Genomic DNA, 55,910 nt, shown 5'->3' with positions numbered 1-55,910 from the left:
CGATGGCTCCGGTACCGAGGCGACGATATTGTCGAGCGCAAACTGGCCCTTGTTGGTCGTGAAGGCGTTGCAATTGCCGGCCGTGTTGCAAGTGAATCCGAAGAAGGCCAGCGAGGCGAATTGCTGGCTGCCGAAGTTGGCGCTGGTGTTGTAGTGCTGGAACTGAAAGTTGCCGCCGACGGGTCCGCCCAGCTGGTACGTTTCATACAGGGAAGAGCCATCCGCATAGAAACCCTGGACGCGCAGCAGGCCGGCCACGGCCGGATAGCTGACGCCCTGGGCATAGCCGATGAAGCTGGCGTCGAAGCCCTGCAGGCTGACGCTGCCGCCGTAGTGCGCTGGGTCGAGATAGACGACGCCGTCGTTGAGCGACGCATAGTAATTGCTCGTATTATTGGTCGGGCACGCCATGCCGCAGGCGGCCGGGTCCGTGCCGTCGAAGACGGCGCCGACCAGGTCGCCATAACTGGCGCCCGGCACATTCGAGGCGCCCGTCAGCAGGAAATCGTAGAATTCCAGGGAGCCGCCGTGGCCGACGAACTGGCTGTCCAGATTATCGAAGTTGATCACTTCCGCGACGGCGGCGGGCGCCCAGGCGGCGGACAGGGCCAGGATGGCGGCGCCAGTCCACTGCTTGGCCGAGAAAGGACTTGCTGCGGCAGTTGCCTTCGAATGCACAATACGAGTCATGAATTTTCCCTTGATGATTATGTCGGATGCAATATGTTTTGCGTCTGGGATGCTCTTTTCTGCGTGGACGGATAAGACCAATACGTAGAAAATTGACTTTTACTATAGCAAAAGAGGCAATTCCATTGTTTGATATTCTTGCAAATTTAATTTGAAAGTTACAAATAATGAATGAATAAAATTCATCACTTACTATGATTTGGTAACCAGGAGTAGATAGTTTCTGCATTGAAAATAGTTGAATCATCAAGCAGCCAGGCAAGCGCGCGCGGCGCCGTGGCAGTTTCGCGCACACTGGATGGTTTCCGCAGGAATTTGTTGTTCACAGAGCAAAGAAAAGATTGTATTAACCATAACCGGCATGGTAGGCTGATAAGCATCAGGCAAGCGCGTGTCGCCCGTGCGTGGCCATCCGCCGCGCGCAGCGACGCAATGTATTGAAGGTAGGCAATAAGGAGTTACCGGATGCATGCAGCACACAGGCAGAACCTTGCGGCAACGCGCCATGCGCGCGGCTTTACCTTGCTCGAATTGCTGGTCGTCATCGTGATCATCGGCTTGCTGGCGGCCTATGTCGGCCCCAAGTATTTCGCCCAGCTGGGCAAATCCGAAGTGACGGTGGCCAAGGCGCAGATCGAGGCGTTTGAAAAATCGCTCGACACCTACCGCCTCGACGTGGGGCGCTATCCCACCACGGAAGAGGGGCTGGCCGCGCTGCTGGTGGCACCGCCCGCCGCCGGCACGCGCTGGAATGGCCCTTACCTGAAAAAGGCCGTGCCGCTCGACCCGTGGGGCCATGCCTATCAATACCGCGCGCCGGGCAGCAAGGGCGAATATGACATCGTCTCGATGGGCAAGGATGGCCAGCCGGGCGGCAGCGGCGAGAACGCCGACATCAGCTCGCAATAGCGCCAGCGCCATTCTTTTTCCTACGGACAAGCCATCATGCAGTTCGAAGTACGCGCGCTTTCCACGGACCAGGCCGTAACTACCTTGCAGACGTGCGTGATCGACGGCCGCGACGAAGCCGACGCGCGCCGCCAGGCCGAGGCGCGTGGCCTGTTTGTCAGTGCCATCCGCCCCGTGCGGGCCACGCCGTTCAGCGCCGCCGGGCGCCAGCGGGCGCGGGCGCTGCCCCTGCTGCTGTTCAGCCAGGAATTGCTGGCGCTGCTGCAAGCGGGCCTGGGCATCGTCGAAGCGCTGGAAGCCTTGCTGGAAAAGGAAGCCTCGCCGGCCACGCGCAGCGTGCTCACGCGCCTGCTGGAAGGCTTGCGCGAAGGCAAGCGCTTTTCCGCCGTGCTGGCAGAGCAGGCGGAACTGTTTCCCCCCTTGTATATCGGCATCGTCAAGGCGGCCGAGGGCACGAGCGACTTGCCGCGCGCCCTGTCGCGCTACATCGATTACCAGCAGCGGATCGATGCTGTACGCGGCAAGATCGTCAGCGCCGCCATCTATCCCGCCATCCTGCTGGCCGTGGGCGGCGGCGTCAGCGCCTTCCTGATCAGCTATGTGGTGCCCCGTTTCGCCGAGGTCTACCAGGGCGCCGGGCGCAACCTGCCGTGGATGTCGCAAGTGATGCTCAGCTGGGGCCAGTTCGTCACCGAACACGGCGTGCTGTTGCTGCTGGGCCTGGCGCTGGTCGGCAGCATCGTGTTGACTGCCGTGCGGCGCGTGCTGCGCAATGGCGGCGTGGCGCGCCTGCTGGCGAAACTGCCCGGCATCGGCGAGCGCGTGCGCATCTATGAATTGTCGCGCCTGTACCTGACCCTGGGCATGCTGGCCGAGGGCGGCATCACCATCGTGCAGGCGATCGCCACCGTGCAGGCCATGGTCTCGCCGGGCATGCAGGCGTCCTTGCAGCAGGCGCGCGGCGCCATCGAGGCGGGTCAGCCCCTGTCGTCGGCGTTCGAGCAGCACCAATTGACGACGCCCATTTCCCTGCGCATGCTGCGCGTGGGCGAGCGCACGGGCGACATGGGGCCCATGCTGACGCAGTCGGCCGCTTTTTACGACGGCGAAATCAGCCGCTGGATCGACCGTTTTACGCGCACCTTCGAACCCTTGCTGATGGCCGCCATCGGCCTGGTCGTGGGCGCCATCGTGATCCTGCTGTACATGCCCATCTTTGACCTTGCCGGCGATATTTCATGAACCAGATTTTCTCCGTTCCTGTCGCCATCGATCCCGCGCTGCTGCAGCGCGCGCGTATCCTGAGCCGGCAATCGAAGCGCAGCCTGGTCGAGGAATTGCAGGAGCTGAGCGGCATCGAGGCGCGCGCCGTGGTGCGCGAACTGGCGCGCCCGTTCGGCCTGGACGTGCTGGAAACGGCCGACATGCTGGCCTTGTCTCCCGCCTTCGATGTGCTGCCCCTGTCGCAGGCGCTGGCGCGTCACAGCGTGCTGCTGCGCGCCGCCGGCGGCCAGCTGGTGGGCGTGATCGCCGACCCGTTCGACCTCGACCTGCAAACCTGGCTGAATGCGCGCGCCGGGCAGGGCGTCTTGGACGTGCGCCTGGCGCTGCAGGCCGACATCGGCGCCTACCTGTCGAAGCAGGAAGAATCGGCGCGCGCCGTCGACAGCCTGCTGCCCGGCGCCGCCAGTGACGCGCGGCGCGATGGCAAGACGGCCGCCGTGCTGTCGTTCGCCAGCGTGTCGGAAGCGGCCAGCCCCGCCGTCAAGCTGGTCAACTCGACCCTGTATGACGCGCTGAAGGCGGGCGCCTCGGACATTCACCTGGAAAGCACGGCCGGCGGCCTGGCCGTCAAGTACCGCGTTGACGGCGTGCTCGATCACGCCACGTCCGTCAACGGCATCGAAGTGGCCGAGCACATCATCTCGCGCCTGAAAGTGCTGGCCGAACTCGATATCGCCGAGCGCCGCGTGCCGCAGGACGGCAGCTTTCGCGTCGAGTCGGGCGGGCGCGAAATCGATTTGCGCGTCTCCATCATGCCCAGCATCCATGGCGAGGATGCCGTCATCCGTATCCTCGACAAGCGCGCCATGATCGAAGCCTACGGCGCGCTGACTCTGGAAGCGCTGGGCTTTGACTCGCCATCGCTGGTCGCCTTGCGCGCGCTGGCGCAGGAAGCCTACGGCATGCTGCTCGTGACGGGACCGACCGGCTCGGGCAAGACGACGACCCTGTATGCGGCGCTGACGGAAATCCACAACGGGCGCGAAAAGATCATCACCATCGAAGACCCCGTCGAATACCAGCTGCCCGGCATTCTGCAAATTCCCGTCAATGAAAAGAAGGGGCTGACCTTTGCCAAGGGCTTGCGCTCGATCCTGCGCCACGACCCCGACAAGATCATGGTGGGCGAGATCCGCGACCGCGAAACGGCGGAAATTGCCGTGCAATCGGCCCTCACGGGCCATTTGGTGCTGACTACCGTGCATGCAAATAATGTATTCGACGTGTTCGGCCGTTTTACGCATATGGGCATCGACCCGTATGCGTTTGTCTCGGCCCTGAACGGCATCTGGGCGCAGCGGCTGATCCGCACCAACTGCCCCCATTGCGCCACCGAGTACACGCCTGACGATGCCGAGCTGGCCAGCGTGGGACTGGCGCGCGCCGACGTGGCGGAGTATCAATTCATGCAGGGCAAGGGCTGCGGCGATTGCCGCGGCACGGGCTACAAGGGGCGGCGTTCTATCGCCGAAATTCTCGTGCTGACCGATGAAATCCGCGAATTGATCGTCGATAAAAAACCGATCCGCCAGATCAAGGCGGCCGCGTATGCGAACGGCACGCGCAGCCTGCGCCTGGCGGCGCTGGAACTGGTCAAGCGGGGCGCCACCACCATCACGGAAATCAAGAGGGTCACCCTGCATGCGTAGAGGTCTTGGACAAGGATTGCGCCTGGGCGTGGCGGCGGGCAAGGTGAGCCTGTGGCGCAGCAGCCGCTGGCGCGCGCCCGCATGGACCTCGCTGGGCGAAGCCGCGTATGCGCCGGACGACACGCCGCATGGCGACTTTGCCGCCCTGGGCCAGGCGCTGGCGCAGTTGCTGCCAGCTGGCGAGTACGCGGGCTGGCCCTTGTCCGTGGTGCTTGACGATGGACTGGCGCGCTTGTGGCAAGTGGACATGCCGCAAGGCGCAGCGCGCCTGGCCGACATCGAGGCGGCTGCCGCGCTGCGTTTCCAGTCGCTGTATGGCGATGCGCCGGGCTTGTGGCACAGCAGCAGCGCCTGGGATGCGCGCGCGCCGTTTTTCTGCGCCGTGCCCCGTGCGCTTCTGACACAGCTGACGCGCGTGGCCGCAGCACGCAAGCTGGCCCTGATTTTTATTACGCCGCAATTCGCGCGCCACTGGAACCGCTGGCACGGCGCCTTGAAGCCGGGCGCCTGGTTTGGCCAGTTGCAGGAGAACGCCCTGACCCTGGGCGTGCTGCACGATGGTTATTTGCGCGCCGTGCGCGCGCTGCCCGTGCCGCCTGGCGCTGGCAGGGACTGGCTGGCGCAGACCTTGGCGCGCGAGGCGCTGCTGCAAGGCGTATCCGCACCGGCGCTGTTGCAGCTGTGCGGCGCGCCGCCGCCCGCATGGCTGACGCCGGCGAAAGAATTCCACTGCCAGGTTTTTTCCGCGCCGGACGGGGAAGCCGCCCTGTCGCCGGCCGCCCGGCTGGCGCATAGCGGAGGCGTGGCATGACGCGCCTCGATATCGATTTCGCGCCGCCAAACTGGCGCCGCAGCCTGCACCGCGTGCCCGCGTGGGCGTGGTGCGTCGGCGCGCTGGGCGTGGCGCTGGCCGTCACGGCGGCGTACAGCGGCAGCGCCGCGCTGCAGCGCCAGCAGTTGCGCGAGGGGCAGTTGCAGCGCGCGCAGCAGCGCGTGCTGGCCGCCACGCAGGGACCGGCGCCGGTGGTGACCACGCCGATCGCGCCCGCGCAGGCGGCGGCCGTGAATGCGGCCATCCTGCAATTGAACCTGCCGTGGCGCGACCTGCAGGATGCGCTGGCCAGCGCCACGCCGCCCGCAATCGCGCTGCTGGCGCTGGAACCGGACGCGCGCAAGCGCGTGCTGAAGATCACGGCGGAAACGACCAGCAGCGACGCCATGGTGGCGTATGTGGCGCAACTGAAGCAGCAGGAGCTGTTCGGCACGCGCGTGCAGCTGCTGCGCCATGAAATCAACGCGCTCGATCCGAATAAACCCTTGCGCTTCCAGCTCGAAGCGCGCTGGGGCACGCCATGATGGCCATCGACCTCAATAGCTTGCGCCTGCGCGCGCAACTGCTGCTGCGCCGTTTGGGGGCGCCCGCCTGCCTGGCAGTGGCATTGCTCGCGCTGGGCGTGGCTGCCTGGGTCTGGGCCTGGCAGCAGCGCGCCGTGGCGGCGCAGCTGGAAGCGCGGCCCTTGCCGCAGCCAGCGCTGGCCGTGGTGGCCGCCGCACCGCCGGCGACAGCCAGCGAAAACCTGGCGCGCTTTTATGCCGCGCTGGGACAGCAGCGCCATGCCGAGCAGCAGGTCAAGCAGCTGTTCGACCTGGCCGCAAAAAACGGCTTGCTGCTGGCGCAGGGCGAATACAAGAGCGGCTACGACAAGGCCAGCCGAGTTGCCACCTACCAGGTGACCTTGCCGCTGAAGGGCAGTTATGCGGCCGTGTCGCAGTTCGCGCTGCAAGCGCTGCGCGCCGTCCCCTTCGCCTCGCTCGACGAACTGAGTTTTCGCCGCGAGCAGATCGCCGATACGCAACTCGAAGCGCGCTTGCGCCTGACCTTTTACCTGACCGATACGCCTGGCGATGCGGGAGAAACGCCATGACCCCGCGCCATTATCTGATGCTGGCCGGCGTGCTGGGCGCGGGCGCCTTGCTGCTGTTCGGCGAGCGCCAGCCCGTGGCCGACGTGGCCGAGGCGGTGGAGCGGGCCGTCGCGCCCGCGCGCCATGCTGCGGCCAAGGCGCCAGCCGCGCAGCCGGCCATCCTGGCCCTGCTGCCGCGCAGCGAAGTGGCGGGCGAGGATGGCGATACCTTTGGCGGCGCCGGCGCTGTCTTCCAGAGCCAGAACTGGAATCCGCCGCCGCCGAAAATGGCGGTGACGGCCGCGCCGCCGCCTCCGCCTCCAATGGCGCCGCCGCTGCCTTTCGTCTACCTGGGCAAGGCGGCCGCCGATGGCGCCTGGGAAGTGTTTCTGTCGCGCGCCGACAAGACGTATATCGTGCGCGCCAATACCGTCATCGATGGCGCCTACAAGGTCGTGACGATCGCGCCGCCCGTCATGACGCTCACTTATCTGCCGTTGAACCAGGTTCAGCAGCTCAACATTGGAGTTTCCGAGTGATGTCTCGTTCCTTTTCATCGGCGCTGCTGCTCTTGTTGCTGTCCGGTTGCGCAGGGCAGCAAGCCTACCGCGACGGGCGCGAGCTGATCGCGCAAGACCAGGTGCCGGCCGGCCTGCAAAAGCTGCAGGAAGCGCTGCAGCAAGACCCCGGCAATGCGCAATACCGCAGCGCCTATCTGCAGGCGCGCGAGCGGGCGACCGGCATCCGCTTGCAGCAGGCCGAGCGCCAAGCGCAGGCGGGGCAGGGCGAACTGGCGCGCGCCTCCTTCATGAGCGTGCTGGAAATCGATGCGCAGAACGAACGGGCCAACAGCGGCTTGCGCGCGCTTGAACGCGAGCAGCGCCAGGGCAAGCTGCTGGCCGAAGCGCAGAAGGATATCGACGCCAAGCGCTACGACCCCGCGCGCCAGCGCCTGAACGCCATCCTCACGGAGCAGCCGAACCATGCGGGCGCGCGCACGCTGCTGCGCGAGGTCGACGACAAAACGGCGCCGCCCGTGGTCGAGTCGGGCCTGGCCAAGTCGTACAAGCAGCCGATCACGATCGAGTTTCGCGACGCGCCGTTAAAACAGGTATTCGAGCTGATCGCGCGCCGTTCCGGCCTCAATTTCGTCTTCGACAAGGACGTCAAGGCGGACGCGAAAACCTCGATCTTCCTGAAAAACAGCACGGTGGAATCGGCCGTCTACTTCCTGCTGGTGACGAACCAGCTGGAGCAGCAGGTGATGGATGCGAACACGATCCTGATCTATCCGAACGTGGCGGCGAAATTAAAGGAGTACCAGGAAGTGCTGGTGAAGACCTTCTTCTTGGCGAATGCGGACGCCAAGCAGGTGGCCAACACGCTCAAGACCATTTTGAAGACGCGCGACGTGGTGGCCGATGAAAAGCTCAACCTGGTCATCGTGCGCGACACGCCCGAGGCGATCCGCCTGGCCGAGCGCCTGATCGCGCTGCAGGACGTACCCGAGGCGGAAGTGGTGCTGGAATTGGAAATCCTCGAAGTCAAGCGCAGCCGCCTGATGGAACTGGGCGTGGCCTGGCCATCGAGCCTGACCCTGACGCCGCTTTCCACCTCGGGCGGAATCGGCCTGACCATCAGCGACTTGAATAAGCTGAACCAGCGCACCATCGGCGTGAGCGACCTGTCCGTGACGGCCAACGCCAACAAGACGGACGGCGACGCGAACATCCTGGCCAACCCGCGCATCCGTGTGCGCAACAGGGAAAAGGCGAAGTTCGTCATCGGCGACAGGGTACCCGTGGTGACCACCACGATTTCGCCGGGCACGGGCGGCTTCGCTTCCGAGTCGATCAGCTACCTGGACGTGGGCCTGACGGTAAACGCCGAGCCGACCATCTATTTGAACAACGAGGTGGGCATCCGCATCTCGCTCGAGGTGAGCAACCTGGGCGCGGCCACCACCACCCGCAGCGGCTCGACCCTGTACCAGATCGGCACGCGCCAGGCGTCGACCATGCTGCAGCTGAAGGATGGCGAAAACCAGGTGCTGGCGGGCCTGATCAACAATGAAGAGCGCAGCTCGGGCAACAAGGTGCCTGGCCTGGGCGACATCCCCGTACTGGGGCGGCTGTTCGGCAGCAGCAAGGACGACAGCCAGAAGACGGAAATCGTGCTGTCGATCACGCCGCACCTGGTGCGCACCGTGCAGCGTCCGGAAGCGAAGGAATCGGAATTCTCGGCCGGCACGGAAGGCAGCTTCCGCCGCCGTCCCGACATGGCGGCCAAGGCGCCCACGCAGATGCCGGGCACGGTGATCGTGCGTTCCGGCCCGTCAGCCGTCGGCATGCAGCCGGCGCCGGCGCAGCCGATGATGACGCCAGGCCAGGTGCCATCGACTTTGCCGCAGAGCGTGCCGGCGCCGGAAGTGGCGCCGTCGCCCGAGCCGTCTCCGTCGTCTTTGCCGATATCGTCGGGCCAGCCCGTACCGCTGCAGGCGGCGCCCTTGCCGCTGTCGTCGAGCCAGCCGGTACCGGTGGCGCCGCCACCGCCACCGCCTGCCAAATGAGACTGGCGCATGCGCAGAGGGGGCAGGGAGGTTTTACCCTGATCGAACTGCTGGTGACCCTGGCCATCCTGGGCGTGCTGGCCACCCTGGTCATTCCCGTCACGCAGGTGACGGTGCAGCGGCGCCAGGAGCAGGAATTGCGGCGCGCACTGCGCGAGATCCGCCAGGGGATCGATGCGTATAAACGGGCTGGCGACGAGGGCCGAATCGTGCGCGCGACAGACGCCAGCGGTTATCCGAAAAGCCTGGAACTGCTGGTCGAGGGGGTGGCGGACCAGCGCAACCCGAAGCGCAGCAAGATGTTCTTTTTGCGCCGCGTGCCGCGCGACCCGTTCAATGGGGATGCTGGCCTCAGTGATGCGCAAACGTGGGGCAAGCGCAGCTACGCCAGCGAGGCGGCCGAGCCGCGCGAGGGCGACGATGTCTACGATGTGTACTCCACGTCCGGCAAGACCGGCTTGAACAACGTGCCTTACCGTCTATGGTGAACCATGGCCGCTGAAAACACCCAAGTCCGCACGCGCGGCTTTACCCTGATCGAATTGCTGGTGGTGCTCGGCATCGTGGCTTTGCTGCTGACCCTGGCTGTGCCCCGCTACTTTCCCAGCCTCGACAAGGCAAAGGAAACCGTGCTGGCGGACAATTTGCGCAATTTGCGCACGACCATCGACCAGTTCCACGGCGATACGGGGCGCTATCCCGATTCGCTGGAGCAACTGGTGGAAAAGAAATACCTGCGCGCCATGCCCATCGATCCCATCACGGACAGCGACAGCAGCTGGCTCATCGTACCGCCGCCCGACGATACGCCGGGCCAGGTGTATGACGTGAAAAGCGGCGCGCCCGGCAAGGACCGCAGCGGCACACCGTTTGCCGACTGGTAGCGGCCATGCACCGTTCTGCGCGCCGCCAGCGCGGTTTTACGTATCTGGGCCTGATCATTCTGGTGGCCATCCTGGGCATGGTAGGGGCGGCCGGGCTGAAGATGGGTTCCTTGCTGCAGCGCCAGGCGGCCGAGCAGGAATTGCTCGACATCGGCGCGCAGTTTTCGGATGCCCTCTACAGTTATGCGGCCGCCACGCCGCCGGGCCAGCCGCAACAGCCGCCCAGCCTTGCCGCCTTGCTGCGCGATCCCCGTACGCCCCAGTTGCGCCGGCATCTGCGCAAGCTGTTTGTCGACCCCATCACGGGCCGCGCCGAGTGGGGCTTGCTGTACCAGCCCGGCAGCAACGGCATCATTGGCGTGCACAGCCTGTCGCAGGCGGCGCCATTAAAGGTCGGCAATTTCGAGGCCCGGTTCGCCGGCTTCGAAGGCAAGGCGCATTTCTCGGAATGGCGCTTCATGGTCGATGCCCGGGTGTCTTCCGTGCCGTCCGCGGGACCGGCAGCTGTGCCGGCGAGTGATGAGGCCGGCATCGCGCCTGCCTTGCCGGTGCCACCGTTGTTTTCTCGCCCTGTTACTCCACCGCAAGAACAATCGCCATCAGCGCCAATTGAGCAGCCAGAACCGCAAAATTCAGATGAAAACACTGCCGAGTAGGCGTTTTCACCTTAAAACGTAACAAAAATAAATGTATGCGCCGGTAACTATTATTGTGTGGAAATTAATAGATAGCGGCAAATAGTTCATTTCGAAAATACTTATCTCATATGAAACTTCGATAAAATATTTATAAGTAATTTGATGTGATTATGCTACCATTCTGTTCAGTACTTCCGGTACTAAAACTATTGGTGGCCTGCGCATTGCAGCCATAAATTACTTTTTAAGGGATAAACTATGAAATTGAAATTTATCGCTGCAGGTATCATGGCAGCAGCATCGTTCAGCGCATCGGCAGCAACCTATGACCTGGGCATCCTGGATCCAACCGGTTCCGATACCCTGTCGGCTTTCACGACCAAGTTCGCCATCAATTCGGATATCAATGATTCGTGGACTTTCCAGTTGCTGGCCCCATCGTCGACCTCGTTCGGTGCATTGCAAACGTTCTCCGTTGCTAACGGCGCGATCAAGGATTTCGCTGCTACTCTGGTCGGCTATGGCGACCTGACCAAGAGCACGGCTAGCGGCATCCAGAATCTGAGCTGGGCAGGTCAATTGGCTGCAGGCACCTACACGGTGCAAGTCACGGGCCTGACCCTGGTGAAAAATGTTCAGTACGTAGGCACGGTTTCGGCCCTGCCAGTACCAGAACCAGAAACCTATGGCATGCTGCTGGGCGGCCTGGCGCTGGTTGGCGCCGTGGCCCGCCGCCGCGCCAAGAAAGCTGACTAAGCTTACGCTGCAATGAAAAAAACCCGCTTCGGCGGGTTTTTTTTCGTCTGGATCAGCTGCTTGATGCAAGACGCCGGCAACAGCATCCCGCGCAATCACGCGTGGCGCTTGAAGTCGCGGAAGCGGAAGCCAACTATAAAGAGAGTGGCAAAGTACGCCACGCCGCACAGGGCCACCACCAGGGCCAGCGCGCCTGCCCGCAGCAACGGATGGGCTTGCATGGCGATCCAGTCGATGCGCACGGCGCCCGCATACGCCACGCCACCCATCACGATGAGTGCCGGCAGCAGGCGCAGGAAGAACTTGGCCCAGCCCGGTTTCGGCTGGTAGATGCCGCGCCTGCGCAAGCCCCAGTACAGGAAGCTGGCGTTCAGGCAGGCGCCCAGGCCGATCGACAGGGCCAGGCCGGCCACGGCGATATACGGCACGAACAGCAGATTCATCAGCTGTGTGGCGATCAGCACGCCGATGGCGATCTTCACGGGCGTACGGATGTCCTGGCGCGCATAGAAGGCGGGCGCCAGGGTCTTGACGAGGATGATGCCGATCAGGCCCAGGCTGTAGGCCACGAGTGGCTGCGTCGACATGGTCACGGATTCGGCCGTGAACTTGCCGTAGTGGAAGAGGGTGGCGATCAGTGGCGTGGCCAGGGTCGCCATGCCGACGGCGGCGGGCAGGGCCAGCAGGAAAGTCAGGCGCAAGCCCCAGTCCAGCAAGGCCGAGTATTCCGTCTTGTCGCCATCCACGTTCGCCTTCGACAGGCTGGGCAGCAAGATGGTACCCAGGGCCACGCCCAGCATGGCGGTGGGGAATTCCATCAGGCGGTCCGCATACGACAGCCAGGAAATGCTGCCCTCGGCCAGGCGCGACGCGATGCTCGTGTTGATCATCAGGCTGATCTGCGCGGCCGAGACGGCGAACACGGCTGGTCCCATCTTCTTCAGCACGCGGCGCACGCCGCCGTCGGACAGGCCGATGGCGGGATTGATCGACAGGCGCGGCAGCATGCCGATCTTGATCAGCGCAGGAATCTGGATGGCCACCTGCAGCAGGCCGCCGGCGAACACGGCAATGGCCATGGCGTAGATCGGCTGTTTCAAATAGGGCGCGAGGAACAGCGAGGCGGCGATGAATGACAGGTTCAGCAGCACCGGCGTGAACGCGGGAATCTTGAATTCGCGCCAGGTATTCAAGATGCCGCCGGCCAGGGCGACGAAGGACATGCAAGTAATATAAGGGAACATCAAGCGCGTCATCCACACGGCCGCGTCAAAAGCGCCCGCATCCTTGGTCAGGCCCGTGGCGATCAGATACACGAACCAGGGCGCGCCGATGATGCCGATGGCGGACACGAGCAGGGTGGCCCAGACGAGCGTGGTGGCCACGTGGTCGGCCAGCTGCTTGCTCGCTTCCTGGCCGTGCTGGTTCTTGTATTCAGACAAGATCGGCACGAAGGCTTGCGAGAACGCCCCCTCGGCAAACAAGCGGCGCAACAGGTTGGGGATGCGGAAGGCAACAATGAAGGCGTCCGTGTAGGCGCCGGCGCCAAAGGCGCGCGCGAACAGGCTTTCGCGCAATAATCCGGTTACACGGGACAGCATGGTCATGCTGGAGATGGCGGCGAGGGTTTTAAGCAAGTTCATGGGGGCAGATTATAGCCGGGCGCGGTACCGTTAAACGGTTAAAATATGGTAACAATTGCCGCCGATTCGCCCTTGCCCGCCCCATTTTCACGTGTTTTTGGCGTGACACACGGTTTTTTGATTTGCCCCCGCTTGAAAATATCGCTATAATCGAAGGCTGTACAGAATTCTGTTACGCAGACACTAATGTTTGACAGGCACTGGTTTGGCACACATGGTTCGGCAGACGCACAGAACGCACCGGTTGGCAAACACTAATGTTTGCAAACGCACTTTGACCCTGTTTTAGGAAATTCCATGGCAAATACCGCACAAGCGCGCAAACGCGCTCGTCAAGCAGTTAAGCAAAACGCACACAATTCGTCCCAACGTTCGACCTTGCGCACGGCTATCAAAGCTGCTCGCAAAGCGATCCAGGGCGGCGACAAGGCAGCTGCTGCTGCAATCTTCCAAGCATCCGTGTCGACCATCGACCGTATCGCTGACAAGAAGATCATCCACAAAAACAAGGCAGCTCGCCATAAGAGCCGTCTGGCAGCTGCTTTGAAAGCACTGTCCGCTTAATATTCGCCAGCAGGCAAGCCACCACGGTGGCCTTGTCTGTGCCGGTACGCTGGCACTGGTTGAAAAGCAAAAACCCGCAGATTCGTTCTGGCGGGTTTTTTCGCGTTTTTATTCGGATTTTTAAGGCCGCATCCGCTAGCGGCCCGCCGCCATGGCCTAGCGCGCCGCCGGCAAGTTGCCGATGCTCATGCCTGGTTTGATGTTCTTTTGCTTGAACCAGCCCAGATGCATTTCCAGCGCATAGCGCACAGGCACGGTCTTCGTGGAGCAATGGCTGTCGAGCGTGTGCGGCTGCATGTCTTCGATGTTGACGATCTTGCCGCTGGCATCGATAAAGGCCACCGACAGGGGCAGCGGCGTGTTTTTCATCCACATGCATTGCGTGGATGGGTTGCCAAAGACAAACAGCATGCCTGCATTGGCCGGCATCTTTTCACGGTACATCAAGCCCTGTTCGCGCTGCTCTTCCGTGGCGGCCACTTCCGCCTGGATCAAATGCATGCCGGCCGACAGTTGCAAGCTCTTTGTTTGCGCCTGGGCCATGCTGGCGCAAGACAGCAGGGCGATGGACAGGCTGAGACGGCAAAGGGAATTTTTCATGGGGCGGGACGGTGGCTGCGAAGCGGCGATTAAGCCACGCTGGCGGCCGGCTGGTCAAGCATGCTGCCCGGCCGCATCGAAAGCGTGGGGTTACAGCAACATGCTCGCCATCGTCAGCCCGGGACTGCGCTTATTTCACGGGCTTGCCCGCTTCAGCGGCCGGCTGCTTCGTCTTGCGCGCCTGGGGAATCAGGCGCGGCGCATCGGTTGCGGCCGATGCGTTGACGGAGGCGGACGCCGGCGGCACGGGCTTGCTGGCGTCGGTGGCGGCCGAGGCGTGGCTGGCTGCCGATGCGGGTGGCGGCTTGACGGCATCGGTCGCGGCGGATGCGTGCACCTGGGCGCCCGACTGGGCCAGTGCGGCGCCGGCAAGCAGGGATGCGGCCAGGGTCGAAATTATTTTTTTCATCATCTTTCCTTTTCCGTCATGTTGAGGTTAGATGATTTTAATGCATTATCTAAAAATAAATAGTGCTTATTGGAAAAATTCGCTACCGTCGCCGCTCTTTCTTGTGCTGCTTAGGCCTTGCCAATGTTTTCGGCTGGCACTTCGCACCATTCGCCGGGCATCAATGGATGGCTGGCCAGCGAGAACGGGCCGATGGCGCTGCGCACCAGGCGCAGGGTGGGCAGGCCGACGGCCGCCGTCATGCGCCGCACTTGGCGGTTTTTTCCTTCTTTCAAGGTGATCGCCAGCCACGAGGTCGGCTTGTCGGCGCGCGCGCGGATCGGCGGATTGCGGGGCCACAGCCAGTCCGGCTCGGCGATGCGCACGGCCTTGCACGGCTTGGTGATGAAGTCGCCCAGGTCCAGCGGCGCCTGCAGGCGCGCCAGGCTGGCCGCATCGGGCACGCCGTCGACCTGCACCAGGTAGGTTTTCGCTTCCTTGCGGTCCGGGTGGCTGATTTCATGCTGCAGGCGGCCGTCGTCCGTCAGCAGCAGCAAGCCTTCGCTGTCGGCGTCGAGCCGGCCGGCCGGATAGATGCCGGGGATGGTGAGATGGTCGGCCAGGGTGGTGCGGCCGTCCTGCGGCGAAAACTGGCACAGGACCTGGAATGGTTTATTGAAGAGAATAAGTGGCATGCTGGATAAATGGATGCAAACGATGGTGGCTGCTGGTCGGCGCCGCAAAAGCGTGGCGCCCTGTAAGATACTGGTGCATAATGTGAAACGTTAGTCTTATGTCTTATAGAAGACTATGGCGATGCGCTTCTTTGGCGATGCGGATGGCCCGGGTGTTCTTTCCCTGCTAAAGTGCGTTGTTGCCGCCCTGTTCGGACTTGTTTTTGTAAACTCTGCAACCGCAGAGCGCGTCGCCGGCCTGTGTTGCCCGCCAGCGGTGTGTCCCACTTCGGAGATCACGATGTATCAACATATCACTGTACCTGCTGACGGCCAAAAAATCACCGTCAACGCCGATTTTTCGCTGAATGTACCAGATAATCCCATCGTTCCCTTCATTGAAGGCGATGGCACGGGCATCGATATCAGCCCGGTCATGATCAAGGTGATCGACGCTGCCGTGGCCAAGGCCTACGGCGGCGCGCGCAAGATCATCTGGATGGAAATCTACGCAGGCGAAAAATCGACGAATGTGTACGGCCCCGATGTGTGGCTGCCGGAAGAAACACTGGAAGTACTCAAAGATTACGTGGTGTCCATCAAGGGCCCGCTGACGACGCCTGTCGGCGGCGGCATCCGTTCGCTGAACGTGGCCCTGCGCCAGCAGCTCGATCTGTACGTCTGCCTGCGCCCCGTGCGCTACTTCACGGGCGTGCCGTCGCCCGTGAAAGAGCCGGAAAAGACGGACATGGTGATTTTCCGCGAAAACTCGGAAGATATCTATGCCGGCATCGAATACCAGCAAGGCTCGCCCGAAGCCAAGAAATTGATGGATTTCCTCGTCAATGAAATGGGCGTGACGAAGATCCGCTTCCCGGCCACGTCGGGCCTGGGCATCAAGCCCGTGTCCATCGAAGGCACGGAGCGCCTCGTGCGCAAGGCCATCCAGTACGCGATCGACAATGACAAGCCATCCGTGACGATCGTGCACAAAGGTAATATCATGAAGTATACGGAAGGCGGCTTCCGCGACTGGGCATATGCGCTGGCGCAAAAGGAATTTGGCGCCGAACTGATCGATGGCGGTCCATGGTGCAAGTTCAAGAATCCGAAGACGGGCCGCGACGTCATCGTCAAGGATTCCATCGCTGACGCGTTCCTGCAACAGATTCTGCTGCGTCCGGCCGAATACAGCGTCATCGCCACCCTGAATCTGAACGGCGATTACATTTCCGATGCGCTGGCGGCGCAAGTGGGCGGCATCGGCATCGCGCCAGGCGCCAACCTGTCCGATTCCGTCGCCATGTTCGAAGCGACGCACGGCACGGCGCCGAAGTACGCGGGCAAGGACTACGTCAATCCCGGTTCCTTGATCCTGTCGGCGGAAATGATGCTGCGCCACATGGGCTGGCTGGAAGCGGCCGATCTGGTCATTTCCTCGATGCAGAAATCGATCGCCTCGAAGCGCGTCACCTATGATTTCGCCCGCCTGATGGAAGGCGCGACGCAAGTGTCGTGCTCCGGTTTCGGCGAGGTGATGATCGAGCACATGTAATAGAGGGGCAGGGCGCCGTGTGCCCTGCGGACGAAAAAAAACCCCGTTCGAAAACGGGGTTTTTCACATCTGAGGGCCGGCGATGCTTAGGCTGCTTGGATGTTGGAAGCTTGCTTGCCTTTAGGGCCTTGCGTGACTTCGAATTGAACTTTTTGACCTTCTTTGAGGGTCTTGAAACCGTTCATGTTGATTGCGGAGAAATGAGCAAACAAATCTTCGCCGCCATCATCTGGAGTGATGAAGCCAAAACCTTTGGAATCATTGAACCACTTAACTGTACCTGTTGCCATAAAAAGAACTTTCAAAATTAAAACAAATCACACGAGCCATAAAAGCAAGAAGCTTCTTGCCCCCTCCTCGACGTCTCACTTCTTATCAAGCTGTACATTACTGCAACAGTCGATACAGCATTGTTGGCGGAATAAATAATGAAGTCAAGCGCTTTTCCATCGATATTGCCAAATTCTTCACGACAACCAAAAAAGCAACTCTTGATTTTGACGGCAAGGTCGCCATCTGCGCACTATTAAGAAAACGCGTAAGATTGAAAACAATTGGAAAGGCGTAGATATTGCGCATGACAACCACTGTGAAAGCATTAGAATAAGCGTATGGCAACCAAGCACGACACAGAAACCCTGCTGGAGCGGCAAGTGCTGAAGCCGCCACCGCTCTACCAGGTGGCCTTGCTCAATGACGACTACACCCCGATGGAATTCGTGGTGGCCATCATTCAGGAGTATTTCAACAAGGACCGTGAAACGGCGACGCAAATCATGCTCAGTGTTCATCGCTACGGCAAAGGAGTGTGCGGCGTGTTCTCTAAAGATATAGCGTGTACCAAAGTGGAGTTCGTTTTAACGCATGCGCGCAAGGCGGGGCATCCCCTGCAGTGCGTGATGGAGGAAGTATGATTGCGCAGGAATTAGAAGTAAGTTTGCACATGGCGTTTGTCGAAGCTCGGCAGGCACGGCACGAATTCATCACGGTTGAGCATCTACTGCTGGCACTGCTGGACAATCCCTCCGCTGCCGAGGTGTTGCGTGCCTGCGCGGTCAATATTGAAGACCTGCGCAAGACCCTCACCAATTTCATCGGCGATAACACGCCGACCGTGCCTGGCACGGGCGAAGTCGACACCCAGCCGACGCTTGGTTTCCAGCGCGTGATCCAGCGCGCCATCATGCACGTCCAGTCCGCCTCGAACGGCAAGAAGGAAGTCACGGGCGCCAATGTGCTCGTGGCCATCTTCGGCGAAAAGGATTCGCATGCTGTTTACTACCTGCACCAGCAGGGCGTGACGCGCCTGGACGTGGTCAATTTCATCTCGCACGGCGTGCGCAAGGACCAGTCGACGGAAAGCGCGAAAGCCTCCGAAGGCGTGGAAGAAGCGCCCGTCGATGGCCAGCCGAAGGAAAGCCCGCTCGACCAGTTCACGCAAAACCTGAACAAGGCCGCTGCCGAAGGCAAGATCGATCCGCTGATCGGCCGCGAGGAAGAAGTCGACCGCGTGATCCAGATCCTGTGCCGCCGCCGCAAGAACAATCCGCTGCTCGTCGGCGAGGCGGGCGTGGGCAAGACGGCCATCGCCGAAGGGCTCGCTTACCGCATCACGCAAAGCGACGTGCCGGAAATCCTGCAGAATGCCGTCGTGTATTCGCTGGACATGGGTGCCTTGCTGGCCGGTACCAAATACCGCGGCGACTTCGAACAGCGCCTGAAAGCCGTGCTGAAACAGTTGAAGGACAATCCGAACGGCATCCTGTTCATCGACGAGATCCACACCATCATCGGTGCGGGCTCGGCGTCGGGCGGCACCCTCGATGCGTCCAACCTGCTGAAACCGGCACTGGCGAATGGCCAGCTGAAATGCATCGGCGCGACCACGTACACGGAATTCCGCGGCGTGTTCGAGAAAGACCATGCGCTCTCCCGCCGCTTCCAGAAAGTGGACGTCAACGAGCCGACCGTCGAGCAAACCGTGCAAATCTTGCGCGGCCTCAAATCGCGCTTCGAAGAGCACCATGGCGTGAAATACTCGGCCTCGGCCCTGTCGACGGCGGCTGAACTGGCGGCGCGGTTCATCAACGACCGCCATCTGCCCGACAAGGCGATCGACGTCATCGATGAAGCGGGCGCGGCGCAGCGCATCTTGCCGAAGTCGAAGCAAAAGAAAACCATCGGCAAGGCCGAGATCGAGGACATCATTGCCAAGATCGCGCGCATTCCGCCGCAAACGGTCAACCAAGACGACCGCAGCAAGCTGCAGACGATCGACCGCGACTTGCGCAATGTCGTGTTCGGGCAAGATCCCGCCATCGACGCGCTGGCTTCGGCCATCAAGATGGCCCGTGCCGGCCTGGGCAAGACGGACAAGCCGATCGGCTCCTTCCTGTTCTCCGGTCCGACCGGCGTCGGCAAGACCGAGGTGGCCAAGCAACTGGCCTTCATCCTCGGTATCGAGCTGATCCGTTTCGACATGTCGGAATACATGGAACGCCACGCCGTCAGCCGACTGATCGGCGCGCCGCCGGGTTACGTCGGTTTCGACCAGGGCGGCTTGCTGACGGAAGCGATCACCAAGAAGCCGCATGCGGTCTTGCTGCTCGATGAAATTGAAAAAGCCCATCCGGATATTTTCAATATCCTGCTGCAAGTGATGGATCACGGTACCTTGACGGACAACAATGGCCGCAAAGCCGATTTCCGCAACGTGATCATCATCATGACGACCAATGCGGGCGCGGAAAGCTTGCAAAAGACGTCGATCGGCTTCACGAATTCGAAGCAGGCGGGCGACGAGATGGCCGACATCAAGCGCATGTTTACGCCGGAGTTCCGCAACCGTATCGACGCGACCATCAGTTTCCGCGCGCTGGACCAGGAAATCATCCTGCGCGTTGTCGACAAGTTCCTCATGCAGCTGGAAGAGCAGTTGCACGAGAAAAAGGTCGAAGCCGTGTTTACCGAGAAGCTGCGTGCTTTCCTCGGCAAGAAAGGCTTCGATCCGCTGATGGGCGCGCGGCCGATGGCGCGCTTGATCCAGGACATGATCCGCAAGGCCCTGGCCGACGAGCTGCTGTTCGGCCGCCTGGTCACCGGTGGACGTGTCACCGTCGACCTCGACGACAAGGACCAGGTCTTGCTGGAATTCCCGGAACCGCCAGATGCGGCACCGACGGCTGCGCCAGAAACGGTGGAAGTAGAGTAATCGGCTCCTTCGCCAAGTGCGATCCAGAAACCCGCCCACGCAAGTGGCGCGGGTTTTTTTACGTCTTTGTGGGCAATAAAGAAGGTTTTCTTTGGCCATAGTTATGCCAGAATTGCTGTCCGGTATCGACATGATGTCCATGCCGTCTCATCGCCCTGACCGCTATCTGGATGCCCACATGAAAATTTCCCGCAATCTCGCCTTGCTCCTGTTGTCCGCCGGCCTGCTGGCTGACGCTGCCGCCGCGCCTGCCGGCAGCTATTTCCGTTTTCCCGCCGTGCGCGGCGACACCGTCGTCTTCACGGCCGAAGGCGATTTGTGGAAAAGCAATCTACGCGGTGGCGCGGCGCAGCGCCTGACCACGCATCCCGGCTATGAAACGAACGCGGCGATTTCGCGCGACGGCCAGTGGCTGGCGTTTTCCGCCGCTTACGAAGGGGCGCAGGAAGCGTATGTGATGCCGCTGGCGGGCGGCTTGCCGCGCCGCATTTCGTATGACAATGGCGGCGTGCTGGTGCTGGGCTGGACGGCGCAGGGCGAGGTGCTGGTCAGCACGCAAAATACGGACGGTCCCGCTTCGCGCCGCATCGTCGCCGCCATCGATCCCGTGAAACAGACGCGGCGCGTATTTCCCGTGGCCGACGCCAACGACGCCGTGCTCGACGACTCTGGCAAGACGCTGTTCTTCACGCGTTTCGGCCTGGCCATGACCAACGACAATGTGCGCAACTACCGCGGCGGCGCGCATGCCACCCTGTGGCGCTATGAGCTCGATGGCAAGGGAGAGGCCGTGCGCATGCATACGGAGCCTGCCGTGTTGGCGGGCAACAACAAGCGCCCCATGTGGTGGCAGGGCAGAGTCTATTACATCAGCGACGAGGGCGGCAGCGACAATCTGTGGAGCATGCTGCCCGACGGCTCCGACCGCCGCGCCTTGACGACCCATACGCAGTGGGATGTGCGCAATGCGCAGCTGGGCGATGGCAAGATCGTGTATCAATTGGGCGCTGATTTGCACGTGCTGGACCTGGCGGCAGGCACGGACTCGCCGCCATTGCCGATCAGCCTCGTGTCCGACTTCGACCAGCAGCGCGCGCGCCAGATCCGTTCGCCGCTCGACACCCTCTCCAACGTGCAGCTATCGGGCAAGGATGAGTGCATCATCCTGACGGCGCGCGGCAAGGTCAGCATCGCCGGCACGGGCAGCCTGCGCCGTGTCGACATCGCCATTCCCGATGGGGCAAGGGCGCGCGACGCCGTCTTTTCCAGCGACGAGAAATCCGTCTTCGCCATCGTCGACACGAGCGGAGAGAATGAAATCTGGAAGTACGCCGCCGATGGCTCGGGCAAGGGCGAGCAACTGACGACGCAGGGCGACAACCACCGCTGGAAACTGTATCCGTCGCCGGACGGGCGCTGGCTGGCCCACACGGATAAAAAGGGGCGTTTCTGGCTGCTGGACCTGGCGACCAGGGGCAACCAGCTGATCGACGACGCGGGCAAGGCGGGCGTGGACAAGCACGACGAAGTGCAATGGTCGCCCGACAGCCGCAACCTGGCCATCGTGCGCGTGGCCAGCAACGAGCAGCGCGAGCAGATCGGCCTGTATAACCTCGCATCGAAACAGCTGCAGTTCGTCACCAGCGACCGCTACACGTCCGGTTCGCCCGTGTTTTCGCCCGACGGCAAGTGGTTGTACTTCCTGTCGGCGCGCAATTTCCAGCTGGCCAACGGCTCGCCGTGGGGCGACCGCAACATGGGTCCCGTGTTCGACAAGCGCGTCGGCGTGTATGCGCTGGCACTGCAGCCGGGCAACCGTTTCCCGTTCCAGCCCGACGATGAGCTGAGCCGTCCTGGCGTCAAGCCGCCCGAGACGGACGATGAAAAGGTGGCCGAGCAGGCGGCGGAAAAGGCATTGGAAAAGGCCGGCGGCAAGTCGGCCGTGAAGAAAGCGCCGGCTGCCTTGCCGGCCATCGTCAGCCAGGGCCTGGCCGAGCGTTTATATGAAGTGCCGCTGGCGGCGGGCAACTACAGCGCGCTGGCCGCCGACGACAAACGCCTGTATTTCCTCGAGCGCGACAGCGGCGAGAACAAGTCCAGCCTGAAGACGCTTGCCATTGGCAATGCGGGCTCCAAGCCGGAACTGCTTGTGGCCAATGTGCGCGAATTCGACCTGGCGCAAGATAAAAAGCATTTGTACTACAGGACGGCGGCAGCCACCGGCCCGGGCGAGATGCTGGTGATCGAGGCGGGCGCCAAGCTGCCGGCCGACCTGTCGAAAGCCAAGGTCAAGGTCGATGACTGGACGTTTGTGTCGAATCCGCGCCTGGAATGGAAGCAGATGTTCAACGATGCCTGGCGTTTGCACCGCGACTTCCTGTACGACGCGAAGATGCGGGGCGTGAACTGGAAGGCGGCGCGCGACAAATATGCGCCGCTGGTCGAGCGGGTCACGGACCGCGCCGAGCTCAATGACGTGCTGGGCATGATGGTGGCCGAAGTGGGCGCCCTGCATTCGCAGATACGTCCCGGCGAATTGCGCCGCACGGAGCAGGAAGGCACGCCGGCGGGCCTGGGCGCCGTGCTGGCGCGGACAAACGACGGCTACCGGGTCGAACATGTCTACCGCAGCGAAGCAGAATTGCCCTCCGCGCGCGCGCCGCTGTCGCGCCCCGACGTGGACGTGAAGGCGGGCGACGTGATCACGGCCGTCAACGGCAAGGACGTGCTGGCCGCGCGCGATATTAGCGATTTGCTGTTGAACCAGGCCGACAAGCAGGTGCTGCTGCAGGTCAAACGGAGCAAGGGCGCGCCGCGCGCCGTCATCGTCACGCCCGTCAACATGGCGAAACAGACGGCGTTGCGCTATGGCGACTGGGAACTGAGCCGCGCCGAGCAGGTGGCCGCCGCCTCGCAGGGACGCATCGGCTACCTGCACCTGCGCGCCATGGGCGCCAATGACATCGCTTCGTTCGCGCGCGATTTTTACGCCAACATCAACCGCGAAGGCTTGATCATCGACGTGCGGCGCAATAACGGCGGCAATATCGACAGCTGGATCATTGAAAAACTGCTGCGCAAGGCCTGGGCTTACTGGGCGCCGCCTGGCGTGCAGCCGTCGTCGAATATGCAGAACACCTTCCGCGGCCACCTGGTGGTGCTGGTCGATGAGCTCACGTATTCCGATGGCGAGACCTTCGCGGCCGGCATCAAGGCATTGAAACTGGCGCCGCTGGTGGGCAAGCGCACGGCCGGCGCCGGCGTCTGGCTCAGCGACAATACGCGCCTGGCCGACAATGGCATGGCGCGCGTGGCGGAAAATGGCCAGTTCGGCATCGATGGCCAATGGCTGATCGAAGGCGTGGGCGTGGTGCCGGATGTGGAGGTGGAAAACCCGCCGCACGCCACCTTCAATGGCGCCGACCGCCAGCTGGAAGTGGCGCTCGACATGCTGGCGAAAAAGCTCAAGGAGCAGCCGCGCCCCGCCTTCCAGGCGCAGCCGATCCCCGCGCTCAGGTAGTCCCGCTACAGGCCGCAGGCGGCCTTGAACTGCTGCGCGCGGCGGCGCGACACCTCGACCACGCTGCCGTCCAGCAGGTGCAGGGCTAGGCCATCGGCGGCGTTCGGCGCCAGCTGCGCCACCTGCTCCAGGTTGACGATCTGGCGCCGGTTGGCGCGCAGGAACAGGGCCGGATCGAGCTTTTCTTCCAGCTGGTTCAGGGTGCGCAGCATCAGCGGACGCTGTGCGCCGAAATGCACGCGCGTGTAGTTGCCTTCCGATTCCAGCAGGCGGATATCGCCAAACGCGACGAACCAGCAGCGTTCCCCGTCCTTGATGAAGACCTTGCGCGGCGCGGGCGGCGGCACGGCTTGCGCCCGCGCGCCGGCGCGCGCCAGGGCCGTGGCCAGGCGCGCCGCCTGCACGGGTTTTTGCAGGTAGTCGAGGGCGCTCACCTCGAACGCCTGCAGCGCGTACTGGTCGAAGGCCGTGCAAAAGATGACGTCGGGCGCATCATCGAGCGCGGCCAGCAGGTCGAAGCCGGAGCCGCCCGGCATCTGCACGTCGAGCAGCAGCAGGTCGGGGCGCAGCTTGCCGATCTGCGCGACGGCGTCGGCCGCGCTGGCCGCCTCGCCCACGATCTCCACGGCGCCGCACTGCACATGCGGCGCCAGCAGCCGCCGCAGCTCGGCGCGCGCCAGGCGCTCGTCATCGACCAGCATGACCTTGAGCGGCGATCCGTTCATGGCCGCTCCGGCAGGTCGATGGTGGCGTAGACCCAGCCCGCCTCTTGGCGCAAGGCCAGGCTGGCGCGCTCGCCGCAGGCCAGCTGCAAGCGCTGGCGCGCATTGCGCAAGCCGATGCCGGTGGAGCCGGACGCGCCGCGCAGTTCGCCCGTGTTGGCCACCTCGATCCGCAGCATGTCCACGCCGGTGCTGCGCTGCGCGGCAATGCGGATGTCGCCGCCATCGGCGCTCGCTTCGACGCCATATTTGACGGCGTTTTCCACCAGCGTTTGAACGGCCATGGGCGGCACGCGCACATGTTCCAGAGTGGGCGCGCTGATCTCGATCGCGAAGCTGACGCGCAGGCGTTCCTCGAAGCGTATCTGCTCGATGGCCAGGTAAGCGCGCACGGCGTCCAGTTCGGCCGCCAGCGGCACGGTGGCGTGCTGGCCCGACTGCAGCGCGTGGCGCATCAGCTTGGCTAGCTGGTCGATCATGTGCGCGGCCGCGTCGCGGTCTTCGAAGATCAGCGCGCGCACGCTATTGAGGCTGTTGAAGAAGAAATGCGGATTGACTTGCGCCTGCAGGGCGCGCAGTTCCGCTTCCCGCCCATGCAGCTGCAGGCGCAGGGTTTCCGCTTCCAGGTGGGCGGCGCGCCGCAGCGACAGCGCGGTAAAGTAAAACACCGTCCAGGTCAAAAATACCCCGAACCAGAACAGCAGCGCACCGGGCAGCCAGGCCAGACCACGCAGCACATCGGGTGGATACATGACGTGGAAGGCGGCCGTCACGCTGGCCGTCTGGATGGCGGCCAACAGCAATAATGATGGCAGCACGCGTGTCCAGCGCATGCCGCTCGCCACCCAGCCGCGCCGGAGCAGGACGCCATGCCACAGGTGCGACAGCAGCAGCCCGCCCAGCGAACCCCAGCAGGCAATCGCCACGACGATGCGCAGCTGCGAGGAGCCGCCATACACGCTGTTGAACAGGGTGAGCGCGCCCCAGCCGGCCAGCTGGAAGGTCCAGTACCAGTTGATCCTGGCCAGCAGCGGCCGGTGCAAGGGTGCGTTCATTGCCTAGTCCAGGAACTGTTCGATGCGCGCAACCATCCAGTCCGGCTGGTCGTACATGATGAAGTGGCGCGCCGTGTCGGCCAGCGCGATCTGCACGCCGGGCAGCTGTGCGTACTGCTGCTGGAAGGTCGCTTCGATGGCGGTGCGCGGCGCGTAATCCTTGTAGGCGATCCAGGTCCCCAGCACCAGGGTCGGCGATTTTATTTTCGCCACGTCCTGGCGCAGGTCGCTGGCAATCAGGGTGCCCATGGCCTTGATCACCGTTTCGCGGTCCGAGCGCTGGCCCCAGCCGATGATGCGTTCCACGTCGGCCGGTGCGCTGGCCATGCTGCTTACCGTGCGGCGCTGGCTGGCGGCGTAGGTGGCGCCATCCTGCGCGCGCATGGCCGCTTGCATCTGGCTTGACATGGCTTGCAGCTGCGGCGGCGTGATGGAGGGCAGCTGCGTCGCGCCCAGCGCCGGCAGCGAGTCGACGATCAGCAGCTTGCCCGTCTGCTGCGGATGGTCGATGGCCATTTTCAGGGCCAGGAAGCCGCCCAGGCTATGTCCGATGATGGCCGGCTGGCCCAGTTTTTGGGTGCCGATGTAGTCGGCCAGTTGCTGCTCCGCCTGCGCCAGCAGGTCGCCTTCGATGGGCGCCGCGCCGGCAAAGCCGGCCAGTGTCAGCACGTGGCATTGGCGCGCGGCTTGCGGGCCGCACAGGCGCGCCACTGTGCCTTGCCAGACTTCGCCCGATGACGCCAGGCCGGGAATCAGGATCAGCGGGCGGCCCTGGCCCGTGACCTCGGCCGTGAAGGCTGTGGGCGCGGCGGCCTGGCCGGCGCCCGCCAGCAGCACGCCGGCGAGCAGGATACAAGTTTGCAGTGTTCGTTTCATTGGTTACTCCTCCTTGACGACCATGCTAGCGGCGAGGGCATGCGGCCGCCAGCGCTGCGGGATGAGCGGCGGCAGGGCGGGATGAGCGGTTCATATCCACACATCCTGGTCCTGGCAATGGTCGGGAAGGTAGGTCAGGTACTGCACCATGCGCGGCGCCGGGCCGCGGTTGGGCGTGGCGCAATGGGGCAGGGCCTGGTGCCAGATGATGAAATCGCTGGCCATGCCGTCGACGGGCACGGGCCGCAAGTTGTCGACCGCCCATTCGCGCGGCTGGCGGCCCGGTGGCACTTGCCGCAGCCAGTCGGCCATGCGGTGCTGGAAGCCGGGCACGCAATGGAAGGCGCCGTGCTGCGCGGGACAGTCGCTCAGGTACAGCATGCCTTGCAGCTTGAAGGGCACCGGCTGTTGCAGGCTGACGTCCCAGTGCAGGGCGCTTCCAAGGAAGCGGTGCTGCGGTGTTTCCGGCGGATTGAAACTGACCTTGTCGATGCTGGCGTAGATGCCGGTGCCGGTACCGTACAGTTGCTGGAAGGCGTGGCGGATGTGCGCGTTGTGGCGGTTTTCCTCGAGGGCCCGATGGTCGGAAAACTGCAGCATCAGGCCCCGCTTGCCCGGGTGCGGCTGGTACCACGATGCCGGATCATCGGGGCTGGCGCCCAGATATTCCCAGATGGCCGCCCGGGCAGCTGCGCACTGCGCGCGCGGCACGGCGCCGCGCAGCACCAGATAGCCGTGCTCCTCGAAATGGCGCAGCTCTGCGGCGGACAGCACGTCCTGGTGGGGGCTGGCGGCGTGCGCCGGACGGATGCGCGTGCGGCCAGCCAGCCACGCCTGAAAGGCTGCCAGGGTAGGGCGTTGCTGGAACAGGAACTGCATGGCGTCTTCCATCGAAATGCCGCGCGCGTACAGGGCCTTGATGTCGCGGTGGTCGCGCGCCAGCCCCTGGTTGCCGCTCGCGCCACCATGTCCCGTGCAGCGTTGCCATAATTCGAGCAGGTGAGGCCAGTCGTCCATGGTGAGTAGGGAATGGTTGAAAAATCAGCCGGCGCGCAGGCGGCGCCACAGCGTGGTGCGGCTGATGCCGAGGTAATGGGCGGCGGCGTCGCGGCGCCCGCCGAAGCGCGCCAGTACGGCGCTGGCGCTTTCGACTTCCAGGCGTGGCGCGCTGGCGGCAGGCGCCGGCGGCAGCGCCGGCGTGCCGGCAGCGTTGGCCAGTTCCGGCGCCACGCCCAGCACGAAGGCGGGCGTCAGCGCCTGCAGCGGTTCGGCGGCCAGGAACAGGGCCAGGCGCTCGGCCAGGTTGCGCAGTTCGCGCACATTGCCGGGCCAGCCGTAGCGGCGCAGCAGCGGCGCGCAAGCCTGGATTTCCGCGTGCAGGTTGGGGTGCGGACGCGCGCCCAGCGCGGCCAGCGCATTTTTCAGCGACCATTCGGCCAGGCCGGGAATATCGCTGGCGCGTTCGCGCAAGGCGGGCAAATGCAGGCGCAGCACGGCCAGGCGGTAGAACAGGTCGGCGCGGAAGCGTCCTTCGCGGATGCGCTGTTCCAGGTCGCAGTGCGTGGCGCTGATGATGCGCACATTGATGGCGATGGGCCGCGTGCCGCCCACGCGCACCACTTCGCGCTCTTCCAGCACGCGCAGCAGGCGCGTTTGCAGGGCCAGCGGCATTTCGCCGATTTCGTCGAGGAACAGGGTGCCGTGGTTGGCCGCTTCGAACAGGCCCGCATGGCCGCCCCGGCGCGCGCCCGTGAAGGCGCCGTCCTCGTGGCCGAACAGTTCTGATTCCAGCAAGGACTCGGCGATGGCGCCGCAATTGATGGCGATGAAAGGCCGGTTAGCGCCCAGGCTGCGCGGGCTTTCGCGGTGGATCGCCTGTGCCACCAGTTCCTTGCCGCTGCCCGTCTCGCCCTGGATCAGCACCGTCGCCGGCGAGCGCGCATACAGCACCACCGACTGGCGCAGCGCTTCCATCGCTTCCGATTCGCCGCGCAGATCGTGCAGGCCGTGCCGTGCGCGCAGGGTGTCGGCCACCACCGCGCGGCGTCCCCGCGTCGATTCGATCTGCGTCAGGCGCGCCAGCTCCAGCGCATCGTCGAAGGCGCGCCGGATGGCCGTGGCCGAATACACGAAGACGGCGGCCAGCCCGGCCTCTTCGGCCAGGTCGGTGACGAGGCCCGCGCCGACGACGGCTTTCACGCCGGCCGCCTTCAGTTCATTGATCTGCGCGCGCGCGTCTTCCTCGGTGGCGTAGGTGCGCTGCGCGATCTGGAAGCCGAAGGTGGCGGCGAATTCGGCCAGTTCCGGCATCGGGTCCTGGTAGGTAACGACGCCGATGTGCGGCGAGATGCGCCGCGCGCGCGCCAGCGCCTGCATCACGTCGTAGCCGCTGGCCTTGGCGATGATGACGGGTACCGACAGCCGGCCTTTCAGGTAGGCGCCGTTCGAGCCGGCGGCGATGACGGCGTCGCAGCGCTCGGTGGCCATGCGTTCGCGGATATGGCGCACGGCGTCGTCGAAGCCCAGGTTGATCGGTTCGATCGTCGCCAGGTCATCGTACTCGAGCGTGATGTCGCGGAACAGGTCGAACAGCCGCGAGACGGAGACGGTCCAGATGACGGGTTTGTCGCGGTGATCGAGCGGAGGTTGGGGAGGGCGGCGCATGCTTTATTCTAAACGATTTGTTTCATTTTCTTGCCATGCAACGCGGTTGCAACAATCGTGTTGCAAGTGGTTTGTGGCGTTTCAGATATTGCCAATGAGGAATATGAAAAAACCCCGGGAAACTGGTTTATGATCTGACAGCACCATGATGCTTGTGAGAATTTTTGCCCAGGCACATGTTTATCTCGTCCTTAACCGTCCCATGGTGTCCATGAACCGCGTACCGACCAGTCCCGATTTCATCGCCGATGCCTTGCAGTTGATCGCCTTGCCGGCCTGCGCCTGCGATGCCTGCGGCATGGTGGTGGCGGCGAATGGTGCGTTGCAATCCTTGCTGGGCACGGATATAGCGGGCCGGCTGCTGGCCGACTGTTTTACGGACGCCTACCGCGCGTCGAGCACGAGCATGCTGCGCGGCGCGCTCGGTGCGGCCGGGCGCGAGCGGCAGTGGGACAGCAGTCTGCAAGGGGTATCTGGCGCCATCGCCGTGCAGGTCTGGTCGAGGCCGCTGCTGGTGGACGACGGCTTGCCGGGCGCGACCCTCGTGTTTGCCGACATCCGCGTGCAGCAGCGCGACCAGCAAGCCTTGCGCAAGTCCATGCTCGAGCAGCAGGCCATCCTGGAAAGCGCGGCCGTCGGCATCATCTTTTCCAAGGGCGGCTTCATCGAGGAGTGCAATATCCGCGCCGCCGAGATGCTCGGCTATGCGCGCCATCAGCTGACGGGCATGCCGGGCGCGGTGCTGTACCGCTCCGCCGAGCATTGCCGCGCCCTGGGACTGGAAGCGGCGCCGCTGCTCTCGAAAGGCAAGCCATACCGCACGGAGCTGGAATTGCGGCGCCAGGATGGCACTTTGTTCTGGAGCCGTTTGCACGGGCGCGCCGTCGATCCCCTCAATACGCATGACGGCACGGTCTGGATCATCGAAGATATCAGTGACCACCGGCGCGATGAAGACCAGCTGCGCCGCGCCATGCTGGAAATGCAGGCCGTGATGGACAACGCGCCGCTGGCCATCGGCTTCCAGCGCGACAAGGGCGTGCTGCGCTACAACCGGCGCTTCGCCGAATGCTTCGGCTTCGATGGCGACAGCGGCGTAGGCCTGGCCGTCGCCGACCTGTATCCGTCGCGCGCGGCGTACGAGAGCGTCGTGCGGCAAGCCGCTCCCCTGCTGCGGCGCGGCCTGCCGTTCCAGGGCGAGATGGAGATGCGCCGCCGCGATGGCTCCACGTTCTGGGCGCTGGCCTACGGCTATGTGCTGAATCCGGAAAACCAGTCCGACCGCGCGCTGCGCGACACGATCTGGCTGTTCGACGACCGCAGCGCGCAGAAGGCGGCCGAGGAGGCGACGCGCCAGCTGATGCTCGAGCAGCAGGCCATCCTCGACAATGCCTCCGTCGGCATCCTGTTTTCGCGTTCGCGCCTGATCCTGCGCTGCAATCCCCGCTTCGCCGAAATGTTCGGCTACACGCAGGACGAGATGATCGGCCTGCCCGCCGCCGAGCTGTTTCCCTCGCCCGCCGCCTACGAGGCATTCGGCGTGCAAGCCACTCCGCTGCTGGGACAGGGCTTGCCTTACGAGCAGGACGAATCGCTGTTCCGCCGCCGCGACGGCAGCCTGTTCTGGTGCCGCATCCGCGCCAAGGCCGTCGATCAGACGCACAGCGAGCAGGGCGCCATCTGGATCCTCGAAGACATCACGGCCAGCCGCCAGGCGCAGATGGAAGTGGCGGCCATCATGACGAATGCCTCGGTCAGCATCCTGTACACGAAGAACCGCCAGATCACGCGCTACAACCTGGGCTTTGCCGCGATGTTCGGCTACAGCGGCGACGAGGCGCTGGGCCTGCCCGGGCGCGCGCTGTACGTGTCGCAGCAGTCCTACGATTTGCTGGGCGCGGCCGCGTTTCCCTTCCTGTCCGTCGGCAAGCCGTTCCAGACGGAAGTGGAGATGATGCGCCGCGACGGCAGCACTCTGTGGGCGCAACTGATCGCCTATGTCGTCAATCCGGACGACCCGGCCGCCGGTACCATCTGGATCATCGAGGACCGCACGGAAGCCAAGCGCGCGGAAGAATCCCTGCGCAACGCGCTGCTGGAAAACCAGGCCATCCTCGACAGCGCCGTGCTGGGCATCTCGGTGATAGAGGGCGGCTACAATTTGCGCGCCAACAGCAAGATGGAAGAGCTGTTCGGCTATGGCCCGGGCGAGATCAACGGCCTGTCCGTGCAGGCCCTGTATCCGGACGTGGCCGCGTGGAAGGTGGCGCGCGGCGAGACGGCGCGCGATTTCGAGGCGGGCAGGGTCCACATGTCGGAATACCAGCTGGTGCGCAAGGATGGCAGCCGCTTCTGGGCGCGCCTGTCCGGCCGGCCGTTCGACCTGGCGCATGCGCATGGCCGTTCCGTGTGGCTGGTCGACGACGTGACGGCGCGCCGCGAGGCGGCCGAGGCGGTGCGCCGCGCGCGCGACGAACTGGAATTGCGCGTGCAGGAACGCACGGCCGAACTGGCCGGCGCCAACCTGCTGCTGCAGGGCGAGATCGCCGAGCGGCGCCAGGCCGAGGCGCGCGTGCACCACATGGCTTACCACGACAACCTGACGGGCTTGCCGAACCGCGCGCTGCTGTCGGACCGGCTGGAACGGGCCATGCTGGCCTCGCAGCGCTCGGGGCGCAAGCTGGCCGTGATGTTCATCGACCTCGACCGCTTCAAGACGATCAACGATTCGCTCGGCCACATGACGGGCGACTTGCTGCTCAAGGAAGTGGCCGCCCGGCTGTGCGGCGCCGTGCGCGCCAGCGACACGGTGGCGCGCCTCGGTGGCGACGAATTCGTCGTGCTGGTGCCCGGCATCCGCGGCGGCGACGAAGCGGCGCGCGTGGCCGAAAAGATCATCGAGGCGCTCACGCCCGCCTTTCCGCTCGACGGCCATGTGCTGCACGTGACGCCATCGATCGGCATCTGCGTGTATCCGGACGATGGCGGCGACGTCGACGCCCTGATGCGCCATGCCGATGCGGCCATGTATCACGCCAAGGGCAATGGCCGCAACAACTACCAGTTCTTCACGCAGACGATGAACCAGGCGGCGGCCCTGCATTTTGATCTGGAAAGCAGCTTGCGCACGGCGCTGGCGCTGCAGCAGTTCGAGCTGGTTTACCAGCCGATCATCGATATCGCCACGCGCCGCCTGCACGGCATGGAAGTGCTGCTGCGCTGGCGCCGTCCGGGCCACGGCCTGGTGCTGCCGGACCGCTTCATTCCCATCATGGAGGAAAACGGCTTGATCGTGCCCGTGGGCGAGTGGGTGATGCGCCAGGCGTGCGAGCAAAGCATGGCCTGGCAGCGCATGGGCTTGCAGCCCGTGCCGCTGGCGGTGAACCTGTCGCCGCGCCAGTTCATGCACAAGGGCCTGGTGGCGGCGATTGGCGCCGTGGTGCGGGAAACGGGCATCGATCCGTCACTGCTGGAATTCGAGATCACCGAGACGGCGCTGATGCAGCACGGCGAGCATACGCTGGAGATTCTGCGGCAGATCAATGGCATGGGCCTGCGCCTGTCGATCGACGATTTCGGCACCGGCTATTCCAGCCTCGCTTACCTGAAGCGCTTCCCCGTGAAGAAGGTCAAGATCGACCGCGCCTTCATCAAGGACCTCGAGCACAGCGCGGAAGACCGCGCCATCGTGGCGGCCATCATCGCGCTGGCCGACAGCCTGCAATTGTCGGCCGTGGCCGAAGGGGTGGAAACGGAAGAACAGTTCGCGCTGCTGCAGGCGAACGGCTGCCGCTATGCGCAGGGCTATCTGTTTTCCGCGCCGGTTCCAGCGGCCAATGCGCAATCGCTGCTGGAACGTCTTCCCGCTTAGTCGATCGTCGCGATGAGGGGTGCATGGTCGGACGGCTGTTGCCAGTTGCAAGTGGTCCCCTGTCGATGATGCCCGTATCGGTCAGTCGATAGTGGCGACGACCGGCGCGTGGTCGGACGGCTGTTCCCACTTGCGGGGCACGCGGTCGATCACGCAAGCCTTGCAGCGGCCAGCCAGGGCGGGCGAGAGCAAAATATGGTCGATGCGCAGGCCCTTGTTCAGGCGGAAGCCCAGCTGGCGGTAATCCCACCAGCTGAACGATTTGTCCGCCTGTTCGAACAGGCGGAAAGCGTCCGTCAGACCGATGTCGAACAGGCGCTGCAGGGCGGCGCGTTCCTTGTCCGAGACCAGTACCTGGCCAGCCCAGGCGACAGGGTCGTGCACGTCGCGGTCGTCGGGCGCGATATTGTAGTCGCCGACGACGGCCAGCTGCGGGTGCTGCAGCGCTTCTTCGGCCAGCCAGTCGTGCAGGGCGGACAGCCAGCCCAGCTTATATTCGTATTTGTCCGAGTCGACGCTCTGGCCGTTCGGCACGTAGGCGCAAACGACGCGCACCCCGCCGATGGTGGCGGCCAGGATGCGCTGCTGCGCATCTTCATAGCGGGGGTTGTTCTTGACCACGTCGGTGATCGGCAGCTTCGACAGGATGGCCACGCCGTTGTAGGTTTTCTGGCCGCTGAAGACCACCTGGTAGCCGGCCGCCTCGATCTCGGCGACGGGGAACTTGTCATCCGTGAGCTTGGTTTCTTGCAAGCACAGTATGTCGATCGGGTTGTCGGTCAGCCATTGCAGCACTTGCGGCAGGCGCACTTTGAGCGAGTTGACGTTCCAGGTGGCGAGTTTCATGGGAAAAATCCTTGCTTGAATAGGTGGCGATAGGCGCGAATCTTACCGCATGCGTGTCGATGGCGTCCTGCCCCGCTTACCGGGCATGGGCTTTATTTACTAGCAGGAAAAAAGGGGTGCCAATAAAGTATTTGTATTTAACCAATCGTGGCGCATGAATATTATGTTTTTGTGTATCATTGATCAACCCCTATGTTTGATTTGGCATAAGTGGCTGGCGTGGCAGGCTGCGTCTCGCTGTTTAGCGCGACAAAGGTGTAAAGTTTCTCGCTAAAACGCAATAAAAACTACTAAAATGGCACAATGTAACAACTGTGTCATACAGCTTTGTTACAGCCCAGTTAAGAACCGAACAGGAAGCAGTTGTAATTAGTTGTAATTGCTATTCCGATTACATGACCACTGTGCCGGGGACGGAGTGTCAATTCCATCCCTGGCGCCGCCAGACTTGTTATATAAATTGCAGTACTGTATCTATGAGACTGTTTTGCGACATCAATAGATGGTACTATTTTGAAATGTTGCAGTTTTAATAGTGAGACTTGCGCGTAGCATTTGCAAAGGAAGAAAATGCGAACTGCATTTGAAGCGTGGGCGCAGCGTGACGGCCACATTGTGCGGCGAAGAGAAGACAAACCGGATGAGTACCTGATTTTCGAGACCCAGCGCCGCTGGGTTATCTGGCAGGCAGCTCTGACGCATGGCAAGACGGCTGCCAAGCCGCGCGTGAGCGCGGCCGAAAAGGCGGCGAAAGCCCAGCGCGCGCTGGAAATGTCCTCCGATGAAGCGACCGTGCGCAACAAGGTGCTCAATGAGGTGCTCGACGCCTTCAGCGGCGCCGATGGCGCGGCCGGCATGGAAGGCATACTGAAAGTGATCCAGGGCCTGAAGCAGAAGCAGAAGGCGCTGGCCGACGACAAGAGCGAAGATTCAACGGCTTGAGGGGACGGCGATGCGTTATCGGCACTACAAGGGCGGCATTTACGAACTGGTGTGCGAAGCCACGCTGGAAGCGGATCTGACGCCGATGATCGTCTATCGCGCCGAGGATGGTTCCATCTGGACCCGGCCGAAAGACGTGTTCTTTCAACTGATCGAAGTCGAAGGCGTCATGGTTCAGCGTTTCGCTCCCATCAACTGATGGCCGCCCGCGTGCGTGCCCGGGATTTTCTTCATGCGTAAATTGCTGCCTGCCGCTTTGGTGCTGGGCTTTGCCTGCGCCGCGGCACATGCCGAAACCATCGGTTCGGTCGACACGGTGTTCAAGCTGATCGGCCCTGACCACAAGATCGTCGTCGAAGCGTATGACGATCCGCGCGTTGCCGGCGTCAGCTGCTATCTGTCGCGCGCCAAGACCGGGGGGCTGAAGGGTGCCGTCGGCCTGGCCGAAGACAAGGCCGATGCGTCCGTGGCTTGCCGCCAGGTGGGGCCGCTGCAATTCAAGGGCAAGCTGCCGCGCCAGGAAGAAGTGTTTACCGAGCGTGCCTCGATCTTCTTCAAGCACGTGCGCGTCGTACGCATGGTCGACAGCAAGCGCAATGCGCTCGTCTACCTCGTGTATTCCGACCGCCTGATCGAGGGCAGTCCGAAGAACAGCGTCACCGCCGTCGCCGTGCCCGGCGACCAGCCGATTCCCGTCCGTTAAGCGAGCTACCCATGCGCATGCCATCGTCTGCAGCCCTTGCCGCCAGGACGCTGCTGCTGTTTGGCCTGGGCGGCTGCGCCACGTTGACGGGCAACACCGAGCAGATGGTGCTGGTGCAAACCATCCAGGACAACCGCGAGCTGACGGGCGCCGGCTGCATCCTCAGCAACGACGTGGGCAAGTGGTTCGTCACCACGCCCGGACGCATCACCATCCGCAAGAGCCAGGAACCGTTGAAGGTCGATTGCCGCAAGCATGGCTCTCCCGCCATCGCGACGGATGACCATATCGATCCCAAGCTCAATGGCAGCGTCTGGGGCAATGTCATCCTGACCCTGGGCGTCGGCTATTTCGTCGACCGCAACACGGGCGCCGGCTTCGACTACCCATCTATTTTGACCATCGTCATGCAAGACCCGTCGCGCCTGGCACCGCCGCCCGCGCCCGTCGCCGTGAAACCGCCGCCCGCCGTGCCGGAAACGGTGGTGCAGCCCAAGGTGGCGCCATCGCCGTTGCCCAATTCCGTCGTCTACTGATTCATACACACGAAAAAAAGCCGCCAGGGTCAGTGACCATGGCGGCTGCTTCGCGACGCCGGTAGCGCAGGGCGCTGCCGGCAAGGCGTCAACTTACACGCGGTTGATCAGGAACATCGTCAAGAGTGGAACTGGACGGCCGGTCGCGCCTTTTGCGCCGCCCGATTTCCATGCCGTGCCGGCGATGTCCAGATGCGCCCAGGTGTACTTCTTGGTGAAGTTTTCCAGGAAGGCCGCTGCCGTCACCGAACCGCCGCCTGGCGTGCCGATGTTGGCCAGGTCGGCGAAGTTCGACTTCAGCTGCTCGTTGTACGCCTCTTCGATCGGCATGCGCCATGCCGTGTCGCTCGATTGCTTACCCGCTGCCAGCAATTCATTGGCCAGCTGGTCATGCGCCGCATCGCTGCGCGTAAACAGGCCGCTGTTGTGGTGGCCCAGGGCCACGACGCAAGCGCCCGTCAGGGTGGCGATATCGACGACGGCTGCCGGCTTGAAGCGTTCGGCGTAGGTCAGCGCGTCGCACAGCACCAGACGGCCTTCGGCATCCGTGTTCAGCACTTCGATGGTCAGGCCGTTCATGGAGGTGACGATGTCGCCCGGCTTGGTGGCGCGGCCCGACGGCATGTTTTCGCACGCGGCGATGACGCCGATGACGTTCAGCTTCAGGTTCATTTCGCCGATGGCGCGGAAGGTGCCCAGCACCGAAGCGGCGCCGCACATGTCGTACTTCATTTCATCCATGCCAGGACCGGCCTTGATCGAAATGCCGCCCGTGTCGAAGGTGATGCCTTTGCCGACGAGGACCACTGGCGCATCCTTGGCCTTGCCGCCCATGTGCTTCAGGACGATGAATTTCGGCGGCTGCTCGCTGCCGTTGGTGACGGACAGGAAGCTGCCCATCTTCAGCGCTTCGAGCTGTTTGCGGTCCAGCACTTCGACTTCGAACTTGTAATCCTTGGCCAGCTGCTTGGCCGTGTTGGCCAGGTAGGTCGGGTTGGCGATGTTCGCCGGCAGGTCGCCCAAGTTGCGCGTCAGGTCGGAACCGTTGGCGATGGCGATGGCTTGCGCCAGCGCGCCGCGCGTCGCTGCTGTTGCGGGAGCGGCCAGGACGATCTTGCGCACGCCTGCTGGTGCCGGATCTTTTTTGCTTTTTTGCGAGTCGCAGCGGTATTCGCTGTCGTGGGCGGCTTGCACCACGCAACGGATTGCCCAATTTACGTCGCGCTCTTTCACTTCAGCCAGCGGTAATGCGATAATGGCGTCCGCAGTGCCCAGCGAGCCGAAGGCCTTCAGTGCGGCTTGTACGCCGGTTGTGAAGCTTTTTTCGCTGACAGTATCATCGCTGCCCATGCCTACCAGCAGAACACGTTCGGCGGCGACGCCATCGACTGCGCGCAGCAGCAAGGTGCTGCCAGGCTTGCCGCTGATGTCGCCGGACTTCAGCGCAGCCGAAATCGCACCCTTGCTGTCCAGCGATTTTGCCGCTGGCGACAGTTTTTTGTTTTCGAATACCGCAACCGCGATGCATCCGCTTTTGGCCGTGCCGAGGGTGCTCTTGGTATCGAATGCTTTTATGCTAAAGTCCATTTGGTTCTCCGTTTTCATTTACTAGTAACGTGTTACTCAACTAACTGACCCGAATTATAAACTCCGAATGATCTTTCAACGCGCCCTTCGACGTGAATTGGCTAGTGCCGCCGGGGCCACCTTCACAGTTTTGTTCAGCATCCTGCTCACCTGGATGCTGATCGGTATTCTCGGCAAGGCGGCGGGCGGCAAGATCGCGTCATCCGACGTCATGTCCCTGATGGTTTTTTCCGCCCTGATGCAGCTGCCCACCATCATCATCCTCACCGGATTCATTTCGGTGCTGATGGTCGTCACCCGCAGCTACAAGGAGTCGGAGATGGTGGTGTGGTTCGCCTCCGGCCTGAGCCTGTCGCGCTGGATCTGGCCCGTGCTCAGCTTCGGCTTGCCGCTGGTGCTGGCCACCGGCGTCCTGAGCCTGTACGCCACGCCATGGGCGCAAAAGAAAAGCGATGAATATGTGGCGCGCTTTGAAAAGCGCGAGGATCTGCAGAAAGTCACGCCGGGCCAGTTCCGCGAATCGGCCGGCAGCAACCGTATCTTCTTTGTCGAGGGCGTCAGCGGCGAGAAGAACGTGGTGCAGAACGTCTTCGTCAATACCGTCGATGAAAAGGGCAGCGCCGTCGTCGTCGTCGCCAGGGAAGGCGTGATCAATACCGACGCCAAGGGCGAACGCTTCCTCGTGCTCAAGAGCGGCCGCCGCTACCAGGGCGTGCCGACGCAGGCGGACTTCCAGACCATGGAATTCGAACAGTACATCATGCGCATCGAGAGCAAGCAGCAGGAGATGGGCGCGGACCTGGGCGTGCGCGCCATGAGCACCATGGCGCTGGTCGAGGCGAACAACCAGTTCACCATGGCCGAATTGCTGTGGCGGGTCAGCGCGCCCCTGATCGGCCTGATGCTGATCCTGCTGGCCATTCCGCTGGGTTTTGTCAATCCGCGCGCCGGCAGTTCGACCAATCTGATCATCGCGCTGCTGATTTTCTTTACGTACAGCAACCTGATCAAGGTCATCGAAGCGAGCGTGAAACAGGGCCGCATGACCTTCGGCCTGGCCTGGTGGCCGCTGCACCTGCTGGCGGCGCTGGCCGTGGTGGTGCTGTTTGCGTGGCGCCTGAATGTGAACCACCGCTATCATCCGCTGGTCCTGCTGGCGGCTTTCAAGCGCGCGCGCCGCGCCGGCAATACAAGTAAAGCGGCACCGAAATGAAGATTTTACAGCGCTATTTTGCGGTCTCGATATTCCAGGCGGTGCTGTTCGTGCTGCTGGCCTTTTTGGCACTGCAAGCCTTCATCGACCTGACGGGCGAGCTGCCCAAGGTGGGCCGCAACGGCTACACCATCCAGTATGCCTTCCTGTATGTGCTGGTGCTGGTGCCGGGGCACGTGTACGAGGTGATGCCCATCGCGGCGCTGATCGGCACCATCTACACGATGGCGCAGTTTGCCGCCAGTTCCGAATTCACCATCATGCGCGCTTCGAGCATGTCGACGGCGATGGCGGCCGGTTTCCTGTTCCGCATCGGTATCGTCTTCGTCGTCATCACCTTCATCTTCGGCGAGTTGATCACGCCGCGCACGGAGCCGCTGGCCGAGCGCCTCAAGCTGACCTCGCGCGGCGCGGCCGTGTCGAGCGAGTTTCGCTCTGGCCTGTGGACCAAGGACATGGTCAAGAGCGATGGCTTGACGGGCACCGTCACCGGCTCGCGTTTTTTCAATGTGGGCGAAGCGCGCCCGGACGGCCAGCTGAAAAACGTCAAGCTGTATGAGTTCGACACCGATATGCGCTTGCGCACCCTGACCGTGGCCAAGGGCGCGACGTATCAGGGCAGTAATATCTGGCGCCTGACCGATGTGACGGAAACCTCGTTCTCGAACAGCGCAGCCACCGCGCCAGGCTTCGAGCCGAAGCTGGCGAACTACTATGGGCAGGAAACGAGCTTGGTGCGCACGGTGCAAAGCGCCAGCAAGGACATGACGTCGGAAGTGACGCCGAAGATCCTGACGGTGTCGGCCTCCGATCCCGAGCGCATGTCGGCCAGCGAACTGGCCGTGTACACGCGCCACCTGGCCGAGAACAAGCAGGAAACGGAGCGTTTCCGCATCGCCTTCTGGAAAAAGCTGATCGATCCGCTGGCCATTTTCGTGCTGATGGCGCTGGCGCTGCCGTTCGCCTACATGCATACGCGCAGCGGCGGCATCAGCTTGAAGATCTTCATTGGCATCATGATCGGCGTGAGCTTCATGCTGGTCAACACCCTGTTCTCGCATCTTGGTCTGCTCAGCACCTGGCCGGCCTTCCTGACGGCGGTGGCGCCGAGCGCCCTGTATCTGCTGCTGGCGCTGGGCGCCCTGTGGTGGGTGGAGCGGCACTGATGGAGACGAACGTGAAACAGGCACTGATCTTGTTTGCCCATGGCGCGCGCGCCGCATCGTGGGCCGCACCGTTCGAGCGCCTGCGCGACCTGACACAGGCGCGCATGCCCGATACCTGCGTGCACCTGGCTTTCCTGGAACTGATGACGCCACGCCTGCCCGAACTGGTGGCGACCCTGCTGGCCGAGCTGCCCGCTGGCGCCATCCTGGACGTCACCGTGGTGCCCGTGTTCCTGGGGCAGGGCGGGCATGTGCTGCGCGACCTGCCGCTGCTGCTGGAAGAACTGCGCCAGCAGCATCCGGCACTGCGCCTGAAGGTGGTCGAGGCGGTCGGCGAGAACGCCAGTGTGCTGGCCGCCATCGCCGATTACTGCGTGGCGGCGCCAGGCTCCAGCCCTATCCCTTGAGCGGTATCGACATCGTCTACCTGTGGGTAGACGGCGCCGATCCCGCCTGGCGCGCGCGCCGGCAGCACGCCTATGCCGCCTGGGTGCAGGCGCATCCGGGCCAACTGGCCCTGCACGGTAACGTGGCGGGGCGCTACCGCGACAACGGCGAACTGCGCTACAACCTGCGCGCGCTCGAGCGTTTCTTCCCAGGCCACGGCCATATCTACCTGCTGACGGACCGGCAAGTGCCCGACTGGCTGCGTGCTTCACCGCGCCTGACGGTGATCGACCATGCGAGCCTGATGCCCGGTGCATCGCTGCCCGTGTTCGACTCCGGCCATATCGAATCGTATCTGCACCATATTCCGGGCCTGTCCGAACGCTTCCTGTATCTGAACGACGACGTATTTTTTGGCGCGCCGTTCGAGACCGCGTTCTGGTTCGGGGAGGAAGGGGAGGGGCGTTTGAGTGTGTTTACGGAGAGCGCGCCGCACGATGACGTGCAGGACTTGCGCGCCGACGTGGCCGCGCCAGTCAATTGCGCTACGTTGTCGCGGCAATGGCTGTCGGCGCAGTACGCGGAATACCTGCATGAACCGCGCCTGTATGCGCATGCGCCGCGGCCCATGCTGAAAAGCGCGCTGCATGCACTGGAAGGGCTGGCGCCGGCCATGTTTGCCGGCGTGCGCGCGACGGTGTTCCGCTCGTGGCAGGTGCCGGCATTGCTGCCCGATCTGGTGCCGCGCTGGATGGTGCATCAGGGATTCGCGCGCTCGCGCATGCTCGACCCGCTGCATATCGCCAGCGGCGATGTGGCGGCGCCGCGGCAGCTCGAGGAGCTGGCCGCGCGATTCGGCAGCTTGCCGTTTTTCTGTATCAACGATACCTGCGACGAGGCCGACGATGACGATCCGCGCCTGCTGCGCGTGGCCGCTACCTTGCAGCGGCTGCTGCCGCTGCCATCCTCATTTGAAAGTGCTTAAGCCGTTTTTTTCTTCGGCGCCAGGCTGATGCGGGCGGCGGCCGTGCTGTCGGACAGCGAAGCGAGGAATAGCAGCAGATAGGCGCCCAGTTCGAAGACTTCCTCGCCCAGCAGCGCGTAGGCGTCGGGCATGCCATGGAAGACCTTCTTGTCGAAAGGCCAGCCGGCGGCCATCAGCAAGCCGCCGATGGCCGTCAGGATGGTGATGCGCATGCTGAAAATCAGGCCCGCATGGGCAAACACCTTGCGCGCGCGCGGCGCGAAGAAGATCAACAGGCGTATCAGGATCAGCAACTCCACCACGCGCAGGGCTTTTTCCAGCTGCGCCCAGAAGGGCGCCGCGCCGAACTGGTCGATATCGAGTTCGCGCAGCAGGAAGCCGAACAGCAGCGCGCACAGGCCTGCATGCATGAGGAAGCGCAAGGACTGGCGGTCAGTCTCTTGCCAGGCGCGCACGCCGTGCACGGTGCAAGCGAGAGCCAGGAACAGCGCCTGCAGCCATTCCAGCAAATGGTTTTCGTCGTCGATATTCGGGAACACCGTCCACAGGGCGATGGAGGCGAGCATGCTTAACAGCACAGCGCTGGCGACGCCGACATTGCTGCGGCTGAGCGAAGTCAGGGCTTCGCGCATGGAGTTGAAATTCATCTGTGATCGTAAGGCTAAAGTTGCGCGGCGCGGTATTGCAGCCTGCGGGCGCAGCTTTTTTCGGGGAGATTGCCAGGGCTCCCGTCAGCCGGGAGGCCGCATGGCAAGCGCTATGGCGGGGTGAAGCGTGAGTTTATTGCTATCACACAACAACTTCTCGAGAAAAGATGCGTGAGCATCGTATCATGTTTCCCCGGAAGACGTCGGTTACTGACTTTAAAGTCGGTAAAATACGCTGTGTTTATTCAAGCATGGCGCGCCAGAATGGCGGCCGTTTCTTCGATGGCCTGGTGCGCGCGCACGGCCATGGCGTCGCCCAGCATCACCAGCACGGGGCCGTGGTTGTCGCCCAGACCATGCGCCAGGGCGCCCAGCGTCAGGCGCACGATGCGCTGGTCCGGGCGGCTGCAGTTTTCAATCACCACCACCGGGGTGTCGGCACGGCGGCCCTGGGCCAGCAGGCGCTGGGCCGTGGCGATGGCTTCGCGGCCACCCATGTATTGCACCAGGGTGTCACAGTCGGGGATGCGCGTCTGGTCCGGTTCGCCTGGCGCCGTGCTGGAAGTAAAGAAGGCGACGCTGCGCGACACGCCCCGTTTGGTCAGCGGCTGCTGTGTAGCGGCCGCGGCCGCCAGGGCCGTGGTAATGCCGGGCACCACTTCGACGGCGATGCCCGCTTCTTCCAGCGCGCGCAATTCCTCGTCGGCGCGGCCGAACAGCATGGGGTCGCCCCCTTTCAGGCGCACGACGACGGCGTGCTTGCGCGCGTTGTCGACCAGTTGCTTGTTGATGAACGCCTGCGCCGTCGACAACTGGCCGCAGCGCTTGCCGACCAGAATCTTTTGCGCCTGCGGGCACAGCTCCAGCATCTCTTCGGTGACCAGTGCGTCGTGCAGCACGACGTCCGCCTGTGCCAGCAGGCGCGCGCCGCGCAAGGTCATCAGGTCTTGCGCGCCGGGCCCGGCGCCGATCAGGTAGACCTTGCCGGGGAGAGATGGGGAGCTGTTCATGTGGCTGCCTTTCCTGGACGATACGGGATTAGAGCCGAACCATGCCGGCCGCGACGGTCTGGTGGGTGACTTCATCGATCAGGATGAAGGCGCCGGTGGCGCGGATATCGGCATACGCGTCGGCCGCCAGCGCTTGCTGCACGTTCAGGCTGATGCGGGCGATGTCGTTGAGCTTCAAGCCTTCGGCCGGATGGCGCTGCTGCGTATTGATGTCGAGGATCGATTCGATCGCCGTCACCTTGGCCGCCGTCTGCTTGGTGCCGTGCTTGATCCAGTACTTGCGGCGCAAGTCGAGCGCGTCTTCCGACAGCCAGCACACGTCGGCCACCACTTGTTTCAGCAGTGTGGCAGGGCGCTCGCTGCTCGCCAGCAAGTCGCCGCGCGAGATGTCGAGGTATTCATTGAGCAGCAGGGTCACGGACTGGCCCACCACGGCGGTGCTCAGCGAGCCGTCCAGGGTGACGATATCCTTGACGGTTGCCGTCTGGCCCGATGGCTGCACCACGAGGGTGTCGCCGATGCTGACCTTGCCCGCCTCGATGCGGCCCATGTAGCCGCGGAAGTCGTTTGCTTCGTGGCCGTTGTGGCGCGCCACCAGCTGCACCGGGAAGCGGAAGGGCGTGTCGTGCGATTCGTCGTAGACGGACAGCGATTCGAGCAGCTCGATCAAGGTCGGGCCCGTGTACCAGCCCAGCTTGTCGCCGCGTTCGACGACGTTGTCGCCGGTGAGTGCCGACAGCGGGATCGGCGTGATGTCCTTCAAGCCCAGCGACTGGGCGAATTCGCGGTAGGCGGCCACGATGCGGTTGTACACCGTTTCATCGTAGTCGACGAGGTCCATCTTGTTGACGGCCACGACCACGTGTTCGATCTGCAGCAAATGGGCAATCGTCGAGTGGCGCTTGGTCTGGATCAGCAATTCCACGCTGCCGTCGTCGCCCAGTTTCACTTTCGACACGTCGATCAGGATGATGACGGCGTCGGCCGTGGAGGCGCCCGTCACCATGTTGCGCGTGTATTGCTCGTGGCCCGGCGTGTCGGCGATGATGAATTTGCGTTTCGGCGTGGCAAAGTAACGGTATGCCACATCGATGGTGATGCCTTGCTCGCGTTCCGCTTCCAGGCCGTCCGTCAGCAGCGACAGGTCGACCGTGTCGCCCACCGTGCGCTTGTGCTTGGAGCGCGACATGGCGTCGAGCTGGTCGGCGAAGATGCCCTTGCTGTCGAACAGCAAACGGCCGATCAGCGTGCTCTTGCCGTCATCGACGGAACCGGCCGTGATGAAGCGCAGCATGCCGCGCTCCAGGCTGTCGGTGAGGTTGGTGTTCTGGATTGCTGCGTTCATTAGAAATACCCTGCTTTCTTGCGTTTTTCCATCGAGGCTTCGGAAGTCTGGTCATCCATGCGGGTGGCGCCCCGCTCCGTGATTTGCGTGATTGCCGTTTCGGCGATGATGGCGTCGACCGTCGCCGCATCGGACGAGACAGGGCAGGTGCACGAGATATCGCCCACCGTGCGGAAGCGCACGACTTGCGTTTCCACCGTCTCGCCTTCGCGCGGCGGCGTCAGATCCGTCAGCGGCACCAGCAAGCCATTACGCGGGATCACCTGGCGCTCGTGCGCGAAGTAGATCGGCGGCAATTCCAGTTGCTCGCGGGCGATGTATTGCCACACGTCCAGCTCGGTCCAGTTGGAGATCGGGAAGACGCGCATGTTTTCACCGGGATGGACGCGGGTGTTATACAGATCCCACAGTTCCGGACGCTGGGCTTTCGGGTCCCAGGCGCCGAATTCGTCGCGGAACGAAAAGATGCGTTCCTTGGCGCGGGCTTTTTCTTCGTCGCGGCGGGCGCCGCCGATGCAGGCGTCAAATTTGTATTCGGCGATGGTTTCCAGCAAGGTAACGGCTTGGGCCGCGTTGCGCGAATCCGTGGCCGGGTTGCGCAGGCGCACGGTGCCGCGCTTGATCGAGTCTTCCACGGAGCCGACGATCAGGCGCTCGCCCAGTTCCGCCACTTTCTTGTCACGGAAAGTGATGACTTCGGGGAAGTTGTGGCCCGTGTCGATATGCACGAGGGGAAACGGGAACTTGCCTGGGCGGAAGGCTTTTTCGGCCAGGCGCAGCAGGACGACGGAATCCTTGCCGCCGGAAAACAGCAGCGCAGGGTTGGCCGATTCGGCCGCCACTTCGCGCATGATGTGGATGGCTTCCGATTCAAGGCTGTCGAGGTGACGCTGGTTCAAAATATTGCTCATATGGGTGCTTTCTTGTTCTGCTGAGTCTGTTGTGTCTGTTCAGGCTGCCACGGATTTGATGCGTATCAGTTTGCCGTCCACCATGTGCAGGCCGCATTCCTTGGAGTCGGGGTTTTCCCACCACCAGCGTCCGGCGCGTACATCTTCGCCCGGCTGCACTGCGCGCGTGCACGGTTCGCAGCCGATCGATGGGTAACCCTGGTCATGCAGCGCGTTGTACGGCACGTCGTTGGCGCGGATGTAGGCCCACACGTCTTCTTCCGACCAGTCTGCCAGCGGATTGAATTTCGTCATGGCGTGGGCCGCGTCGTCTTCCTGCACGTGCAATTCGGCGCGCGTGGTGGACTGGGCGCGGCGCTGTCCCGTGACCCAGGCCTTGTTGCCGGCCAGGGCGCGGCCCAGCGGCTCGACCTTGCGGATGCGGCAGCATTCGCGGCGCATCTCGACGCTGTTGTAGAACGCGTTCAGGCCGTTCTGTTCCACGTAGGCAGCCACGGCTTCCGGTTGCGGGCGGTACAAGGTGATGTCGTGGTCGTAACGGGTCTTGACCTTGTCGAGCACGGCCAGGGTTTCCTGGTGCAGCCGGCCTGTTTCCAGGGAGAAGATGCCGATGGGCAGCTTCGCCTTGAGTATCATGTCGGTCAGCACCATGTCTTCGGCTGCCAGGCTAGAGGCGAACACGGCCGGCGAAAAGTCCGCGGCGATGCGTGTCAGCGTTTGCTGGGTGGCGTCAATTAAAGTAGAGAGGTCGCTCATGGCTCGCTTTCTCAGATGCCGGCCGCGTTGTCGAGGTCAGGATTCTGGCCTTCGCGCTGGTGGCGGCGGAACAGCGGCGATTTTTGATCCCACGACGCCTGGTAGGTTTCCGAAAAGACCGATAAACCTTTCAGGGCGTCATGGATGCTGCGGTCGGGGCGTGTCGCATACGCGTCGAAGCCGACCCGGTGCATGGAAAACAGCTGGTCGCGCAGCACGTCGCCAATCGCGCGCAATTCACCTTGGAAACCGAGGCGGGCGCGCAGGTTGAACGCGATGGAATAGCCGCGGCCATCCGTGAATTTCGGGAAGTCCACGCCGATGACGGGCAGTTGCGCCATGTCGGCCGCTAGTTCTTCCGGGCGCTCGTCGCTGGCCAGCCATACGCCGATGTCGGGCAGGCGAGCGGCCAGGGTTTCGCGCTGGGCTTGCCATACGAGCAGCGGCACGATGACCTTGCCGGCTGGCACGACGACCGTTTCCGGCGTGTCGTTTTCATCGAGGCGCAGCAAGCCCCAGGTATTCGGCACCACGGCGGCGTTCTTGATGATTTCTTCGCGTACTTCAAACATATTCGTCTTCTCCCACCAGGTTGCCGACCGTGATCGGCGTTGCATATACGTGTTCCTTGAACGGCGCCAGGCCCAGGCGCTGTGCCGTGTCGACGAAGCGCTCGCCTTCGTGGCGGTCGCGCACGTAGACGTGCAGCAGGCGGCCGATGACTTCAGGCATCTGCAGGGAAGAGAACGATGGCCCGATGATCTTGCCGATGGCCGCGTTGTTGCCTTGCGCGCCGCCTATCGACACTTGATACCATTCGCTGCCATCCTTGTCGACGCCGAGGATGCCGATGCTGCCCACGTGATGGTGGCCACAGGCATTGATGCAGCCGGAAATGTTCAGTTCGATCTCGCCGATGTCGTGCTGGAAGTCGATGCTGTCGAAGCGTTCCGCGATGGCGGCCGCGATCGGCAGCGACTTGGCGTTGGCCAGCGAGCAGAAGTCGCCACCAGGGCAGCAGATCATGTCGGTCAGCAAGCCGATGTTCGGCGTGGCCAGGCCATGCGCCTTGGCTTCCTGCCACAGCGTGAACAGTTTCGACTGTTCCACGTCGGCCAGCACGAGGTTTTGCTCGTGCGTCACGCGCAGTTCGCCAAAGCTGTAGCGGTCGGCCAGATCGGCCACGAAATCGATCTGCTCGGCCGTCGCGTCGCCCGGCGGCACGCCCGTTTTCTTCAGGGACAGCACCACGGCCACGTAGCCGGGGCGCTGGTGCGGCTTGACGTTGCGCGCCAGCCAGTTCACATAGGCCTTGTTGTCCGCGTGTTCCGCTTTGTAGTCGAGTTCCGGCAGGGCCTGGTAGGCGGGCGGATTGAAGAAGTCCGCCACGCGCTGCATTTCCTCGGCCGTCAGGGTTTCCGGACCATCCTTCAAGTCGACCCACTCGGCTTCCACCTGGCGCGTGAATTCTTCGACGCCGATGGCTTTCAGCAAAATCTTGATGCGCGCCTTGTATTTGTTGTCGCGGCGGCCGTGCAAGTTGTACACGCGCATGATCGCCTGGATATACGTCAGCAAATGCTGCCACGGCAGGAAGTCGCGCACGACGCTACCCAAAATCGGCGTGCGGCCCATGCCGCCGCCGGCCATGACCTTGAAGCCCACTTCGCCGGCTTCGTTGCGCACGGCCGTCAAGCCGATGTCGTGCACGGCGATGGCGGCGCGGTCTTCCTCGGCGCCATTGATGGCGACCTTGAATTTACGCGGCAGGGCGATGAACTCGGGGTGGAAGGTGCTCCACTGGCGCAATACTTCCGCGTACGGGCGCGGATCGATGATTTCATCGGCCGCGACGCCGGCGAACGGGTCCGATGTTGTATTACGGATACAGTTGCCGGACGTCTGGATCGCGTGCATTTCCACGGAAGCGAGGTCCGTCAGGATATCGGGAGTTTGTTCCAGTTCGATCCAGTTGAACTGGATGTTCTGGCGCGTCGTGAAGTGGCCATAGCCGCGGTCGTACTTGCGCGCGATGTGCGCGAACATGCGCATCTGCTTGGCCGAAAGCAAGCCGTACGGCACGGCGATACGCAGCATGTAGGCGTGGCGTTGCATGTACAGGCCGTTTTGCAGGCGCAGCGGAATGAATTCCTCTTCCGTCAGTTCATTGGCGATACGGCGCGCAACCTGGTCTCGGTACTGGGCGATGCGTTCTTTGATGATGAGGTGGTCGTACTGATCGTAATGGTACATATCAATTCCTAAAAAAGCCGGGGTGCTGGAAGATTGCCTGGGATTATGTTCTTGATACTGCTCTTGTCACTTGTTCGGTAATTAATAGATTAGCTTCACTGCCACGCCGGTCAAGGTCATCGCCAGCAGCACTCTTAAAAACTTTTCCGGCACGGAGCGGGCGACCCAGGAACCGAGCGTGATGCCGGGCAGGGAGCCGACCAGCAAGGAGGCCAGCAATTCCCAGTGGATGGAGCCGAGCCACCAGTGGCCCAGGGCGGCGATGGCCGTCAGGGGCACGGCATAGGCGATATCGGTGCCCGCCACTTCGGCCGAGCTCATGCGTGGATACAGCATCACCAGCAGGGTCGCGCCGATGGCGCCGGCGCCGATCGACGAGACCGTCACCAGCACGCCCAGCACGGCGCCGGCAATAATGGTCGCAGCGGCAAGCTTGTTTCCTTGTAATTGTTTCTCGGGGTGCGCATTGATCCAGGCCAACATGCGGCCCTTGAAAATCAGTGCCACGACGGTCAGCAGCACGGAGCCGGCGATCGAGTAGCGGATGATCTGGCCGATTTCCGGCGACAGGGTGCCGAACGATTTGAGCGCCAGGGTCGCGAGGACGGCGGCGGGCAGGGCGCCGATGCACAGGCGCTTGACGATATCCCAGCGGATGGTGCCGCGCAGGCGGTGCGTCAGGGTGCCGGCGCTCTTGGTGATCGAGGCGAACGCCAGGTCGGTACCGACGGCCACGGAAGGCGGCACGCCAAACAGCAGGGTTAACAGCGGCGTCATCAGCGAGCCGCCGCCCACGCCGGTCATTCCTACGAGTAATCCTACGGCAAATCCTGAGACTATATAAGACAAAGTCATGCTTGCACCCCCAAAGTACTCGCAATAGTAATAAACTTAGTGTTTATTCCAAACTACTAAGTACGCATTTGCTTATATGCGATATGCGTATATGCATGAACGCAAAATCATGGGTGGGGCGGAAACTCGGCAAATCACGGCAATCTAGGGCAAACCAGCAATGAATCTCCATCAACTGCGCTTCGTGCGCGAAGCGGTCCGGCAGAATTACAACCTGACGGATGCCGCCAAGGCCCTATTCACGTCGCAACCTGGCGTATCGAAAGCCATCATCGAGCTGGAGGAAGAGCTGGGCGTGGATATTTTCACGCGCCATGGCAAGCGCATCCGCGGCTTGACGGAGCCGGGCCGCCTGGTGCTGGAGTCGGTCGAGCTGATCATGCAGGAAATCGACAGCATGAAGCGCATCGGCAAGGAATTCGCGGCGCAGGACAGCGGCAGCTTTACCATCGCCACCACGCATACGCAGGCGCGCTACACTTTGCCCAAGGTCGTGCAAGCCTTCATGCTGAAGTTCCCGAAGGTCAGATTGTCTTTGCTGCAAGGCAATCCGCGCCAGATCGCCGAGATGGTGCAGCGCGACCAGGCCGACCTGGCCATCGCCACGGAATCGATCGCCGCCATCGATGGCTTGATTACCTTGCCATGCTATCAATGGGAGCACGTGGTGGTGGTGCCCGTCGACCATCCGCTGCTCAAATCGAAGTCCGTGACCCTGGAAGAAATCGCCGCTTTCCCCCTGATTACCTATGACAGCGCGTTCGCCGGACGCAACAAGATCGACCACGCTTTCGTGCTGCGCGGCTTGAAACCGGACATCTTGCTCGAAGCCATCGATGCGGACGTGATCAAGACTTATGTCGAGTTGGGCATGGGGATTGGTATCATAGCGGGTATGGCCTTCGATGCCGAGCGCGACAAAGGCTTGCGCGCCATTCCTGTCGGCCATCTGTTCGGCATGAATGTGTCGCGCGTGGCCGTCAAGCAGGGCGCGTATTTGCGCAGCTATATCTATACCTTTATCGAGTTGCTGACACCGACCCTGAACCGCAAGCTCATCGAGCAGGCGATGAGCGGTGATAAAGAGCACTACGAACTATAAACAATGCATGAAGCCGGCCGGGCGAGTTGCCTGGCCAAGATTATTTAAGAAGAGAAGAAACAATGATTACCGATCAGCTTGCCAAATATTACGCCACCATCGCGCAGCAGTACGAGCGCGTCTATGACAAGCCCGAACGCCAGGAAGACCTGGAAGTGTTGCGCGACAAGGTCGCCGACGTGCTGGAAGGCCACACCGTGCTGGAGCTGGCTTGCGGCACCGGCTACTGGACGGAAGTGGTCGCCGAGTCGGCCGACTCCGTGCTGGCCACCGATATCAACGATGAAATGCTGGCGCTGGCCCAATCGCGCGGCTTGCCCGACAACGTCACCTTCGCCAAGCTCGATGCCTTCAACTTGCCCGATGACTTGCTGGGCAAGTTTACGGCCGTGTTTGCCGGTTTCTGGTGGTCGCACGTCAAGCGCGAAGACCAGGATAAATACCTGAAGCAATTGCGCAGCAAGCTGGGCAAGGACATTCTGCTGGTGCTGATCGACAATTCCTATGTCGATGGCAGCAGCACCGTGATCGCGCGTACCGACCTGGAAGGCAACACCCACCAGTTCCGCACGACGGACGCGGGCGAGCGCTATGAAGTACTGAAGAATTTCCCGTCAGATAGCCACCTGCGCAAGAAGTTTGCCCACTCGGCCCGCGAAATCCGCATGAAGCGCCTGGAATACTACTGGCTGCTGAGCTGCCGCCTGAAGTAAGCTGTTGCCGCATGAACCGCCTCCGGGCGGTTTTTTTTCGTCTGTTGTTTTTATCTGACATGACGTTGTGCCAAAAAGCAACATCTTGTCGATGTCATATTGTTGAAGTATTTGGTGGGCATGATTCGGTTCAGCAGCTAAGCAGCACCACTCTTGTCCAACCTAATGTAGAGAATCTCAAGTGAAAAAAATTACTCTGGCAGCATTGATCATCGGCACCTTCGCAGCAGCTACGGCACAAGCACAATCGAACGTCACCGTGTACGGCCTGGTTGACCTCGGTATTGCCAAGACCACTGGCCAGCCGACGGTACAACGCGAAAACAATGCTTCGCGCCTCGGTTTCAAGGGTACGGAAGATCTGGGTGGCGGCCTGTCCGCAATTTTCAACCTGGAAAGTGAATTCCTGGCTGACACCGGCGCGCAAAAAGGCGTGTTGTTCGACCGTCAAGCCTACGTGGGCTTGAAAGGCGCGTTTGGTACCGCCATCCTGGGCCGCACCAAGAATCTGGTCGACGGCACCATCGCCCGCGTTGATCCATTCAACACCTACGGTGTGGTTGGCAAGAACAATGAAACCCTGCTGCGTTCGGGCGTCGGCACGTCGCGCGTCAACAATGCCGTGACCTACAACAGCCCAAGCTTTGACGGTTTCGTGGGCAGCCTGCAATACGTGCTGAGCGAAGTCAACAGCGCTGACGCAGGCGTGATCGGCCTGGCAACCTACGACAATGGCCCGATCAGCTTGCACGCCGGCTACGAAAAAGCCGTGCAAGCGACGGCAACGGCCGCCAAGCCTGATCTGTGGTCCATCGGTGGCGGCTATAAATTCGGCCCAGCGAAGATCACGGCCGCCTATTCGAAAGGCGACACCAAGGTTGCCACGACTGGCGAATTCAAGTCCTACCTGATCGGCCTGAACTACACGGTCGGCGGTGGCGATGCCAAAGTGTCGTACGGCAAGCAAGAGCAAAGCAACAACAAGTTCAAGGATCAGGACACCATCAAGGAATTCGGCGTTGGTTACGACTACCACCTGTCGAAGCGCACCGATGTGTACGCTTACGCTGGCCGCGAGCGCGTCAAGTCGCTGACTTCGTACCAGATCGGTCTGGCACACAAATTCTAAGCATCATTCGATGTGACGAAGCAAAGGCGCCTGCGGGCGCCTTTTTTATTGCATCGCCGCGGCGGCCGCCTCGGCATGCATGGGCAGCGAGATTTCGATGCGCGTGCCGCCCAGTTCGCTATCGGTACCGATATGGATATTGCCATTCAAGCCCCATACCCGTTCACGCATGCCCAGCAAGCCAAGTGCCGTGGCTTTTTCCAGGTCGTGTTCGGCAATGCCGCGGCCATCATCCTGGATGGTGATCGCCAGCGAGGAATCGATGCGGTGCAGGGCGATGGTGATGTGGCTGGCCTCGGCATGGCGCGCGATATTCGTCAACGCTTCCTGCACGATGCGGTAGATGGCCGTGCTGCGCGCGTCGTCGAGCACGAGGTCGGCTTCGTCGGCCAGCAAGTCGAAATGGATGGCGCGGCGCAACAGGAAGTCGTGGCGCAGTTTTTGTAGCGCAAAATACAATCCCCCTTCATCGAGCGCGCGCGGACGCAGGTTGCTAGCGATGCGCCGCAGCGAGGTGATGGCTGTCACCAGCAAGCCGTCCATGCTGTGCAGCAGCGCCTGCAGGGACGCGGTGGTATCCGTGTGCTGGCGCACGAGGGTCAGGTCGACGCGCAAGGTGGCGAGCAATTGCCCCAAGTCATCATGCAGTTCGCGCGCGATATGCTTGCGTTCTTCTTCGCGGATGGTTTGCAGCGCGCTCGACAATTCACGCAATTGCGAAAAGGAGCGGGCCAGCTGTTCATGCATCTGCTGGCGCGCGCTGATGTCGCGCACGATGATGGTAAACACGCTCTGGCCATCTTCCTGCATGGACGAGAGCGAGCCTTCGAGGGGAAACATGGCGCCATCGCTGCGCCTTCCCGTCAAGGTGTAGTCGGTGGCGCGCCGGCCCGTCAGGCGCAGCTCCAGGCTGATGTCGTCAAACGGCGGATCGCCATCGTGCGTGCCCAGGCTGCCGAGGGTACGCAAGTCGCGCAGGATGTAGTGGCCCAGGGGCATGCCGCACATGGCGGCCGGCGTGTCGTCGAACAATCTGGCCGCCGCCGCGTTCGCATGCAGGATGATTTGCCGGCTGTCGATACTGATGATGGCGTCGCTGGCGTTGTCGATGATGGCCTGGCCGCGCGCCTGCTGTTGCCGGCGGGCTTTCAGTGGAGGAAACAGGCACAGCAAAAGCGCCGCCGCCATACCCAGCGGCAAGATGCGCAGCAGCGCGGGACTGCCTCGGTCGGGCATTGGGGTCTCCTTGCGAACGTGGGCGAAGGCAGGCAGTGCAGGAATGACGGGCGGGACTTGATATAGCCTATGCCTGCTGGCGCGGCGCGGTTTGATGTGGCGCAGAAAGGGGGCAGAAGAGAGGCATGCGCCGCGCCGGCCTGGACCGGGCGGCGGAGACTTACATTTGCTTGAACAGGTGCAGGAAGCTGCGGCTCACTTCGAGCTTGTCGGACTTGCCTTTGATGAGGACCAGGTGGCGGCCGCGGATGTCGCGCGTCACGCCTTCGATGGCATTCACATTGACGAGGGTGGCGCGGTGGATTTGCCAGAACAGCGAAGGATCGAGCTCTTCAGCCAGGTCGCGCACGGGTTTGCGGATCAGCGCCTCGTACTTGGCTGTCTGCACGCACGTGTATTTCTCGTCCGAACGGAAGAACAGGATCTCTTCCACGGGAATCATGCGCAAGTCCTGGCCGATGCTGGCCTGTATCCATTGCAAATACGTGGGCTTGGCCGTGATTTTTTCCGCCAGCTGCGACAGCATGGCCGTGACGCTGCTGTTGACGTCCAGGGCCGGCTTGTTCAAGTGCGTTTTCAGGCGCTCCACCGTCACCAGCAAGCGCTCGTGCTCGGGCGGCTTGAGCACGTAGTCGACGGCGCCCCGCTCGAAAGCTTCGACGGCGTGGCTGTCATAGGCCGTGACGAAGACGATATGCGTCTTGCTGCCGATTACTTGCGCCGCTTCCATGCCCGTCTTGCCCGGCATGCGGATATCGAGGAAGGCAAAGTCGGGCTTGAGTTGTTCCACCAGTTCGATCGCTTCGTCGCCATTCTTGGCTTCGCCGATGATTTCCAGTTCAGGCCAGGCCTGGCCCAGGCGCAGGCGCAGCTGGTCGCGCATCAGTCTTTCGTCGTCGGCAATAATAGCGGTAGGCATAAGTCTCAAGTGTGAACGGGCGAAGATTGATTATTCAATGATTTAGCGTTTTTATCAACTACTCTGTCTTATTTGGACAATTGATAGGGCACTTCGATCACGGCGCACACGCCGGACGGTTGATTTGGCGTAATGGTCAGGCTGCCCTGGTCGCCATGCAGCAGTTTCAAACGCTCGCGGATGGTCGGTAAACCGAGGCCCGTGCCATCGCTGGGCACCACGCCAAAGCCCAGGCCGTCGTCGGTGACCGTCACGCGCAATTTGCTGTGCGCCACTTCGGCCACGATGCGCAGGGTACCGCCTTCCGGTTTGACTTCCAGGCCGTGCTTGATGGCATTTTCCACCATCGATTGCAGCATCATGGGCGGGAAGGCGGCGCTGCGCAGGCCATCGGGAATCTGGAAATCGACGGTCAGGCGTTCTTCCATGCGCATTTTCAGCAGGTTCAAATACGCTTGCACCATGTCCGCTTCACGGCCCAGGTTGGTAATCAGGGCGTTGTCGCGCATTTGCGGCAGCACGGCGCGCAGATATTGAATCAGGCTGCGCTGCATCTTGGCCGCGCGCGGCGGATCAACCTGGATCAGGTGTTCGACGGAGGCAAGCGTGTTGAACAGGAAGTGCGGCTCGACTTGCGCCTGCATCATCTGCATCTTCGCTTCGCTGAGCTGGCGCTGCATGGATTCGCGCTCGGCCGCTTCGTTCGCCGTGACGGTTTCCGCTTCCGCGCGTTTCTTGCCGCCGACCAGGGCTTTCATGGCGAACAGGGCCAACACCAGCAAGGAGACAAAGCTCTTGAACCAGGTCGAGGCTTGCTGGTGATAGCGCGACACTTTTTGTTCAGCTGCATCATCGACGGCTTCTTCGATGGCATTTGACAGCTCTTCGCCGATTTGCGGCGGCAATTCAATATGGACTTCTTCGCCCGATGCATTGGTGGTCACCGGATAGCTGGGTTTGGCGGGGGCGGCCGGCGGTTCAGGCGGTGCCGGCGGCACGGCACTGGCTTGCGCGTCCGCCTCGGCGGCGTCGGCCGGATCGCTGGCTGCATCGGCCGCGCTGCTGCGCCGGTTCTTGCTGTTGCGGGGATTGAAATGGATGCCCGTATCGTCGATCAGGATATTGGTTTCGCCCGAGCCCTTGCTGCTGCGTTTATGCGACTTGATGACAACTTCTTCGTCCGGGCCGGACGAAAACAGTTCATCTTGCAAAATGGAGCCGGCGATCAGGGCCAGCGCAGCGAACAGGAAGAATTTCCACCAGGACAGTTGGGTGACCCAGGTCGTCGTCGCGTCGAATGCCCGTTGCAACCAAGCGAGGATGGTTTTCAACAATTCGGGCAGGCTGGAAATCGGAAGCATGGGGGCACTTTCAAATACAAGAGTTAATCGACGCAGCGGGCAAGTTTAACCGCTTGTTGCGTAGCGTCAGAGTCTGATGTTGCCACTGTGCCTAAAGACCACGAACTACGCCAGCCGATTGCGACAGGCTGCACAAAAAGGCGCTTGAAGTGAAGGCCAGGCTTGCTGGGCGGTGAGGGGCGATAAATAGCGCTTGCAGGGAATGTGGGGCAGGGCTATAATTCGCCCCCTCGCTGAACGACGCATGCAAATGCTGAATGAGACGAGAAAAAAGAAGGTTGACGAAATGCTGCAAACGCTTCATACTCTTCCTTCTTCGCAGCTGATAAACACAACGCTTTGTCGATAGCGCGAAAGCAGTACCGAATACAGTTCTTTAACAATTAACAGTCGATAAGTGTGGGCATTTGATGTCAGTGCAGCGTCAATCTTAGGATTGGCGTCTAACTTAAAATATCAAATGTTCACAAGAAATAATGAAATAGGATACTTCTTCGGAAGTAGCCTGTCAGTTTTTTGAGTGAGCGACCCGTCGCAAGACGGTGCCAATAAAACGGCAAAGTAACAGAGATTAAACTGAAGAGTTTGATCCTGGCTCAGATTGAACGCTGGCGGCATGCCTTACACATGCAAGTCGAACGGCAGCACGGAGCTTGCTCTGGTGGCGAGTGGCGAACGGGTG

General features: G+C 62.5%; 52 protein-coding genes, 1 rRNA gene and 1 pseudogene (1 of these 54 running past the window's edge). 30 read left to right on the top strand and 24 right to left on the bottom strand.

Going from position 1 to position 55,910, the window contains the following annotated elements; translation table 11 throughout:
• Nucleotides 1-690, bottom strand: partial view of an NF038120 family PEP-CTERM protein gene (locus AC54AG_RS11865; protein ID WP_496630430.1) — the 5' portion only. The gene continues 72 nt to the left of window position 1, outside the view; the window shows 690 of its 762 coding nt (coding positions 1-690); its start codon is at nt 688-690; its stop codon lies beyond the left edge, outside the window.
• Nucleotides 691-1,155: 465 nt separating this feature from the next.
• Here AC54AG_RS11865 and gspG point away from each other — a divergent pair, with 465 nt between their 5' ends.
• The 12 genes from gspG (at nt 1,156) to AC54AG_RS11805 (ending at nt 11,283) form a co-directional block, all read left to right on the top strand.
• The gene (gspG, locus tag AC54AG_RS11860; protein ID WP_034751618.1) at nt 1,156-1,599 is read left to right on the top strand and encodes a type II secretion system major pseudopilin GspG; all 444 of its coding nucleotides are present in this window, start codon (nt 1,156-1,158) and stop codon (nt 1,597-1,599) included.
• A 36-nt stretch (nt 1,600-1,635) separates the two neighbouring features.
• Nucleotides 1,636-2,841, top strand: coding sequence for a type II secretion system F family protein (locus AC54AG_RS11855; RefSeq protein WP_496630428.1), 1,206 nt, complete (start codon nt 1,636-1,638; stop codon nt 2,839-2,841).
• Nucleotides 2,838-4,532: a GspE/PulE family protein gene (locus AC54AG_RS11850; protein WP_496630426.1), complete on the top strand. Its 1,695-nt coding sequence runs from the start codon at nt 2,838-2,840 to the stop codon at nt 4,530-4,532. The genes AC54AG_RS11855 and AC54AG_RS11850 overlap by 4 nt, the downstream gene beginning before the upstream one ends.
• Nucleotides 4,525-5,343 carry a hypothetical protein gene (locus AC54AG_RS11845; RefSeq protein ID WP_139143420.1) on the top strand — a complete coding sequence of 273 codons (819 nt, stop codon included), beginning with the start codon at nt 4,525-4,527 and terminating at the stop codon, nt 5,341-5,343. Before AC54AG_RS11850 ends, AC54AG_RS11845 begins: the two co-directional genes overlap by 8 nt.
• Nucleotides 5,340-5,888 carry a hypothetical protein gene (locus tag AC54AG_RS11840; RefSeq protein WP_070303861.1) on the top strand — a complete coding sequence of 183 codons (549 nt, stop codon included), beginning with the start codon at nt 5,340-5,342 and terminating at the stop codon, nt 5,886-5,888. The genes AC54AG_RS11845 and AC54AG_RS11840 overlap by 4 nt, the downstream gene beginning before the upstream one ends.
• Nucleotides 5,885-6,457, top strand: coding sequence for a hypothetical protein (locus tag AC54AG_RS11835; protein WP_496630423.1), 573 nt, complete (start codon nt 5,885-5,887; stop codon nt 6,455-6,457). The genes AC54AG_RS11840 and AC54AG_RS11835 overlap by 4 nt, the downstream gene beginning before the upstream one ends.
• Nucleotides 6,454-6,975 carry a hypothetical protein gene (locus AC54AG_RS11830; RefSeq protein WP_070303857.1) on the top strand — a complete coding sequence of 174 codons (522 nt, stop codon included), beginning with the start codon at nt 6,454-6,456 and terminating at the stop codon, nt 6,973-6,975. The genes AC54AG_RS11835 and AC54AG_RS11830 overlap by 4 nt, the downstream gene beginning before the upstream one ends.
• A complete protein-coding gene (locus AC54AG_RS11825) occupies nt 6,975-9,005 on the top strand; it encodes a secretin GspD/PilQ domain-containing protein (protein ID WP_070303855.1) in 2,031 nt (676 codons plus the stop codon). Before AC54AG_RS11830 ends, AC54AG_RS11825 begins: the two co-directional genes overlap by 1 nt.
• Nucleotides 9,002-9,493: a type II secretion system protein gene (locus AC54AG_RS11820; protein ID WP_034751600.1), complete on the top strand. Its 492-nt coding sequence runs from the start codon at nt 9,002-9,004 to the stop codon at nt 9,491-9,493. Before AC54AG_RS11825 ends, AC54AG_RS11820 begins: the two co-directional genes overlap by 4 nt.
• Nucleotides 9,494-9,496: 3 nt before the next feature.
• The gene (locus AC54AG_RS11815) at nt 9,497-9,889 is read left to right on the top strand and encodes a type II secretion system protein (protein WP_070303853.1); all 393 of its coding nucleotides are present in this window, start codon (nt 9,497-9,499) and stop codon (nt 9,887-9,889) included.
• 5 nt (nt 9,890-9,894) lie between these two features.
• Nucleotides 9,895-10,545 carry a type II secretion system protein gene (locus AC54AG_RS11810; protein WP_070303851.1) on the top strand — a complete coding sequence of 217 codons (651 nt, stop codon included), beginning with the start codon at nt 9,895-9,897 and terminating at the stop codon, nt 10,543-10,545.
• Nucleotides 10,546-10,785: 240 nt separating this feature from the next.
• Nucleotides 10,786-11,283: an FxDxF family PEP-CTERM protein gene (locus AC54AG_RS11805; protein ID WP_051991193.1), complete on the top strand. Its 498-nt coding sequence runs from the start codon at nt 10,786-10,788 to the stop codon at nt 11,281-11,283.
• Between the two features lie 95 nt (nt 11,284-11,378).
• Here the strand turns inward: AC54AG_RS11805 and murJ are convergent, their stop codons facing one another.
• Entirely contained in the window at nt 11,379-12,926 is a 1,548-nt protein-coding gene (murJ, locus tag AC54AG_RS11800; protein WP_070303849.1) for a murein biosynthesis integral membrane protein MurJ, read from the bottom strand.
• Between the two features lie 297 nt (nt 12,927-13,223).
• Between murJ and rpsT the strand changes: the two genes are divergently transcribed.
• On the top strand, nt 13,224-13,490 hold the full coding sequence (rpsT, locus tag AC54AG_RS11795; RefSeq protein ID WP_010395935.1) for a 30S ribosomal protein S20: 267 nt from the start codon (nt 13,224-13,226) through the stop codon (nt 13,488-13,490).
• A 156-nt stretch (nt 13,491-13,646) separates the two neighbouring features.
• Here rpsT and AC54AG_RS11790 read toward each other — a convergent pair whose 3' ends face one another.
• The 3 genes from AC54AG_RS11790 to AC54AG_RS11780 all read right to left on the bottom strand — a co-directional run bounded on the left by AC54AG_RS11790 (nt 13,647) and on the right by AC54AG_RS11780 (nt 15,173).
• Nucleotides 13,647-14,090: a DUF192 domain-containing protein gene (locus AC54AG_RS11790; RefSeq protein ID WP_070303848.1), complete on the bottom strand. Its 444-nt coding sequence runs from the start codon at nt 14,088-14,090 to the stop codon at nt 13,647-13,649.
• Between the two features lie 130 nt (nt 14,091-14,220).
• Nucleotides 14,221-14,499 (bottom strand): hypothetical protein, encoded by a 279-nt coding sequence (locus tag AC54AG_RS11785; protein WP_070303846.1) that lies wholly within the window; start codon nt 14,497-14,499, stop codon nt 14,221-14,223.
• 110 nt (nt 14,500-14,609) lie between these two features.
• Nucleotides 14,610-15,173, bottom strand: a complete 564-nt coding sequence (locus AC54AG_RS11780; protein ID WP_046682580.1) for a pseudouridine synthase — start codon at nt 15,171-15,173, stop codon at nt 14,610-14,612.
• Between the two features lie 280 nt (nt 15,174-15,453).
• On the opposite strand from AC54AG_RS11780, the gene icd reads away from it, so the two are divergent.
• The gene (gene icd, locus AC54AG_RS11775) at nt 15,454-16,707 is read left to right on the top strand and encodes an NADP-dependent isocitrate dehydrogenase (protein ID WP_331777366.1); all 1,254 of its coding nucleotides are present in this window, start codon (nt 15,454-15,456) and stop codon (nt 16,705-16,707) included.
• A gap of 86 nt (nt 16,708-16,793) precedes the next feature.
• Here the strand turns inward: icd and cspE are convergent, their stop codons facing one another.
• Nucleotides 16,794-16,997: a transcription antiterminator/RNA stability regulator CspE gene (gene cspE / locus AC54AG_RS11770; RefSeq protein WP_010395943.1), complete on the bottom strand. Its 204-nt coding sequence runs from the start codon at nt 16,995-16,997 to the stop codon at nt 16,794-16,796.
• 321 nt (nt 16,998-17,318) lie between these two features.
• On the opposite strand from cspE, the gene clpS reads away from it, so the two are divergent.
• The 3 genes from clpS (at nt 17,319) to AC54AG_RS11755 (ending at nt 23,438) form a co-directional block, all read left to right on the top strand.
• Nucleotides 17,319-17,621: an ATP-dependent Clp protease adapter ClpS gene (gene clpS / locus AC54AG_RS11765; protein ID WP_034751577.1), complete on the top strand. Its 303-nt coding sequence runs from the start codon at nt 17,319-17,321 to the stop codon at nt 17,619-17,621.
• Nucleotides 17,618-19,918: an ATP-dependent Clp protease ATP-binding subunit ClpA gene (clpA, locus tag AC54AG_RS11760; protein ID WP_034751575.1), complete on the top strand. Its 2,301-nt coding sequence runs from the start codon at nt 17,618-17,620 to the stop codon at nt 19,916-19,918. The genes clpS and clpA overlap by 4 nt, the downstream gene beginning before the upstream one ends.
• Nucleotides 19,919-20,096: 178 nt before the next feature.
• Nucleotides 20,097-23,438: a S41 family peptidase gene (locus AC54AG_RS11755; RefSeq protein ID WP_496630417.1), complete on the top strand. Its 3,342-nt coding sequence runs from the start codon at nt 20,097-20,099 to the stop codon at nt 23,436-23,438.
• A 5-nt stretch (nt 23,439-23,443) separates the two neighbouring features.
• On the opposite strand, the gene AC54AG_RS11750 is transcribed toward AC54AG_RS11755, so the two are convergent.
• From AC54AG_RS11750 to prpR, 5 genes are all read right to left on the bottom strand, one after another.
• Nucleotides 23,444-24,163: a LytR/AlgR family response regulator transcription factor gene (locus tag AC54AG_RS11750; RefSeq protein ID WP_496630416.1), complete on the bottom strand. Its 720-nt coding sequence runs from the start codon at nt 24,161-24,163 to the stop codon at nt 23,444-23,446.
• The gene (locus AC54AG_RS11745; RefSeq protein ID WP_496630415.1) at nt 24,160-25,215 is read right to left on the bottom strand and encodes a sensor histidine kinase; all 1,056 of its coding nucleotides are present in this window, start codon (nt 25,213-25,215) and stop codon (nt 24,160-24,162) included. The genes AC54AG_RS11750 and AC54AG_RS11745 overlap by 4 nt, the downstream gene beginning before the upstream one ends.
• A 3-nt stretch (nt 25,216-25,218) precedes the next feature.
• Nucleotides 25,219-26,091, bottom strand: coding sequence for an alpha/beta fold hydrolase (locus AC54AG_RS11740; RefSeq protein ID WP_496630413.1), 873 nt, complete (start codon nt 26,089-26,091; stop codon nt 25,219-25,221).
• A 90-nt stretch (nt 26,092-26,181) separates the two neighbouring features.
• The gene (locus AC54AG_RS11735; RefSeq protein ID WP_496630412.1) at nt 26,182-27,108 is read right to left on the bottom strand and encodes a phytanoyl-CoA dioxygenase family protein; all 927 of its coding nucleotides are present in this window, start codon (nt 27,106-27,108) and stop codon (nt 26,182-26,184) included.
• Nucleotides 27,109-27,132: 24 nt separating this feature from the next.
• A complete protein-coding gene (gene prpR, locus AC54AG_RS11730) occupies nt 27,133-28,755 on the bottom strand; it encodes a propionate catabolism operon regulatory protein PrpR (RefSeq protein ID WP_496630410.1) in 1,623 nt (540 codons plus the stop codon).
• A gap of 211 nt (nt 28,756-28,966) precedes the next feature.
• Here prpR and AC54AG_RS11725 point away from each other — a divergent pair, with 211 nt between their 5' ends.
• Nucleotides 28,967-32,626, top strand: coding sequence for a sensor domain-containing protein (locus AC54AG_RS11725; RefSeq protein WP_496630409.1), 3,660 nt, complete (start codon nt 28,967-28,969; stop codon nt 32,624-32,626).
• Between the two features lie 81 nt (nt 32,627-32,707).
• Here AC54AG_RS11725 and xth read toward each other — a convergent pair whose 3' ends face one another.
• Nucleotides 32,708-33,472 carry an exodeoxyribonuclease III gene (gene xth, locus AC54AG_RS11720; protein WP_496630408.1) on the bottom strand — a complete coding sequence of 255 codons (765 nt, stop codon included), beginning with the start codon at nt 33,470-33,472 and terminating at the stop codon, nt 32,708-32,710.
• Nucleotides 33,473-34,042: 570 nt separating this feature from the next.
• Between xth and AC54AG_RS11715 the strand changes: the two genes are divergently transcribed.
• From AC54AG_RS11715 to AC54AG_RS11700, 4 genes are read left to right on the top strand one after another with little or no spacing between them, the layout of a single operon-like run.
• Entirely contained in the window at nt 34,043-34,414 is a 372-nt protein-coding gene (locus AC54AG_RS11715) for a phiTE_015 family protein (RefSeq protein ID WP_034751548.1), read from the top strand.
• A 10-nt stretch (nt 34,415-34,424) separates the two neighbouring features.
• A complete protein-coding gene (locus tag AC54AG_RS11710; protein WP_034751545.1) occupies nt 34,425-34,613 on the top strand; it encodes a DUF1653 domain-containing protein in 189 nt (62 codons plus the stop codon).
• 33 nt (nt 34,614-34,646) lie between these two features.
• Nucleotides 34,647-35,117, top strand: coding sequence for a CreA family protein (locus tag AC54AG_RS11705; protein WP_034751542.1), 471 nt, complete (start codon nt 34,647-34,649; stop codon nt 35,115-35,117).
• 17 nt (nt 35,118-35,134) lie between these two features.
• A complete protein-coding gene (locus AC54AG_RS11700) occupies nt 35,135-35,653 on the top strand; it encodes a hypothetical protein (protein WP_496630406.1) in 519 nt (172 codons plus the stop codon).
• Between the two features lie 93 nt (nt 35,654-35,746).
• On the opposite strand, the gene AC54AG_RS11695 is transcribed toward AC54AG_RS11700, so the two are convergent.
• Nucleotides 35,747-37,240, bottom strand: a complete 1,494-nt coding sequence (locus AC54AG_RS11695; protein ID WP_496630405.1) for a leucyl aminopeptidase — start codon at nt 37,238-37,240, stop codon at nt 35,747-35,749.
• 67 nt (nt 37,241-37,307) lie between these two features.
• Here AC54AG_RS11695 and lptF point away from each other — a divergent pair, with 67 nt between their 5' ends.
• The 4 genes from lptF to AC54AG_RS11675 are packed head-to-tail and all read left to right on the top strand — an operon-like array spanning nt 37,308 to nt 40,991.
• Nucleotides 37,308-38,453 carry an LPS export ABC transporter permease LptF gene (gene lptF, locus AC54AG_RS11690; RefSeq protein WP_034751537.1) on the top strand — a complete coding sequence of 382 codons (1,146 nt, stop codon included), beginning with the start codon at nt 37,308-37,310 and terminating at the stop codon, nt 38,451-38,453.
• A complete protein-coding gene (lptG, locus tag AC54AG_RS11685) occupies nt 38,450-39,619 on the top strand; it encodes an LPS export ABC transporter permease LptG (protein WP_496630404.1) in 1,170 nt (389 codons plus the stop codon). Before lptF ends, lptG begins: the two co-directional genes overlap by 4 nt.
• A complete protein-coding gene (locus AC54AG_RS11680) occupies nt 39,619-40,026 on the top strand; it encodes a sirohydrochlorin chelatase (protein ID WP_496630403.1) in 408 nt (135 codons plus the stop codon). The genes lptG and AC54AG_RS11680 overlap by 1 nt, the downstream gene beginning before the upstream one ends.
• Nucleotides 40,023-40,991, top strand: coding sequence for a stealth family protein (locus tag AC54AG_RS11675; protein ID WP_496630402.1), 969 nt, complete (start codon nt 40,023-40,025; stop codon nt 40,989-40,991). Before AC54AG_RS11680 ends, AC54AG_RS11675 begins: the two co-directional genes overlap by 4 nt.
• Here AC54AG_RS11675 and AC54AG_RS11670 read toward each other — a convergent pair.
• The 8 genes and pseudogenes from AC54AG_RS11670 to AC54AG_RS11635 form a co-directional block, all read right to left on the bottom strand.
• Nucleotides 40,988-41,638 (bottom strand): hypothetical protein, encoded by a 651-nt coding sequence (locus tag AC54AG_RS11670; RefSeq protein ID WP_034751525.1) that lies wholly within the window; start codon nt 41,636-41,638, stop codon nt 40,988-40,990. The two genes, AC54AG_RS11675 and AC54AG_RS11670, sit on opposite strands and share 4 nt — an antisense overlap.
• Nucleotides 41,639-41,883: 245 nt before the next feature.
• The gene (gene cobA / locus AC54AG_RS11665; protein ID WP_070303820.1) at nt 41,884-42,648 is read right to left on the bottom strand and encodes a uroporphyrinogen-III C-methyltransferase; all 765 of its coding nucleotides are present in this window, start codon (nt 42,646-42,648) and stop codon (nt 41,884-41,886) included.
• Nucleotides 42,649-42,676: 28 nt separating this feature from the next.
• Complete coding sequence (locus AC54AG_RS11660; protein WP_070303818.1) at nt 42,677-43,993, bottom strand: sulfate adenylyltransferase subunit 1; 1,317 nt, start codon at nt 43,991-43,993, stop codon at nt 42,677-42,679.
• Nucleotides 43,993-44,910, bottom strand: a pseudogene (gene cysD, locus AC54AG_RS11655) (sulfate adenylyltransferase subunit CysD); the annotation flags it as partial. The gene AC54AG_RS11660 and the pseudogene cysD, both read right to left, overlap by 1 nt.
• A 33-nt stretch (nt 44,911-44,943) precedes the next feature.
• A complete protein-coding gene (locus AC54AG_RS11650; RefSeq protein WP_070303816.1) occupies nt 44,944-45,660 on the bottom strand; it encodes a phosphoadenylyl-sulfate reductase in 717 nt (238 codons plus the stop codon).
• 11 nt (nt 45,661-45,671) lie between these two features.
• The gene (locus AC54AG_RS11645) at nt 45,672-46,232 is read right to left on the bottom strand and encodes a DUF934 domain-containing protein (protein WP_456131694.1); all 561 of its coding nucleotides are present in this window, start codon (nt 46,230-46,232) and stop codon (nt 45,672-45,674) included.
• Nucleotides 46,225-47,913, bottom strand: a complete 1,689-nt coding sequence (locus AC54AG_RS11640; RefSeq protein ID WP_034751511.1) for a nitrite/sulfite reductase — start codon at nt 47,911-47,913, stop codon at nt 46,225-46,227. Before AC54AG_RS11640 ends, AC54AG_RS11645 begins: the two co-directional genes overlap by 8 nt.
• Nucleotides 47,914-47,994: 81 nt before the next feature.
• A complete protein-coding gene (locus AC54AG_RS11635) occupies nt 47,995-48,768 on the bottom strand; it encodes a sulfite exporter TauE/SafE family protein (protein ID WP_058049636.1) in 774 nt (257 codons plus the stop codon).
• A gap of 160 nt (nt 48,769-48,928) precedes the next feature.
• On the opposite strand from AC54AG_RS11635, the gene AC54AG_RS11630 reads away from it, so the two are divergent.
• The 3 genes from AC54AG_RS11630 (at nt 48,929) to AC54AG_RS11620 (ending at nt 51,712) form a co-directional block, all read left to right on the top strand.
• Entirely contained in the window at nt 48,929-49,870 is a 942-nt protein-coding gene (locus AC54AG_RS11630) for a CysB family HTH-type transcriptional regulator (RefSeq protein WP_034751505.1), read from the top strand.
• A gap of 62 nt (nt 49,871-49,932) precedes the next feature.
• Nucleotides 49,933-50,583 (top strand): class I SAM-dependent methyltransferase, encoded by a 651-nt coding sequence (locus AC54AG_RS11625; protein ID WP_338681292.1) that lies wholly within the window; start codon nt 49,933-49,935, stop codon nt 50,581-50,583.
• 181 nt (nt 50,584-50,764) lie between these two features.
• The gene (locus tag AC54AG_RS11620; RefSeq protein WP_051991189.1) at nt 50,765-51,712 is read left to right on the top strand and encodes a porin; all 948 of its coding nucleotides are present in this window, start codon (nt 50,765-50,767) and stop codon (nt 51,710-51,712) included.
• A 45-nt stretch (nt 51,713-51,757) separates the two neighbouring features.
• Here AC54AG_RS11620 and AC54AG_RS11615 read toward each other — a convergent pair whose 3' ends face one another.
• The 3 genes from AC54AG_RS11615 to AC54AG_RS11605 all read right to left on the bottom strand — a co-directional run bounded on the left by AC54AG_RS11615 (nt 51,758) and on the right by AC54AG_RS11605 (nt 55,228).
• Nucleotides 51,758-52,948: a PAS domain-containing sensor histidine kinase gene (locus AC54AG_RS11615; RefSeq protein WP_034751500.1), complete on the bottom strand. Its 1,191-nt coding sequence runs from the start codon at nt 52,946-52,948 to the stop codon at nt 51,758-51,760.
• 160 nt (nt 52,949-53,108) lie between these two features.
• On the bottom strand, nt 53,109-53,867 hold the full coding sequence (locus AC54AG_RS11610; RefSeq protein ID WP_034751497.1) for a LytR/AlgR family response regulator transcription factor: 759 nt from the start codon (nt 53,865-53,867) through the stop codon (nt 53,109-53,111).
• 68 nt (nt 53,868-53,935) lie between these two features.
• Entirely contained in the window at nt 53,936-55,228 is a 1,293-nt protein-coding gene (locus tag AC54AG_RS11605) for a sensor histidine kinase (RefSeq protein WP_072454519.1), read from the bottom strand.
• 573 nt (nt 55,229-55,801) lie between these two features.
• On the opposite strand from AC54AG_RS11605, the gene AC54AG_RS11600 reads away from it, so the two are divergent.
• A 16S ribosomal RNA gene (locus AC54AG_RS11600) occupies nt 55,802-55,910 on the top strand; the annotation flags it as partial.

This window comes from Janthinobacterium sp. BCJ23 (genome assembly GCF_059617945.1).
Note: the sequence above shows the minus strand (reverse complement) of the source record. Positions and strands in the feature narration are given on the sequence as shown.

Excerpts from the sequence above, each read along its gene's own strand:
- gspG (WP_034751618.1), top strand. The coding sequence starts at position 1,156 with ATGCATGCAGCACACAGGCAGAACCTTGCGGCAACGCGCCATGCGCGC.
- AC54AG_RS11635 (WP_058049636.1), bottom strand. The coding sequence starts at position 48,768 with ATGACTTTGTCTTATATAGTCTCAGGATTTGCCGTAGGATTACTCGTA.
- AC54AG_RS11695 (WP_496630405.1), bottom strand. The coding sequence starts at position 37,240 with ATGGACTTTAGCATAAAAGCATTCGATACCAAGAGCACCCTCGGCACG.
- AC54AG_RS11790 (WP_070303848.1), bottom strand. The coding sequence starts at position 14,090 with ATGAAAAATTCCCTTTGCCGTCTCAGCCTGTCCATCGCCCTGCTGTCT.
- AC54AG_RS11835 (WP_496630423.1), top strand. The coding sequence starts at position 5,885 with ATGATGGCCATCGACCTCAATAGCTTGCGCCTGCGCGCGCAACTGCTG.
- icd (WP_331777366.1), top strand. The coding sequence starts at position 15,454 with ATGTATCAACATATCACTGTACCTGCTGACGGCCAAAAAATCACCGTC.
- AC54AG_RS11650 (WP_070303816.1), bottom strand. The coding sequence starts at position 45,660 with ATGAGCGACCTCTCTACTTTAATTGACGCCACCCAGCAAACGCTGACA.
- AC54AG_RS11780 (WP_046682580.1), bottom strand. The coding sequence starts at position 15,173 with ATGCCACTTATTCTCTTCAATAAACCATTCCAGGTCCTGTGCCAGTTT.
- AC54AG_RS11805 (WP_051991193.1), top strand. The coding sequence starts at position 10,786 with ATGAAATTGAAATTTATCGCTGCAGGTATCATGGCAGCAGCATCGTTC.
- AC54AG_RS11850 (WP_496630426.1), top strand. The coding sequence starts at position 2,838 with ATGAACCAGATTTTCTCCGTTCCTGTCGCCATCGATCCCGCGCTGCTG.
- AC54AG_RS11610 (WP_034751497.1), bottom strand. The coding sequence starts at position 53,867 with ATGCCTACCGCTATTATTGCCGACGACGAAAGACTGATGCGCGACCAG.
- lptF (WP_034751537.1), top strand. The coding sequence starts at position 37,308 with ATGATCTTTCAACGCGCCCTTCGACGTGAATTGGCTAGTGCCGCCGGG.
- AC54AG_RS11735 (WP_496630412.1), bottom strand. The coding sequence starts at position 27,108 with ATGGACGACTGGCCTCACCTGCTCGAATTATGGCAACGCTGCACGGGA.
- AC54AG_RS11745 (WP_496630415.1), bottom strand. The coding sequence starts at position 25,215 with ATGAACGCACCCTTGCACCGGCCGCTGCTGGCCAGGATCAACTGGTAC.
- murJ (WP_070303849.1), bottom strand. The coding sequence starts at position 12,926 with ATGAACTTGCTTAAAACCCTCGCCGCCATCTCCAGCATGACCATGCTG.
- AC54AG_RS11810 (WP_070303851.1), top strand. The coding sequence starts at position 9,895 with ATGCACCGTTCTGCGCGCCGCCAGCGCGGTTTTACGTATCTGGGCCTG.
- AC54AG_RS11725 (WP_496630409.1), top strand. The coding sequence starts at position 28,967 with ATGAACCGCGTACCGACCAGTCCCGATTTCATCGCCGATGCCTTGCAG.
- AC54AG_RS11750 (WP_496630416.1), bottom strand. The coding sequence starts at position 24,163 with ATGAACGGATCGCCGCTCAAGGTCATGCTGGTCGATGACGAGCGCCTG.
- cspE (WP_010395943.1), bottom strand. The coding sequence starts at position 16,997 with ATGGCAACAGGTACAGTTAAGTGGTTCAATGATTCCAAAGGTTTTGGC.
- AC54AG_RS11740 (WP_496630413.1), bottom strand. The coding sequence starts at position 26,091 with ATGAAACGAACACTGCAAACTTGTATCCTGCTCGCCGGCGTGCTGCTG.
- lptG (WP_496630404.1), top strand. The coding sequence starts at position 38,450 with ATGAAGATTTTACAGCGCTATTTTGCGGTCTCGATATTCCAGGCGGTG.
- cobA (WP_070303820.1), bottom strand. The coding sequence starts at position 42,648 with ATGAACAGCTCCCCATCTCTCCCCGGCAAGGTCTACCTGATCGGCGCC.
- xth (WP_496630408.1), bottom strand. The coding sequence starts at position 33,472 with ATGAAACTCGCCACCTGGAACGTCAACTCGCTCAAAGTGCGCCTGCCG.
- AC54AG_RS11785 (WP_070303846.1), bottom strand. The coding sequence starts at position 14,499 with ATGAAAAAAATAATTTCGACCCTGGCCGCATCCCTGCTTGCCGGCGCC.
- AC54AG_RS11630 (WP_034751505.1), top strand. The coding sequence starts at position 48,929 with ATGAATCTCCATCAACTGCGCTTCGTGCGCGAAGCGGTCCGGCAGAAT.
- AC54AG_RS11700 (WP_496630406.1), top strand. The coding sequence starts at position 35,135 with ATGCCATCGTCTGCAGCCCTTGCCGCCAGGACGCTGCTGCTGTTTGGC.
- AC54AG_RS11645 (WP_456131694.1), bottom strand. The coding sequence starts at position 46,232 with ATGTTTGAAGTACGCGAAGAAATCATCAAGAACGCCGCCGTGGTGCCG.
- clpA (WP_034751575.1), top strand. The coding sequence starts at position 17,618 with ATGATTGCGCAGGAATTAGAAGTAAGTTTGCACATGGCGTTTGTCGAA.
- AC54AG_RS11605 (WP_072454519.1), bottom strand. The coding sequence starts at position 55,228 with ATGCTTCCGATTTCCAGCCTGCCCGAATTGTTGAAAACCATCCTCGCT.
- AC54AG_RS11625 (WP_338681292.1), top strand. The coding sequence starts at position 49,933 with ATGATTACCGATCAGCTTGCCAAATATTACGCCACCATCGCGCAGCAG.
- AC54AG_RS11825 (WP_070303855.1), top strand. The coding sequence starts at position 6,975 with ATGTCTCGTTCCTTTTCATCGGCGCTGCTGCTCTTGTTGCTGTCCGGT.
- AC54AG_RS11660 (WP_070303818.1), bottom strand. The coding sequence starts at position 43,993 with ATGAACGCAGCAATCCAGAACACCAACCTCACCGACAGCCTGGAGCGC.
- AC54AG_RS11755 (WP_496630417.1), top strand. The coding sequence starts at position 20,097 with ATGAAAATTTCCCGCAATCTCGCCTTGCTCCTGTTGTCCGCCGGCCTG.
- AC54AG_RS11615 (WP_034751500.1), bottom strand. The coding sequence starts at position 52,948 with ATGCCCGACCGAGGCAGTCCCGCGCTGCTGCGCATCTTGCCGCTGGGT.
- AC54AG_RS11855 (WP_496630428.1), top strand. The coding sequence starts at position 1,636 with ATGCAGTTCGAAGTACGCGCGCTTTCCACGGACCAGGCCGTAACTACC.
- prpR (WP_496630410.1), bottom strand. The coding sequence starts at position 28,755 with ATGCGCCGCCCTCCCCAACCTCCGCTCGATCACCGCGACAAACCCGTC.
- AC54AG_RS11845 (WP_139143420.1), top strand. The coding sequence starts at position 4,525 with ATGCGTAGAGGTCTTGGACAAGGATTGCGCCTGGGCGTGGCGGCGGGC.
- AC54AG_RS11670 (WP_034751525.1), bottom strand. The coding sequence starts at position 41,638 with ATGAATTTCAACTCCATGCGCGAAGCCCTGACTTCGCTCAGCCGCAGC.
- AC54AG_RS11710 (WP_034751545.1), top strand. The coding sequence starts at position 34,425 with ATGCGTTATCGGCACTACAAGGGCGGCATTTACGAACTGGTGTGCGAA.
- AC54AG_RS11680 (WP_496630403.1), top strand. The coding sequence starts at position 39,619 with ATGGAGACGAACGTGAAACAGGCACTGATCTTGTTTGCCCATGGCGCG.
- AC54AG_RS11830 (WP_070303857.1), top strand. The coding sequence starts at position 6,454 with ATGACCCCGCGCCATTATCTGATGCTGGCCGGCGTGCTGGGCGCGGGC.
- clpS (WP_034751577.1), top strand. The coding sequence starts at position 17,319 with ATGGCAACCAAGCACGACACAGAAACCCTGCTGGAGCGGCAAGTGCTG.
- rpsT (WP_010395935.1), top strand. The coding sequence starts at position 13,224 with ATGGCAAATACCGCACAAGCGCGCAAACGCGCTCGTCAAGCAGTTAAG.
- AC54AG_RS11705 (WP_034751542.1), top strand. The coding sequence starts at position 34,647 with ATGCGTAAATTGCTGCCTGCCGCTTTGGTGCTGGGCTTTGCCTGCGCC.
- AC54AG_RS11815 (WP_070303853.1), top strand. The coding sequence starts at position 9,497 with ATGGCCGCTGAAAACACCCAAGTCCGCACGCGCGGCTTTACCCTGATC.
- AC54AG_RS11820 (WP_034751600.1), top strand. The coding sequence starts at position 9,002 with ATGAGACTGGCGCATGCGCAGAGGGGGCAGGGAGGTTTTACCCTGATC.
- AC54AG_RS11840 (WP_070303861.1), top strand. The coding sequence starts at position 5,340 with ATGACGCGCCTCGATATCGATTTCGCGCCGCCAAACTGGCGCCGCAGC.
- AC54AG_RS11640 (WP_034751511.1), bottom strand. The coding sequence starts at position 47,913 with ATGTACCATTACGATCAGTACGACCACCTCATCATCAAAGAACGCATC.
- AC54AG_RS11715 (WP_034751548.1), top strand. The coding sequence starts at position 34,043 with ATGCGAACTGCATTTGAAGCGTGGGCGCAGCGTGACGGCCACATTGTG.